Annotated in this window: 39 protein-coding genes (1 of these 39 running past the window's edge); 11 read left to right on the forward strand and 28 right to left on the reverse strand. The window is 70.6% G+C overall.

Annotation, left to right across the window (positions count from 1 at the left end):
- Both ABZ848_RS18460 and hisD read right to left on the reverse strand, forming a co-directional pair.
- A protein-coding gene (locus ABZ848_RS18460) for a histidinol-phosphate transaminase (protein WP_360832757.1) crosses the window boundary here: on the reverse strand, nucleotides 1-302 show its 5' portion. Its footprint begins 814 nt before the window's first position; only the first 302 of its 1,116 coding nucleotides appear in the window; the start codon lies at nucleotides 300-302; its stop codon lies beyond the left edge, outside the window.
- A complete protein-coding gene (gene hisD / locus ABZ848_RS18465) occupies nucleotides 299-1,642 on the reverse strand; it encodes a histidinol dehydrogenase (protein WP_360832760.1) in 1,344 nt (447 codons plus the stop codon). Before hisD ends, ABZ848_RS18460 begins: the two co-directional genes overlap by 4 nt.
- 170 nt (nucleotides 1,643-1,812) lie before the next feature.
- Here hisD and ABZ848_RS18470 point away from each other — a divergent pair, with 170 nt between their 5' ends.
- The 4 genes from ABZ848_RS18470 to ybaK all read left to right on the forward strand — a co-directional run bounded on the left by ABZ848_RS18470 (nucleotide 1,813) and on the right by ybaK (nucleotide 5,862).
- On the forward strand, nucleotides 1,813-3,399 hold the full coding sequence (locus ABZ848_RS18470; protein WP_360832763.1) for an oxidoreductase: 1,587 nt from the start codon (nucleotides 1,813-1,815) through the stop codon (nucleotides 3,397-3,399).
- A 129-nt stretch (nucleotides 3,400-3,528) separates the two neighbouring features.
- A complete protein-coding gene (locus tag ABZ848_RS18475) occupies nucleotides 3,529-4,587 on the forward strand; it encodes a hypothetical protein (RefSeq protein WP_360832766.1) in 1,059 nt (352 codons plus the stop codon).
- A gap of 11 nt (nucleotides 4,588-4,598) precedes the next feature.
- The gene (locus tag ABZ848_RS18480; protein WP_360832769.1) at nucleotides 4,599-5,339 is read left to right on the forward strand and encodes an LON peptidase substrate-binding domain-containing protein; all 741 of its coding nucleotides are present in this window, start codon (nucleotides 4,599-4,601) and stop codon (nucleotides 5,337-5,339) included.
- 19 nt (nucleotides 5,340-5,358) lie between these two features.
- Nucleotides 5,359-5,862, forward strand: a complete 504-nt coding sequence (ybaK, locus tag ABZ848_RS18485; protein WP_360832772.1) for a Cys-tRNA(Pro) deacylase — start codon at nucleotides 5,359-5,361, stop codon at nucleotides 5,860-5,862.
- A gap of 139 nt (nucleotides 5,863-6,001) precedes the next feature.
- On the opposite strand, the gene ABZ848_RS18490 is transcribed toward ybaK, so the two are convergent.
- From ABZ848_RS18490 to ABZ848_RS18505, 4 genes are all read right to left on the reverse strand, one after another.
- On the reverse strand, nucleotides 6,002-6,697 hold the full coding sequence (locus ABZ848_RS18490; RefSeq protein WP_360832775.1) for an AAA family ATPase: 696 nt from the start codon (nucleotides 6,695-6,697) through the stop codon (nucleotides 6,002-6,004).
- A 34-nt stretch (nucleotides 6,698-6,731) separates the two neighbouring features.
- Nucleotides 6,732-7,553 (reverse strand): ABC transporter permease, encoded by an 822-nt coding sequence (locus ABZ848_RS18495; RefSeq protein ID WP_360832778.1) that lies wholly within the window; start codon nucleotides 7,551-7,553, stop codon nucleotides 6,732-6,734.
- Between the two features lie 64 nt (nucleotides 7,554-7,617).
- On the reverse strand, nucleotides 7,618-8,592 hold the full coding sequence (locus ABZ848_RS18500; RefSeq protein WP_360832899.1) for an ABC transporter ATP-binding protein: 975 nt from the start codon (nucleotides 8,590-8,592) through the stop codon (nucleotides 7,618-7,620).
- A gap of 122 nt (nucleotides 8,593-8,714) precedes the next feature.
- Nucleotides 8,715-9,929, reverse strand: coding sequence for an NYN domain-containing protein (locus ABZ848_RS18505; RefSeq protein WP_360832781.1), 1,215 nt, complete (start codon nucleotides 9,927-9,929; stop codon nucleotides 8,715-8,717).
- Between the two features lie 236 nt (nucleotides 9,930-10,165).
- On the opposite strand from ABZ848_RS18505, the gene ABZ848_RS18510 reads away from it, so the two are divergent.
- Nucleotides 10,166-10,330, forward strand: a complete 165-nt coding sequence (locus ABZ848_RS18510; RefSeq protein ID WP_242761045.1) for a hypothetical protein — start codon at nucleotides 10,166-10,168, stop codon at nucleotides 10,328-10,330.
- A gap of 79 nt (nucleotides 10,331-10,409) precedes the next feature.
- Here ABZ848_RS18510 and dnaE read toward each other — a convergent pair whose 3' ends face one another.
- The gene (gene dnaE / locus ABZ848_RS18515) at nucleotides 10,410-13,949 is read right to left on the reverse strand and encodes a DNA polymerase III subunit alpha (RefSeq protein ID WP_360832784.1); all 3,540 of its coding nucleotides are present in this window, start codon (nucleotides 13,947-13,949) and stop codon (nucleotides 10,410-10,412) included.
- A gap of 204 nt (nucleotides 13,950-14,153) precedes the next feature.
- On the opposite strand from dnaE, the gene ABZ848_RS18520 reads away from it, so the two are divergent.
- The 4 genes from ABZ848_RS18520 to ABZ848_RS18535 all read left to right on the forward strand — a co-directional run bounded on the left by ABZ848_RS18520 (nucleotide 14,154) and on the right by ABZ848_RS18535 (nucleotide 18,975).
- On the forward strand, nucleotides 14,154-15,503 hold the full coding sequence (locus tag ABZ848_RS18520; RefSeq protein ID WP_360832787.1) for a DUF2252 domain-containing protein: 1,350 nt from the start codon (nucleotides 14,154-14,156) through the stop codon (nucleotides 15,501-15,503).
- Nucleotides 15,504-15,570: 67 nt separating this feature from the next.
- On the forward strand, nucleotides 15,571-16,272 hold the full coding sequence (locus ABZ848_RS18525; RefSeq protein ID WP_360832790.1) for a hypothetical protein: 702 nt from the start codon (nucleotides 15,571-15,573) through the stop codon (nucleotides 16,270-16,272).
- 97 nt (nucleotides 16,273-16,369) lie between these two features.
- Entirely contained in the window at nucleotides 16,370-17,212 is an 843-nt protein-coding gene (locus ABZ848_RS18530; protein WP_360832793.1) for a thioredoxin domain-containing protein, read from the forward strand.
- Nucleotides 17,213-17,292: 80 nt separating this feature from the next.
- Nucleotides 17,293-18,975: an alkaline phosphatase D family protein gene (locus tag ABZ848_RS18535; RefSeq protein ID WP_360832796.1), complete on the forward strand. Its 1,683-nt coding sequence runs from the start codon at nucleotides 17,293-17,295 to the stop codon at nucleotides 18,973-18,975.
- Nucleotide 18,976: 1 nt separating this feature from the next.
- On the opposite strand, the gene ABZ848_RS18540 is transcribed toward ABZ848_RS18535, so the two are convergent.
- Nucleotides 18,977-19,546, reverse strand: coding sequence for a dienelactone hydrolase family protein (locus tag ABZ848_RS18540; RefSeq protein WP_360832799.1), 570 nt, complete (start codon nucleotides 19,544-19,546; stop codon nucleotides 18,977-18,979).
- Between the two features lie 94 nt (nucleotides 19,547-19,640).
- On the opposite strand from ABZ848_RS18540, the gene ABZ848_RS18545 reads away from it, so the two are divergent.
- A complete protein-coding gene (locus ABZ848_RS18545; protein WP_360832802.1) occupies nucleotides 19,641-20,783 on the forward strand; it encodes a mechanosensitive ion channel domain-containing protein in 1,143 nt (380 codons plus the stop codon).
- A gap of 23 nt (nucleotides 20,784-20,806) precedes the next feature.
- On the opposite strand, the gene ABZ848_RS18550 is transcribed toward ABZ848_RS18545, so the two are convergent.
- From ABZ848_RS18550 to ABZ848_RS18575, 6 genes are all read right to left on the reverse strand, one after another.
- Nucleotides 20,807-21,547, reverse strand: coding sequence for an SDR family oxidoreductase (locus ABZ848_RS18550; RefSeq protein WP_360832805.1), 741 nt, complete (start codon nucleotides 21,545-21,547; stop codon nucleotides 20,807-20,809).
- A 100-nt stretch (nucleotides 21,548-21,647) separates the two neighbouring features.
- Entirely contained in the window at nucleotides 21,648-23,234 is a 1,587-nt protein-coding gene (locus ABZ848_RS18555; RefSeq protein WP_360832808.1) for a Na+/H+ antiporter, read from the reverse strand.
- An 87-nt stretch (nucleotides 23,235-23,321) separates the two neighbouring features.
- Nucleotides 23,322-23,792 carry a GNAT family N-acetyltransferase gene (locus tag ABZ848_RS18560; protein ID WP_360832811.1) on the reverse strand — a complete coding sequence of 157 codons (471 nt, stop codon included), beginning with the start codon at nucleotides 23,790-23,792 and terminating at the stop codon, nucleotides 23,322-23,324.
- Complete coding sequence (locus ABZ848_RS18565; RefSeq protein WP_360832814.1) at nucleotides 23,789-24,733, reverse strand: RluA family pseudouridine synthase; 945 nt, start codon at nucleotides 24,731-24,733, stop codon at nucleotides 23,789-23,791. The genes ABZ848_RS18560 and ABZ848_RS18565 overlap by 4 nt, the downstream gene beginning before the upstream one ends.
- Nucleotides 24,734-24,824: 91 nt before the next feature.
- Nucleotides 24,825-25,400: a signal peptidase II gene (gene lspA / locus ABZ848_RS18570; RefSeq protein ID WP_360832817.1), complete on the reverse strand. Its 576-nt coding sequence runs from the start codon at nucleotides 25,398-25,400 to the stop codon at nucleotides 24,825-24,827.
- 61 nt (nucleotides 25,401-25,461) lie between these two features.
- Nucleotides 25,462-26,625, reverse strand: coding sequence for a TraR/DksA family transcriptional regulator (locus ABZ848_RS18575; RefSeq protein WP_360832820.1), 1,164 nt, complete (start codon nucleotides 26,623-26,625; stop codon nucleotides 25,462-25,464).
- Nucleotides 26,626-27,216: 591 nt separating this feature from the next.
- Here ABZ848_RS18575 and ileS point away from each other — a divergent pair.
- Complete coding sequence (ileS, locus tag ABZ848_RS18580) at nucleotides 27,217-30,354, forward strand: isoleucine--tRNA ligase (protein WP_360832823.1); 3,138 nt, start codon at nucleotides 27,217-27,219, stop codon at nucleotides 30,352-30,354.
- Between the two features lie 197 nt (nucleotides 30,355-30,551).
- Here the strand turns inward: ileS and ABZ848_RS18585 are convergent, their stop codons facing one another.
- From ABZ848_RS18585 to ABZ848_RS18650, 14 genes are all read right to left on the reverse strand, one after another.
- Nucleotides 30,552-31,715, reverse strand: coding sequence for a DivIVA domain-containing protein (locus ABZ848_RS18585; RefSeq protein WP_360832826.1), 1,164 nt, complete (start codon nucleotides 31,713-31,715; stop codon nucleotides 30,552-30,554).
- A 53-nt stretch (nucleotides 31,716-31,768) separates the two neighbouring features.
- Nucleotides 31,769-32,053, reverse strand: coding sequence for a YggT family protein (locus ABZ848_RS18590; RefSeq protein ID WP_007448661.1), 285 nt, complete (start codon nucleotides 32,051-32,053; stop codon nucleotides 31,769-31,771).
- A gap of 72 nt (nucleotides 32,054-32,125) precedes the next feature.
- Entirely contained in the window at nucleotides 32,126-32,767 is a 642-nt protein-coding gene (gene sepF, locus ABZ848_RS18595) for a cell division protein SepF (protein WP_360832830.1), read from the reverse strand.
- Between the two features lie 129 nt (nucleotides 32,768-32,896).
- Entirely contained in the window at nucleotides 32,897-33,616 is a 720-nt protein-coding gene (locus tag ABZ848_RS18600; protein WP_360832833.1) for a YggS family pyridoxal phosphate-dependent enzyme, read from the reverse strand.
- A 5-nt stretch (nucleotides 33,617-33,621) separates the two neighbouring features.
- Complete coding sequence (gene pgeF / locus ABZ848_RS18605; RefSeq protein WP_360832836.1) at nucleotides 33,622-34,353, reverse strand: peptidoglycan editing factor PgeF; 732 nt, start codon at nucleotides 34,351-34,353, stop codon at nucleotides 33,622-33,624.
- Nucleotides 34,350-35,546 carry a cell division protein FtsZ gene (gene ftsZ, locus ABZ848_RS18610; protein WP_242761004.1) on the reverse strand — a complete coding sequence of 399 codons (1,197 nt, stop codon included), beginning with the start codon at nucleotides 35,544-35,546 and terminating at the stop codon, nucleotides 34,350-34,352. Before ftsZ ends, pgeF begins: the two co-directional genes overlap by 4 nt.
- Nucleotides 35,547-35,823: 277 nt before the next feature.
- Nucleotides 35,824-36,633 carry an FtsQ-type POTRA domain-containing protein gene (locus tag ABZ848_RS18615; RefSeq protein ID WP_360832840.1) on the reverse strand — a complete coding sequence of 270 codons (810 nt, stop codon included), beginning with the start codon at nucleotides 36,631-36,633 and terminating at the stop codon, nucleotides 35,824-35,826.
- A gap of 35 nt (nucleotides 36,634-36,668) precedes the next feature.
- On the reverse strand, nucleotides 36,669-37,766 hold the full coding sequence (gene murG / locus ABZ848_RS18620; RefSeq protein ID WP_360832843.1) for an undecaprenyldiphospho-muramoylpentapeptide beta-N-acetylglucosaminyltransferase: 1,098 nt from the start codon (nucleotides 37,764-37,766) through the stop codon (nucleotides 36,669-36,671).
- Nucleotides 37,767-37,772: 6 nt separating this feature from the next.
- Nucleotides 37,773-39,134 (reverse strand): putative lipid II flippase FtsW, encoded by a 1,362-nt coding sequence (gene ftsW, locus ABZ848_RS18625; RefSeq protein ID WP_360832846.1) that lies wholly within the window; start codon nucleotides 39,132-39,134, stop codon nucleotides 37,773-37,775.
- A gap of 21 nt (nucleotides 39,135-39,155) precedes the next feature.
- Nucleotides 39,156-40,598 (reverse strand): UDP-N-acetylmuramoyl-L-alanine--D-glutamate ligase, encoded by a 1,443-nt coding sequence (gene murD, locus ABZ848_RS18630; RefSeq protein WP_360832849.1) that lies wholly within the window; start codon nucleotides 40,596-40,598, stop codon nucleotides 39,156-39,158.
- Entirely contained in the window at nucleotides 40,580-41,650 is a 1,071-nt protein-coding gene (gene mraY / locus ABZ848_RS18635) for a phospho-N-acetylmuramoyl-pentapeptide-transferase (RefSeq protein ID WP_242761417.1), read from the reverse strand. The genes murD and mraY overlap by 19 nt, the downstream gene beginning before the upstream one ends.
- Nucleotides 41,650-43,056, reverse strand: coding sequence for a UDP-N-acetylmuramoyl-tripeptide--D-alanyl-D-alanine ligase (gene murF, locus ABZ848_RS18640; protein ID WP_360832852.1), 1,407 nt, complete (start codon nucleotides 43,054-43,056; stop codon nucleotides 41,650-41,652). Before murF ends, mraY begins: the two co-directional genes overlap by 1 nt.
- Nucleotides 43,057-43,060: 4 nt before the next feature.
- Nucleotides 43,061-44,581 carry a UDP-N-acetylmuramoyl-L-alanyl-D-glutamate--2,6-diaminopimelate ligase gene (locus ABZ848_RS18645; protein WP_360832855.1) on the reverse strand — a complete coding sequence of 507 codons (1,521 nt, stop codon included), beginning with the start codon at nucleotides 44,579-44,581 and terminating at the stop codon, nucleotides 43,061-43,063.
- 161 nt (nucleotides 44,582-44,742) lie between these two features.
- Entirely contained in the window at nucleotides 44,743-46,611 is a 1,869-nt protein-coding gene (locus ABZ848_RS18650; protein ID WP_360832902.1) for a penicillin-binding protein 2, read from the reverse strand.
- Nucleotides 46,612-46,697: the final 86 nt, after the last annotated feature.

Consider the following 46,697-nt stretch of genomic DNA (forward strand, 5'->3'; position numbering starts at 1 on the left):
TGGATGACCTCGTTGGAGCCGTTGGCGGCCCAGACGTTGGCCAGGCCGACCTCGTGGCCGGAGGTGTCGCTGAGGTACTTGGCGAGCTGTGTGCGCAGCTCCACCGCGTCCCGGTCCGGGTAGCGGTTGAGGTCGCGGGCGGCCTCGCGGACCCGCTCGGCGATGCGCTCGACCAGCGGCTCGGGCAGCGGGTAGGGGTTCTCGTTGGTGTTCAGCCGTACGGGGACGTCCAACTGGGGCGCGCCATAAGGGGACTTGCCGCGCAGCTCGTCCCGTACGGGGAGATCGTCGATGCCGGTCACTTGCTCGTCGGTACCTTCCATCCGAACCTCGCCTTGACCGCCGCGCCGTGCGCGGGCAGGTCCTCCGCCTCCGCCAGCGTCACCACATGGTGCGCGACCTCGGCCAGCGCGTCCTTCGTGTAGTCGACGATGTGGATGCCGCGCAGGAAGGACTGGACGGACAGGCCGGACGAGTGGCAGGCGCAACCGCCGGTCGGGAGCACGTGGTTGGAGCCGGCCGCGTAGTCGCCCAGCGAGACCGGCGCCCAGGGACCGATGAAGATCGCGCCGGCATTGCGGACCCGGTCGGCCACGGCAGCGGCGTCCGCCGTCTGGATCTCCAGGTGCTCGGCGCCGTACGCGTCGACGACCCGAAGGCCCTCCTCGACGCCGTCGACGAGGACGATCGCGGACTGGCGGCCCGCGAGCGCGGGGCGGATCCGGTCCTCGATGTGCTTGGTGGCCGCGACCTGCGGCTCCAGCTCCTTCTCGACCGCGTCCGCGAGCGCCACGGAGTCGGTGACCAGGACGGCGGCGGCCAGCGGGTCGTGCTCGGCCTGGCTGATCAGGTCGGAGGCGACGTGCACCGGGTCGGCCGTGTCGTCCGCGAGGATCGCGATCTCGGTCGGACCGGCCTCGGCGTCGATGCCGATCTTGCCGGTGAAGTAGCGCTTGGCGGCGGCGACCCAGATGTTGCCGGGCCCGGTGACCATGTTGGCGGGCGGGCAGGACTCGGTGCCGTGCGCGAACATCGCGACGGCGGTGGCGCCGCCGGCCGCGTACACCTCGTCGACGCCGAGCAGCGCGCACGCGGCGAGGATCGTCGGGTGCGGCAGCCCGCCGGCTGGATCGTTTTCAAAAGCGGGGGCCTGCGCGGGCGAGGCGAGCGCGATGGACTCGACCCCCGCTTCCTGCGCGGGCACGACGTTCATGACCACGGACGACGGGTAGACCGACCGCCCGCCGGGCGCGTACAGCCCCACCCGCTCCACCGGCACCCACTTCTCGGTGACGGAACCGCCGGGCACGACCTGTGTGGTGTGGGTCGTACGGCGCTGCTCGCGGTGGACGAGACGGGCGCGCCGGATGGACTCCTCCAGGGCCGCGCGCACGGCCGGGTCGAGCTCTTCCAGGGCCTTCGCGAGCGCCTCCACGGGCACCCGCACCCGGTCCAGCCGGACCCCGTCGAACTTCTCCGCGAAGTCGATCAGCGCCGCGTCGCCCCGATGATGCACGGCCTCGCAGATCGGACGCACCTTCTCCAGGGCGGCCTGAACGTCGAAGTCGGCTCGGGGCAGCAGGTCGCGCAGGGCGGGCCCTTCGGGGAGGGCGTCGCCGCGCAGATCGATTCGGGAGATCACGCCGTCAATTCTCTCAGACCGGGTTCGACCGTCGTCCGCGCGTATCAATGGCTGATACAGAACGACCTGGAACCCGGAAGATCGCCTTCATGTCTAGCGTTCGGGGCGTCACACAGCGGGCATGACACAGCGGGCATGAACGGGTGTGCGAACACGGGACTGGAGGAGTTGTGACCGAGGGGGCCGGCCTCCGCGCCGGAGACGCCGGGGATCTGCCGGACGATCTGACCGCCGCCGAGGCCGGCATGTGGCAGGCCTTCCGCAACGGCAGCGTGTACGACCTGAGCAGCGGCGACACCACCGTCGACGATCCGCACGGCGGGCATCCCTGGGGCCCCGAGCGGACCGTGCGGGCGCGGATCGTGTGCTGGCTGCTGCTGGACGGCCCGCCCGCGCTGGCCGGCCGGGTCTCCTCGCTGAAGCTCCGCGGGGTGCAGATCAGCGGCACGATGGACCTCGCGGGCGGCATGGTCGTGCCCTACGTCGAGCTGCGCGGCTGCCGCTTCGAGCGCGAGGTGCTGCTGCCGGAGGCCCGGTTCACGACGGTGCGCATGGTCGACTGCTCGGTGCCCCGCCTGGAGGCGGCCCGGGTGCACACCGAGGGCGATCTGCACCTGCCCCGCTGCCGCTTCCACAACGGCGTACGGCTCACCGACGCGCACATCGGCACGGACCTGATGCTCAACCAGGCCACCGTCTACCGCGACCGCAGCGGCCGCTCGATCGCCGCCGACGGCATGAGCGTGGGCCAGGACCTGCAGGCCGAGCTCCTGGAGTCGCACGGGGAGCTCAGCCTGCGCAGCGCGAAGATCGGCGTGTCGCTGAGCCTGCGCGGCGCCCGGCTGGCCAACCCCTACGGCAGGCTCGCGCTGAACGCCCCGCAGCTGACCGTCGGACGCACGCTGTACCTGACCCCGGCGGGCGTCGGCGCCTCGATGCGCAGCGGTGCGACACCCGCGCGCGGGACGCGGATCCAGCGCTTCGAGTGCCAGGGCGGGGTGCGGCTGGACGACGGACGGTTCGAGGACGCGGTCGACCTGGAGCGGGCCCGGTTCGCCTTCACCGACGACCAGGAGCTGTCCCTGCGCCGCGTGCAGACCCCCGAGCTGCGCTTCCTCGGCGAGCGGCCGCAGCGCGGCAAGGTGATCCTGTCCGGCGCCCGCGTCGTCAACCTGGTCGACCGGACGAGCGCCTGGCCGGGACCGGGCAACCTGCACATGGGCGGCTTCCAGTACGAGAACCTCGTACCGCAGGGGCCCTTCCCGCTGGAGGAGCGGCTGGACTGGGTGGCGGCGGCGACCGCCGAGTACAACCCGGAGCCGTACGAGCGGCTGGCCGCCGTGCTGCGGGAGGGCGGCGAGGACGAGGACGCGCGCGAGGTGCTGCTCGCCAAGCAGCGCCGGCGCCGGGAGAGTCTGCCGCTGGCCGCCAAGTCGTGGGGGTACGTGCAGGACTGGACGGTGGCCTACGGGTACCGGCCGGGGCGGGCCGCGGTGTGGATGGCGGTGCTGTGGGCGGCGGGCTCGCTGGCCTTCGCGCACGCGAGCCATCCGGCGGTGCAGCCCGGTCAGCATCCGCAGTGGAACCCGGCGCTGTTCGCCCTTGACCTGCTGCTGCCGGTCATCGACCTGGGCCAGGTCGGGGTCTGGCGGCTGAACGGGGGCTGGCAGTGGCTGGCCGCGGCGCTGATCCTGCTGGGCTGGATCCTGGCGACGACGGTGGCCGCGGGGGCGACCCGGCTGCTGCGCCGTAACTGATCATCACCGAACGTACACACCTCGTCCAGTTGTTGAACATGTGACCTTTGCCCGCCCTTGACCGGCCGCCATACAACTTTCCATGAGTTGTCCCTTCCGACTGGCGCTCGGCTGACCTGCGGTCTTTCAATGGTCGACACCATGGCTCTGCTGCCCCCCTTCAGCCGCGCCGCCCGGACCCCTCGGACCGCGCCGCGCCAGGCCGACGTCCCCGCCGTCGGTCCCTCCGGGCTGCCCGCCGACGACGAGGTGCTGCTCGACGCACCCGACGAGCGGCTCGCCCCCGTACTGGTCGCGGCCGCGCGCGGCGACCACCGGCCCGCGGCGGAACTGCTCGCCGCTACGCGCGCGCATGCCGCCTGGGAGCTGCGGGACCGCTACACGAGACGGCTCACGGCCTTCGCCCGCTCGCGCGCCGAGTGGCTGGAGCTGTGGACGGCGGCGGCGCCCCGCGACCCGGACGTGCGGCTGCTCGGCGCCCAGCTCGCCGTGGACCGGGCCTGGGGCTCCCCGGCCCGCTCCGAGCTGCTGCGCGAGGTGAGCCCGCTCATCACGGCCGCGGCCCGCACCGACGACCGCGACCCGGTGCCGTGGCGGATCGCGCTGGACCACGCGCGCGGGGCCCGTGCCGGCCACAAGTACTTCGGCGAGTTGTGGGAGGCGGCCCTGCGCCGCGCCCCGCACCACTACGGCTGCCATGTCGCCGCCCTGCGCTACCTCGCCGCCTCCTGGCACGGCTCGCACCGCGAGTGCTTCGACTTCGCCGACCTGGCCGCACAGGACGCCCCGCCCGACTCCCTGATCCAGGCGCTGCCCGCGCGGGCGGCCCTGTCCTATCTCACCGACGGCTGCGGGGCGGACGTACCGCTGGAGCGGCTGGACGCGGCGGCCGACCGGGCGATCGCGCTGTCGGCGCGCTTCCCGGCGGCGGACCTGTGGCCGGCGGAGCTGCGCAACAAACTGCTCTACGTCCTCGTACGCCTGGAGCGTTTTCCGGAGGCCCTCGCCCAGCTGCGGCTGATCGGGCCGTACGCCACGTCGTTCCCCTGGGACCATCTGTCGGACGATCCGCTGGCCCTTTTCCTGCGGACGCGGGCCGAGATCCGGGCCCGTGCGGCGGACCCCGCGTACGCGGCCGGGAATCCACGGAGTGAGCGCGGCGGACGCGTCCGCTCCGGCGACCATTAGGCTCTTGCGCCGTGACCACCGTCCGTCTACCGCTCTTCCCCCTGAACTCGGTGCTGTTCCCGGGGCTGGTGCTTCCGCTGAACGTCTTCGAGGAGCGCTACCGCGCCATGATGCGCGAGTTGCTCAAGACCCCCGAGGAGGAACCGCGCCGATTCGCCGTCGTGGCGATCCGCGACGGCCACGAGGTGGCCCCGAGCGCCCCCGGCATGCCCGATCCGACCGCCCTGCCCGACCGGGGCCCCACCGCGGGCTTCGGCACCGACCCCGCGAAGTCCTTCCACGGCGTGGGCTGTGTGGCGGACGCGGCGACGATCCGCGAACGGCCGGACGGCACCTTCGAGGTGCTGGCGACGGGCACGACGCGGGTGCGCGTGCGGTCGGTCGACGCCTCGGGCGCCTTCCTCACGGCCGAGCTGGAGGAGCTCCCGGAGGATCCGGGCGACGAGGCGGGCGCCCTGGCCGAGGGCGTGCTGCGGGCCTTCCGGCAGTACCAGAAGCGGCTGGCGGGCGCGCGGGAACGGTCCCTGTCGACGGGCGCCGACCTCCCCGACGAGCCCTCGGTCGTCTCCTACCTGGTGGCCGCGGCGATGATGCTGGACACCCCCACCAAGCAGCGTCTGCTCCAGGCCCCGGACACCGCGTCCCGGCTGCGCGACGAGCTGAAACTCCTTCGCTCCGAGACGGCCATCATCCGTAACCTGCCGTCACTGCCCGCGTCGGACCTGACGCGTGGCCGGACGAGCCTCAACTGACGGGACCGCGAAGGCCGGTATGGCGAAGAAGCCGAAGAAGAGCCAGCAGCAGGGCGGCACGCCGGCGACGGTGGCGCTGACCTCCGCGGGAGTGGCGTACACCGTCCACTCCTACGACCACGACCCCGCCCACCCGTCCTACGGCGAGGAGGCGGCCGAGGCGATGGGGGTGTCGCCGGAGCGGGTGTTCAAGACGCTGGTGGCCGACGTCGACGGGAGCCTGACCGTGGCCGTCGTCCCGGTGGCCGGCTCCCTGGACCTCAAGGCCCTGGCCACGGCGGTCGGCGGCAAGCGCGCCGCGATGGCGGACCCGGCGCTGGCCGAGCGCACCACGGGCTATGTCCGGGGCGGCATCTCGCCGCTGGGCCAGCGCAAGAAGCTCCCGACGGTGCTCGACGCCTCCGCGTCAGCCCACGCCACGATCTGCGTCTCGGCGGGCCGCCGGGGCCTGGAGGTCGAACTCGCCCCCGAGGACCTCGCGAAGCTCACGGAGGCGGTGCTGGCGCCCATCGGGCGTGCGTGAACCGGCGCCTTCGGCGTGCGTGACCCCTCGACGGCCGATGATCCCTCGGTTAAGTACGAGGGACATGTCGAAGAAAACGCGGAAACGCAAGTGGCGTATCAAGAAGGGCCGTTCCAACCACGGCCACCGTCCGGCGTGACTACTGCAGCGGGGCCCCGTACGGATCCTTGGGCGCGGGACCCTGCTGCTGATACGGCTCCGGATCGCGGGGCCCGAACAGTGCCATCAGGCCGAGGTGCACCAGCAGCGCGGCCATCGGCCACGCCAGCAGCGCGGCCATCGCGCCCAGCTTCAGCGGCGCCGAGAAGGTGACGCCCTTGCCCACCTGCTTGGCGTGCGCGATCACGTCGTGCGTGGGCCCGAGCCACACGCCCAGCCGCCAGGCGAGCAGCGACGCCAGCAGCCCGCCGACACCGAGCGCCACCACCAGCGGCACTCCCCCGCGCCTGCGCACGAGGAACACCACCAGCGCGCTCACCAGGCCGAAGGCCAGCGCCAGCAGCGTGAACGTTCCGTCCACGCCGATCGCCTGCTCGCCCTCGCTGTCCGAGAGATAGACGACCCAGCTCTTGTCGACCACGTCCCCGACCAGCGGCACATGCGGTGCCAGCCACCACCACAGCAGCCCCAGCAGCACGCCGGCGACCGCCACCGCCACGGTGACCACGGCCGCCTCCATCAGTTCCCTCTTCATTCCCGGCCCGTCCTGGCCGTAGCTGCCGTCCCACACGGCGTCGTGGGGCGCGGGGGCCACGTACCCGGCGGCCGGTGGCTGCCACGCGTTGTGCGGGGGCTGTTCATGCGGCGGCGGAGGCGGAGTCAACGGTGCGGTCACCCTGACATCGTGCCAGGCCCGTCTGTGCGGCGCGTCACCGGACGGCCGCCCGACGGTACGCCCAGGTGGCCACGGCCAGCGAGACGACCCCGACCACGCCGCAGACGGCGAGGTCACCGAGCACGAACGCCCAGTCGGGGTGGTCCCCGAAGGTCCGCGCGAAGGCCTCGACGCCGTACGTCGAGGGCAGCAGATCGCGGGCGAACCGGACGGCCTCCGGCATCCGGTCGGCCGGCAGCACGCCGAGGAGCAGCGCCGCGGACATGCCCAACTGGCCGAGCAGCGTGGCCAGTTCGGGTCGCGGGGCGAGCAGTCCGAGCGCCGCGCCGAGCCCGGACAGGGCGGCCCCGGCCAGCGGGATGACGGCCACGAGCACCCACAGGTGCGCGAGCGGCAGCCCGAACAGCACGCACCCGAAGACGGCGGTGACCACGGTCCCGGGCACGGTGAAGGAGGCGTACGCCCCCGCCGCGCCCAGCACCACGGCGGCCGGCGGCACCGGCAGCGTCGCGTAGTGGTCGAGCCCGCCGCTGGCCCGCAGCTGCCCGAAGTACTGGGCGAGCAGGTTCAGCGCGACGAAGGCGACCACGAGCACCGAGGCCCCGGCCACCACCGACTCGGCCTCGCCCCCGCCGTCCACGACCCCGCGCATCAGGATCATGATCCCGATCGACTGGAAGGTCGCCACGAACAGCAGCGGGATCCGCGCGACCCGCGCGCGCGACAGCTGCGCCCGGTACACGGCCACGAGCGACGGCCACATCCGCGCCCGCGGCCCGAGCTCGGCCACCCCCGCGGCCTCCTCGCCGGCGGGCAGCGCGCTTCCCGGCAGGACGTCGGCGCTTACGACACTCACGTCGGGTTGCTCCTTCTCGCTCCGACAGTCGTCCTGTCCCATACGCATACGACCGCCGACCCGCTCACGCCTTCACCAACCCCTGCTGCGCGGCGCCGCCCAGCGCCAGGTAGACGTCCTCCAGGCTGGGCGTGGCCAGCGTGAAGTCGTCCAGCGCGGCGAAGGCGCTGCCGCCGGTGACGGTGGCGACGACGGTACGGGCCTCCTCGGGCGCCAGCCGCAGCGTCCAGCGGCGCCCGGACTCGACGGCCCGCTCGCGCAGCACGGCGACCTCCGGGACGTGCAGCGGCGCGGCCTCGCGCCACACCAGCTCGACCCGGACCTCCCCGGCGACCTGCTCCTTGAGCCCGGCGGGGGTGTCGCAGGCGATCACCCGCCCCTGGTCGAGCACGGCGACCCGGTCCAGCACGGTCTCGGCCTCGATGACGTTGTGGGTGACGAGCAGCACGGTCGTGCCCCGCTCGGCCCGCCGCCGGTCCACGGCCGCCCACACGGCCCGCCGCGCCACCGGGTCCATTCCGGTGGTGGGCTCGTCCAGCACCAGCAGCGGCCGCTCCCCGACCAGCGCGGCGGCGAGACACGCGAGCCTGCGCTGCCCACCGGACAGCTTCTTCAGCGGCCGCCCGGCGATGGCCGTAAGCCCGAGCTCGTCGAGTACGGCGTCCCGCTCGGCCCGCGCCTGCCGCGCCTCCAGGCCGCGCAGCCGCCCGGTCGTCTCGGCGGCCAGCGACACGGTCAGCTCGTCGAGGGCGCTGGACTCCTGCCCGAGGTAGGCGAGGATGCGCGCGGCCCGCTCCGGGTGGCGCACGATGTCGTGCCCGAGGATCTCGACCCGGCCCGCGTCGGGCCGCATCAGCCCGGTCAGCTGCCGTACGAGGGTGGACTTGCCGGCGCCGTTCGGCCCGAGCAGCCCGAAGATCTCACCCCGCCGGATGTCCAGCCGTACGTCGTCCGTGGCCCGCACCGCGGGCGTGCCCGGCGCGCCGCGCCGCCCGCGCACGGCCGGATAGGTCTTGGTCAGTCCGCGCACGGCGCACACGACATCCCCACCCTGCCGAAGTGCCTGTGCCACGCGCGTACTCACAAAGGACGAGAGTACGGGGTCGGGAGCGCCTGCCCGCTCCCGGGTCGGCCCATAACTGCACAATCGCCGGTAAAGAACTACTCACCGGCGGGTGCGCGCTCCGCCTCCGTGCGTACGTCGATCTCCCGCCAGAACCCGGCCCGGATGGCGTAACGGTCGTGCTCGTCGATCTGGTCGTCCTTGTGGGCGAGCAGCCCGAAGCGGGCCGCGTAGCGCAGCAGCTCGCCGTCGATGCGGTGCGGGATGCGCGGGTACATCCCGGAGAGTTTCTGCAGGTGGCTCTGGTCGCCGAGGCGCTCCATCCACCGCCGCGAGAACACCTGCCCGACCTCGTACGGATCCCCGCCGACCGTGGTGATGTCCTCCTCCCGGTCGGCCCACCGCTGCTCGGCCGTGGTCAGCTGCGCGAGCGTCGGCATCGAGGCGGCCTCGGGCGGCTCCGCAGCCGGGCGGTCGACCCAGCCCTTGTCGGAGGACCAGCGCAGGGTCGCGTTCGCGGGCTGCGGCGCGGGCTGCACGCCCGGCGCCCGCAGGGCCGCGAGGTCCTTGGGCGTGGGCACACCCTTGGGCGCGGGCACCCGCTCCTGCGTGCCGTTCTCGGACACCCCGGCGGCCGGCACGTGCTCGCCCTCGTCGGCGGGCCGCTCGGGGGCCGGGGCGAGCGCGGAGTCCGGCAGCGGCGCGGAGAGGATCGCGGCGATCTCGGGCCGCGGCGCGGGCGGCGGCGCACAGACCCCGCCGAGCTCCTTCGCCCGTACGGCCTTGGTGATCCACGTACGGTCCAGCACCCGCCGCTCGTCGGCCTCGGCGACCAGGTCCTCGGACTGGTTGTAGTCCCCGTCGGCCGCCTGCACGGCCCACAGGTGTACGGCGACGCCGTGCTCCTTGGCGGCCATCATGCCCGGCAGCAGATCGCCGTCGCCGGTGACCAGGACGATGTCGGAGCAGGCGCGGTTTCTGGCCAGCTCGGTGAGCTCGGCGTGCATGGCGGCGTCCACGCCCTTCTGGGCCCAGCGTCCGTCGCTGCGGGTCAGGGCGCCGAGCCGGACGGTCACCCGGGGCATCACGCGCAGCCGGCGGTGCTCGGGCTGCGGGACGCGGTCGGGGGCGCCGTCGAACCAGTAGATGCGCAGCAGCGGCCGTTCCGTGTCGGACTCGGCGCGTTCGCGCAGGCCCTGGATGAGGGCGGCGTGGTCGACGGTGATGCGGGAGCGGGAGGGCTCCCCGGCAAGGAGACTCGCGGCGGCCCCCAGCAGATACCCGGCGTCCACCAGGACGATGCAGCGGTCCACACGACTCACCCTCTTCCCGGGAGGCTTGCTTCGGGCTTCCTTCGAGTCTGCCCGACTACGCAGGGGTTAACGGCCCGAACTCGATCTTCGGCGTGGCGTTTCGGGGTGCGCCGGGAACCCGCGCGCTCCGACAAGCCATGTCACAGACGGTAATTATCCGAAATGCGCTCCTTGTCAGCCTATGTGAATCTGGTCCCGGCCCTGGCCCCTAGATTCCCTTCAGGAGGCAGATCACCATGGCCAAGAACAAGAAGCAGAACCGTAAGCAGCCGCAGTCCGAGCGCGGGCAGCAGCAGGCCGAGCAGACCTCGATGGAGGCTCAGGCCGAGCAGCGTGCCACGCAGGTCACGCCGGGCGACATGGCCCGGAAGGGCCGGCAGAAGAGCTTCGGTCACAACTGACATCTGCATAACGGGTTGTTGAGACCCAGGCACACGAGAGGGCGCGTCCGTGCACGGACGCGCCCTCTCACGCTCACGCCTAGCCCGCCAGGCAGGACGGTCCGAGCAGCACCTTCAGGTCACCGAAGAGCGCCGGGTCCGGCTTCACTCGGTGCCGGTCGAGGCGCAGGACCGTCGTCTTGCTCGGGCCCTGGAGCTTGATGCGGACCTCGCTCTCGCCCTTGTGGTGGCTGAGGATCTCACCGAGCCTGCTGACCATCGGCGGGGTGACCTTCAGCGCCGGGATGGTGAGGATCACCGGCGCGTTGGTGCCCGCGTTGGAGAGGTCGGGGACCTGGAGCTCCATCGCGACAAGGCGGGGCACGTCCTCGCGCTTGTCGAGGCGGCCCTTGACGAACACCACGGCGTCCTCGACGAGTTGGGTCGACACCAGCTGGTAGGTCGCCGGGAAGAACATGCACTCGATGGAGCCGGCGAGGTCCTCGACGGTGGCGATCGCCCAGGCGTTGCCCTGCTTGGTCATCTTGCGCTGGAGGCCCGAGATGATGCCGCCGATGGTGACGACCGCGCCGTCCGCGTGCTCGCCGCCGGTGAGCTGGGCGATGCCCGCGTCGGCCTTGTCGGAGAGCACGTGCTCCAGGCCGAACAGCGGGTGGTCGGAGACGTACAGACCGAGCATCTCCCGCTCCTGGGCGAGCAGATAGGTCTTGTCCCACTCCTCGGTGGTGAACTCGACGTCCAGTCCGAAGCCGGGCTCGCTGCTGTCCTCGTCGCCCATCCCGCCGAAGAGGTCGAACTGCCCCTCTGCCTCCTTGCGCTTCACCGCGACCACGTTGTCGATCATCGTGTCGAAGTGCGCGGTGAGGCCCTTGCGGGTGTGTCCGAGGGAGTCGAAGGCGCCCGCCTTGATCAGCGACTCCGTGGTGCGCTTGTTGCACGCGACCGCCTCGACCTTGTCGAGGTAGTCGGGGAAGGAGGCGTACTTGCCCTTGGCCTTGCGGCTCCTGATGATCGACTCCACCACGTTCGTACCGACGTTGCGCACCGCCTCCAGGCCGAAGAGGATCACGTCGTCGCCCTGGGCGGCGAAGTTGTGCACCGACTCGTTGACGTTCGGCGGGAGCACCTTGATGCCCATGCGCCGGCACTCGTTGAGGTAGACGGCCGACTTGTCCTTGTCGTCCTTGACCGAGGTGAGCAGACCGGCCATGTACTCGGCGGGGTGGTTCGCCTTGAGGTAGGCGGTCCAGTACGAGACCAGACCGTACGCGGCGGAGTGCGCCTTGTTGAACGCGTAGCCGGCGAAGGGGACCAGGACGTCCCACAGGGCCTGGATGGCCTCGTCGCTGTAGCCGTTCTTGCGGGCGCCGGCCTGGAAGATGGTGAAGTTCTTGGCCAGTTCGTCGGGCTTCTTCTTGCCCATCACGCGGCGCAGGATGTCGGCCTCGCCGAGCGAGTACCCGGCGATGATCTGGGCGGCCTTCTGCACCTGCTCCTGGTAGACGATCAGGCCGTAGGTGACGGCCAGGACCTCTTCCAGGGGCTCCTCCAGCTCCTTGTGGATCGGGGTGATCTCCTGGAGCTTGTTCTTGCGCAGCGCGTAGTTGGTGTGCGAGTCCATGCCCATCGGGCCGGGACGGTAGAGCGCCGAAACGGCGGAGATGTCCTCGAAGTTGTCGGGCTTCATCAGGCGCAGCAGGGAGCGCATGGGGCCGCCGTCGAACTGGAAGACGCCCAGGGTGTCGCCGCGCTGGAGGAGTTCGAAGGTCTTCGGATCGTCGAGCGGGAGGCTCAGCAGGTCGAGGTCGATGCCCTTGTTGGACTTCACCATCTTGACGGCGTCGTCCATGATCGTCAGGTTGCGCAGGCCGAGGAAGTCCATCTTCAGCAGGCCGAGCGACTCGCACTGCGGGTAGTCCCACTGCGTGATGGTCACGCCGTCGGTGTGCCGCACCCAGATCGGGGCGTGGTCGACGATCGGCTCGCTGGACATGATCACGCCGGCCGCGTGCACACCCATCTGCCGGACCAGGCCCTCGACGCCCTTGGCGGTGTCGATGACCTTCTTCACGTCCGGCTCGTTCTCGTACATCGCCCGGATCTCGCCCGCCTCGTTGTAGCGCGGGTGGGAGGGGTTGGTGATGCCGTCGAGGTCGATGCCCTTGCCGAGGACGTCGGCGGGCATCGCCTTGGTGAGGCGGTCGCCCATCGCGTACGGGTAGCCCAGTACGCGCGCGGAGTCCTTGATGGCGTTCTTCGCCTTGATCTTGCCGTACGTGCCGATCATGGCGACCTTGTCGGCGCCGTATTTCTCCGTCACGTACCTGATCACCTCGACGCGCCTACGCTCGTCGAAGTCGATGTCGACGTCGGGCATGGAGACGCGCTCGGGGTTGAGGAACCGCTCGAAGATCAGGCCGTGCGGGATCGGGTCGAGGTCGGTGATGCCCATGGCGTAGGCGACGATCGAGCCGGCCGCGGAGCCTCGGCCGGGGCCGACCGCGATGCCGTTGTTCTTGGCCCACATGATGAAGTCGGCGACCACGAGGAAGTAGCCCGGGAACCCCATCTGGATGATGACGTCCATCTCGTAGTCGGCCTGCTTCTGGCGGTCCTCGGGGATGCCGCCGGGGAAGCGGCGCTCCATGCCGCGGCGGACCTCCTCCTTGAACCAGGTGACCTCGGTGTAGCCCTCGGGGATGTCGAACTTGGGCATCAGGTCGCGCTTCTCGAACATGCCCGTGGTGTCGACCATCTCGGCCACCAGGAGGGTGTTGCGGCAGCCCTCCTGCCAGGCGTCCGAGGAGTCCACGGCGTACATCTCGTCCGTGGACTTCAGGTAGTAGCCGGTGCCGTCGAACTTGAAGCGGTCGGGGTCGGAGAGGTTCTTGCCGGTCTGGATGCACAGCAGGGCGTCGTGGGCGGTCGCCTCGTGCGCGTACGTGTAGTGCGAGTCGTTGGTGACCAGGGGCGGGATGCCGAGCTTCTTGCCGATCTCCAGGAGGCCGTCGCGGACCCGGTGCTCGATCTCGATGCCGTGGTCCATCAGCTCCAGGAAGTAGCGGTCCTTGCCGAAGATGTCCTGGTAGTCGGCGGCGGCCTTCAGTGCCTCGTCGTACTGGCCGAGGCGCAGCCGGGTCTGGAGCTCGCCGGAGGGGCAGCCGGTGGAGGCGACGATCCCCTCGGACCACTGGGAGATGGTCTCCTTGTCCATCCGGGGCCACTTCTGCAGCCAGCCCTCGGCGTACGCGTCCGAGGAGAGCCGGAAGAGGTTGTGCAGGCCGGTGTTGTTCACGGCCCACATCGTCTTGTGGGTGTAACCACCGGAACCGGACACATCGTCCCGCTTCTGGTGCGGCTGGCCCCACTGGATCTTGCGCTTGTTGCGCCGGGACTCGGGGGCGACGTACGCCTCGATCCCGATGATCGGGGTGACCCCGGCCTTCTGCGCGGTGTGGAAGAAGTCGTACGCCCCGTGGAGGTTGCCGTGGTCGGACATGGCGATGTGGGTCATGCCCATCTCGTTGCACGCGTTGAACATGTCCTTGAGCCGCGCGGCACCGTCCAGCAGCGAGTACTGGGTGTGGACGTGCAGGTGCGTGAACGGCGGCTTTGACACGGTGGGGCCTCCAAGGGAAACGCGCGGCGACGGGCTGGCGGACAGTCCTGGGGTCAGCGTCGAAGTCTATGCCTGGGGACTGACAATCCGACGGCTGCCCCGCGTACCTTCACAGCGGGATCGCGGGCACTTCCGCGATCCGTCGCACGTTGGAAACGACAGAAACGCTGTCGTACACATCCATGTACCAGGAGGCACCCCGCGATGTCGGTACCCCGGCTCAACGACGAGCAGCGCGGCGAGGAGATCCTCGCCGTCTTCGACACCGCCTTCGGCCGGCTCCTGGCCGCCGACCCGGCCGCGTTCCGCGTGAAGTTCCGCAAGATGGCGGCCTCCGCGTTCGCGTTCTACCGGGGCACGGCGTGCCTCTTCTACCACGACCTCGACGCGGAGAACGCCGGGCGGGGTGGTGGGAGGATATTCAGCGGTCCGTACCTCGACGAGCGCACCTCGCGCGTGTGGATCCACGGCGACCTGCACGCGGAGAACTTCGGCACGTACATGGACTCCAACGGCCGCCTGGTCTTCAACGTCAACGACTTCGACGAGGCCTACGTCGGCCCCTTCACCTGGGACCTGAAGCGCTTCTCCGCCTCCGTGGCGCTCATCGGGTACGCGAAGGCGCTCAGCGACGAGCAGATCAGCGAGCTGGTGCGGGTGTACGCGGGCGCGTACCGCGAGCGGGTGCACGCGCTGGCGACCGGCGCCAAGAGCGACGAGGTGCCGCCGTTCACGCTGGACACCGCCGAGGGACCGCTGCTCGGCGCGCTGCGCGCCGCCCGCTCGCTGACCCGCTTCGAGCTGCTCGACTCGATGACGGAGATCCGCGACTTCGAGCGCCGCTTCGCCCCGGGCGGCGGCTCCATCGAGCTGGACGCGGCCACCCGCTACAAGGTGCTGGCCGCCTTCGACGGCTACCTGGAGACGCTGCCGGAGACCTCCCTGGCCCGCCCGGACTCGTACCGCGTGAAGGACGTCGTCGGCCGGCGCGGCATCGGCATCGGTTCGGCCGGGCTGCCGTCGTACAACATCCTGCTGGAGGGCCACAGCGACGCCCTGGAGAACGACGTCGTGATCTACATCAAGCAGGCCCAGACCCCGGCCGTCTCCCGGCACATCACCGACCCGGCGATCGCGGGGTACTTCCAGCACGAGGGCCACCGCACGGTGATCTCCCAGCGCGCCCTGCAGGCGCACGCCGACCCGTGGCTGGGCTGGACCGAGCTGGGCGGGGTGGGCCAGCTGGTCGCCGAGGTCTCGCCGTACGCGGTGGACCTGGACTGGGGCGACATCGACGACCCGGAGGAGATCGCGGCCGTCGTCGCCGACCTCGGACGGGCCACCGCCACCATGCACGCGGCGGCCGACGACACCTCGGGCGAGTCCCTGGTGCCGTTCTCCACCGAGCGGGCCATCGACGCGGCGATCGCCGCCGACGAGGACGGTTTCGCGGACCTCCTGGTGAGCTTCGCGCACGACTACGGCGCACGCGCGCGTGCCGACCACCAGATCTTCGTGGACCTGTTCCGCAACGGCCGGATTCCGGGTCTCTAACAGTCCGTAATCTCACAGGGAGGTTTTAGGGGTCCCTTACAGGACCCCATGACAGACTCTCCACGCCATGGACATATCCGGGACCCGCATCAGAGCGCTTCGCGCGGCGCTGTTCACGACACTGGTCGTGACGCTCAGCACCGCGTCGCACGTGCTGCTGTCGCGGGTCCCGCTGCCGCTGAACACGGTGGCCGCGGTCGCCGCCGCCGTGTTCGTGCTCGCCTACGCGCTGGCCGGGCGCGAGCGCGGCTTCGGACCCATCGCCGCCCTGCTGATCCCGCTGGAGCTGGCCGCCGACACGGTCTTCACCACCGGCCAGCACGTCTGTTACGGCGCCGCGGGCGGCCCGGTCGCGGGCCCCCTGCGCTCCGTCGGCTGGGACCTGCTGTGCGGCAGCAACACCCAGGTCGGCACCCCGCTGGTCCGGGTGACGGACGTGACGGGCACCGGCACCGACCGCCTCGCGGCCCTGCTGGCCCACGCCGACCCGGCCACCGCCTGGCTGCTGCTCGGCGCCCACGTCGGCGTCGGCCTGGTCGCCGCCGCCTGGCTGCGCCGCGGCGAGCGGGCGCTGGCCCAGCTGCTGCGGGCGGTCGCCGCGACGACGTTCCGGCCGCTGCTGCTCGCGGTCGCCGCGGTGACGGTACGGACGGCTCCGGAGGCCCGGCCGGCGCGGCGCCCCGGCCCGCGCGCCTCGGTCGTCCGCGACTTGCTCCTCGCGCACTCCCTGGGACGGCGTGGCCCGCCGTGCCCGGTCGCTCTCGTCTGAACAGCATCCGAAGAGCGCTCCAGAGCACTGAGCACCAGCACTCCCCCACACGTATCCCGCGTACGACGTGTGCGCGTCCCATATGGAGATCACCAACATGAGCAAGCGGAACAGCGCGGCGGCGAAGACGGCGGCCCGCGAGCGGCTGCGCGCCGAGCGCGAGCGCCAGGCCAAGAAGGCCAAGGTCAAGCGGCAGATCATCGTCGCCGCCTCGGTCGTCGCGGTCCTCGCGGCGGCCGGCGGCATAGGCTACGCCGTCGTCCAGGCCAACAAGCCCAGCCACTGGGAGGCCGTGAAGGACGAGAAGGTCGTCGCCCCGGCCAACACCACGGGCACGAACGGCACGACCGTCATCATCGGCAAGGCGAGCGCCAAGAAGACCCTCAAGGTGTACGAGGACCCGCGCTGCCCGATCTGCGCGCAGTTCGAGCAGGTCGTCGGAGCGACCGTCAAGAAGGACATCGACGACGGCAAGTTCAAGATCCAGTACATCGGCGGCACCTTCCTCGACGGCGACGCGCTCGGCAAGGGCCAGATCGGCTCGCGCGGCGAGGGCTCCAAGAGCGCGATGGCCGCCATGGGCGCCGCGCTGAACGTCAGCGACGAGGCGTTCCTGGAGTACAAGACCGCGCTGTACTCGAAGAAGTGGCACCCGGACGAGTCCGACGACAAGTTCAAGAGCGACGACTACCTCATCAAGGTCGCCCAGACCGTGCCCGCCCTGAAGGACAACACGGCCTTCCAGAACGCCGTCAAGAGCGGCAAGTACGACGCCTGGGCGCTCGCCATGTCGAAGACCTGGGACACCAACAAGGACGGCGTCACCGGCACCCCGAGCTTCGTCATGAACGGCAAGATTCTCACGGCCGACAGCCAGGGCAACCCGCCCATGACCGTGGCCCAGTTCAACCAGGTGGTGGACGCGGCCCTCAAGGCCTGAACCGACGTGCAGTAGAAGAGCGGGCGAACTTTTGCGAGTTCGCCCGCTCAAGCGCTTACCGGCCAGTAACCTGAGCGCTCGTGACCAGTCGATACAGAGCACCCGGGAGCGCCGGCTCGCTGTCCGAGGGCGCCAACTCGCTTACTCCTCGCCGCCGTACGGTCGTCAAGGCCGCGGCGGCGACCGCTGTGCTGGCCGGCCCGCTGGCCGCCGCGCTGCCGGCCCGCGCCGCCGCGGACGCCCCCGCCTTCCTGCACGGTGTCGCCTCCGGCGACCCGCTGCCCGACGGCATCCTGCTGTGGACCCGGGTGACGCCCACCGCCGAGGCGGTGCCCGGCTCCGGGCTCGGCCCGGACACCGAGGTGAGCTGGGTCGTCGCCAAGGACAAGGCGCTGACGAACATCGTCGCCAAGGGCTCCACCACGGCGAGCGCCGCCTCCGACCACACCGTGAAGGCGGACATACGGGGCCTGCAGCCGGCCACCGACTACTGGTTCCGCTTCTCGGCCGGCCCGACCGACTCCCCGGTGGCGCGCACCCGCACCGCGCCGGCGGCCGACGCCTCGGTGTCCGGCCTGCGCTTCGGCGTGGTCTCCTGCGCCAACTGGGAGGCCGGCTACTTCGCGTCGTACCGCCATCTCGCGGCCCGTAACGACCTGGACGCCTGGCTGCACCTCGGCGACTACATCTACGAGTACAAGTCCGGGGAGTACGCGGCCCGCGGCACGGTCGTGCGCCCGCACGCGCCGGCGAACGAGATCATCACGCTCGCCGACTACCGCACCCGGCACGGCAAGTACAAGACCGACCCGGATCTTCAGGCCCTGCACCACAAGGCGCCGGTCGTGGCGATCTGGGACGACCACGAGTTCGCCGACAACGCCTGGTCCGGCGGCGCGGTCAACCACACCGAGGGCGCCGAGGGCACCTGGACCGACCGCAAGGCGGCCGCCAAGCAGGCCTACTTCGAGTGGATGCCGGTGCGTCCGGCGATCGCGGGCACCACCTATCGCCGGCTGCGCTTCGGCAAACTCGCCGACCTGTCGCTGCTCGATCTGCGGTCCTTCCGCTCGCAGCAGGCCTCCACCGGTTCCGGCTCGGTCGACGACCCGGACCGCACGATCACCGGGCGGGCCCAACTCGACTGGCTGAAGGCCGGGTTGAAGGCCTCCGACACCACCTGGCGGCTGGTCGGCAACTCGGTGATGATCGCGCCGTTCGCCATCGGCTCGCTCTCCGCGGACCTGCTGAAGCCGCTCGCCAAGCTGCTCGGCCTGCCGCAGGAGGGCCTGGCCCTCAACACCGACCAGTGGGACGGCTACACCGACGACCGGCGCGAACTCCTCGCCCATCTGCGCTCGAACGCCATCGGCAACACCGTCTTCCTGACCGGTGACATCCACATGTCGTGGGCCAACGACGTCCCGGTGGACGCCGGCACCTACCCCCTGTCGGCCTCGGCCGCCACGGAGTTCGTCATCACCTCGGTGACCTCCGACAACCTCGACGACATCGTGAAGGTCCCCGAGGGCACCGTCTCCGCGATCGCCTCGCCGATCATCAGGGCCGCCAACCGGCACGTCCACTGGGTCGACACCGACCGCCACGGCTACGGCGTCCTGGACATCACGGCGGACCGGGCGCAGATGGACTACTACGTCCTGTCCGACCGCACCGACAAGAACGCGAGCTCGTCCTGGGAGCGTTCTTACCGCACCCGCACCGGCACGCAGAAGGTCGAGCGGACGTACGACCCGGTGTAGGTCACAGGGTTTCGAGGAAGCCGAGCGCCACCCGCCAGGTGGCCTCGGCGGCCTCCTCGTCGTAGTCCGGCAGGCCGGGGTCGGTGTAGATGTGGCCCGCGCCGGCGTATCTGTAGATCTCCACGTCCGCGCCCGCTCTGCCCATCTGGAGGTACCAGGCGCTCAGCCAGTCGTCGGTCTCGAACGGGTCCGGCTCGGCCACGTGCAGCTGGACCGGCAGTTCGTCCACCGACGCACTGGCCGCGATGTCCGAGGTGCCGTGCAGGAGCAGCAGCCCGCGGGCCCGCTCGTCGCCGAGCGCGAGGGTCTGCGCGATGGACGCGCCGAGCGAGAACCCGGCGTAGACGAGCCCCCGCTCCGAGTAGGGTGCGGCGGCCAGCACGGCTCTCTTGAGCAGCTCGTCCTTGCCGATGTCGTCCTTGGCGGCCATGCCCTCCTCGACCGTCTCGAACGTACGCCCCTCGAAGAGGTCCGGGGTCCACACCTCGTGTCCGGCGGCGCGCAGCCGGTCCGCGGCCTCGCGCACCGCGGGCCTGAGCCCATAGGCCGAGTGAAAGAGCACGATGTTCATGAGGCCATGGTGCCAGCCGGGACCGACAACGCCCGGCGCACCGTAAACAGGCCCCCATGTTCATGACCGCCCGTCGCCGGTTACGTTCGAAGGCATGGAGAACGTACTCCGCCCGCTGATCGTGATCGGTGGCTCGGTGGTGCTCACGCTGATCATCGGCTGGGTCACCGATCTGCTGCTGCGCAAGGCCGACGAACGGCACGGCGAGACCCCGTTGTGGGGTCTGCTGCGCCGCGGCCGCGTGCCCTACCAACTCGTGCTGTGCTCGGCGATGCTCAGAGGCTCCTACGACCAGGCCAAGCTGACGCGGGAGCACAGCGCCGCCGTCGGCCAGACGCTGACCCTGGTGCTGATCGGGGCCACGGCCTGGCTGGTGGTGAGCATCGCGGCGGCGATCGTCGAGTCGACGTACACCCGTTACGCGCGCGCCCATCACGACGCCGCCCGGGTCCGCCGGGTGCGCACCCAGGTGACCCTGATCATGCGCGTGGTGACGGCGATCGTCGGTGTGGTGGCGGTCGCCGCGATGCTGCTGACCTTCCCGGCGATGCGCGCGGCCGGCGCCTCGCTGCTGGCCTCGGCCGGCATCCTGGGCATCGTCGCCGGTGTCGCCGCCCAGTCCACCCTCGCCAACATGTTCGCCGGGCTGCAGATCGCCTTCGGCGACATGGTGCGCCTCGGCGACACGGTGGTGGTGGACGGCGAGTGGGGCACGGTCGAAGAGATCACGCTCACCTTCCTGACCGTGCGGACCTGGGACGAGCGCCGGATCACCATGCCGGTGTCGTACTTCACATCCAAGCCGTTCGAGAACTGGTCTCGCGGCACCCCGCAGATGACCGGCATCGTCTACTGGCACCTGGACCACTCCGCGCCGATCGAGGCGATGCGCGAGAAGCTCCGTGACATCCTGCGCGAGTGCCCGGCCTGGGACGGCCGGGACTACGGCCTCGCCGTCACCGACTCGACGCCGAACACCCTCCAGGTCCGCGCCCTGGTGACCGCCAAGGACGCGGACGACGTGTGGACGGTACGGGTCACGGTGCGCGAGCGGATGATCGGCTGGCTCTGCAGGGAGCACCCGTACGCCCTCCCGCGGGTCAACACGGCCGACGCGACCCTGCCCCCCGGCTGGCCGTCCCCCACCGCCTCCACGGACGGCAACGTCCCCCGCCCCGACCCGGACGGAGCGGTGGCCCGCCGGGCCCACGAGCCGCCTCGGACGGGGCGTGGCTGAAACCGTACGCCCCGGCGTGGGCCTCAATGCCCGCGCTCGGCGCCCCCGTTGACCTGGACGACCTGCGAGGTGACGTGCCCCGCCCCCGGTGAGGCGAGCCAGTGCAGGGTCGCGGCCACGTCGCCGGGGGTGCCGGCGCGCTGGTCCAAGGTGTCGCCGATGAGCCGCTCGCGCCGGGCCGGGTCGATCGCGGGCCCGAAGAACTCGGTGTCCTCGATGTACCCGGGCGCGACCACGTTCGCGGTGATCCCGCGCGGCCCCAACTCCCGCGCCAGATCATGGGCGTACGGATGCAACGCGGCCTTGGCCCCCGCGTACGCCCCGCTCCCGGACCCCCGGTACGCGGCGATGGAGCTGACGAACAGCACCCGCCCGCCCGGCGAGGCGAGCCGGTCCTTGAGCCCCTCGGTGAGCAGGGCGGCGGTGAGGGTGTTGAGCCTGAAGTTGACGGTCCAGTTGTGCAGCACCCGATCGAGCGGGTCGTCGCTCGCGGCCGCCGGCTCCAACTGCCCGGTCCCACCGGCACTGTGGATCAACACGTCCACGGCCCCGAACTCATGGGCGACGAGGTCGACGACCCCGCGCACGCCGACCGGGTCGCTCAAGTCGGCCGCATAGGTCAACGCCCCCGGCACCCCGGCCTTCTCCAGCACCTCGCGCCGCCGCCCGAGCAACAGCACCCGATCCCCGTCCGCGGCGAACACCTGCGCGGCCGCGAGCCCGATCCCCGTACCACCACCACTGATCACAACATTACGAGCCATGATTCAACCCTAGGCACCGAAAGCCGCCGACGGCGCTCAGGCCCCACGGGAGAGCCCCGATTTCCAGCCAACTGGAAACGGGCGGTGCGCGGGTGAGAGATCACCTCAAACTACGCACATCAAGATGCCGAAGCACCCGGTCCACGATCTCAGGATCCGCCCCCGCCTCACTCCGCGCCGCCAGCACCTCATGCCGCGCCGCACTCAGCAACTCCCCCTGGATCCGCCGCATCCGCTTCAGCCGCCGCACCCGCATGTCGTGCGCCTCCCGCCGCTCCTCCTCCCCCATCTCCGGGCTGATCCGCACCCCGATCTCGAAGGCCCGCCGCAGCATCTGCTCGGACAGTTCCTCCGGCAGCTCCTCGGCCTTCTCGATCTCCCGGAGCCTGCGCTTGGCGGCCTTGGCCGCGCGCACGGCGAGTTCCTTCTCGAAGGCCTTCTCGCGCTCGGTGTCGGCCTGCACCCCGAGCCGTTTCACCAGCCACGGCAGCGTCAACCCCTGCAGCACCAGCGTGCCCATGATCACGCCGAACGCGACGAACACGATCTCGTCCCGGTCGGGAAAGGCCGAACCGTCGTCCGTCTTCAGGGGAATCGCCAGCGCCAGTGCGACCGAGGCCACGCCCCGCATCCCCGACCACCACATGACGACGGTCTCCCGCCAGCTCATCGGGATGTCCTCGTCGTGGTCGCGTTTGGCGTGCAGCCGCTTGGTCAGCCAGGTCGCCGGCAGCAGCCACGCCAGCCGTACGAGCACGACCACACCGAGCACGGCCGCAGCCCAGCCGAGCATCTCGCCCCACCGCCCGGACGCCGTACGGATGGCGTTGTGCAGCTCCAGGCCGATCAGCCCGAACGCGACGCCCGTGACGAGGGTGTCGACGATGTCCCAGAAGGTGTGCCCGGCGAGCCTGGTCAGCACGTCGTCGGGGTCGGTGGCGTACTCGGCGATGAACAGCGCGGTGGTGAGCACGGCGAGCACACCGGAGCCGTGCAGCTCCTCCGCGAGGACGTAGGAGGCGTACGGCACGAGCAGGGTCAGGCCGACCTGCAGCGTCGCGTCGCCCAGCAGGTCGAGCAGCCGGTTGGCGCCCCAGCCGAGGGCGACACCCACGGCGACGGCGACGACGGCGGACAGCACGAGGTCGAGGGCGGCGCGCCCGGCGTGGAACTCGCCGCTGACGGCCGCGGCGACGGCGACGTGGTACAGCACGATGGCCGTCACGTCGTTGAACAGGCCCTCGCCCTCCAGGATGGACACCAGCCGGCGCGGCAGCCCGAGTTGGCCGGCGACGGCGGTCGCGGCGACCGGGTCGGGCGGCGCGACCAGCGCACCGAGCGCGACGGCGGCGGCCACGGGCAGCCCCGGCACGATCGCGTTGGCGACGACGGCCACGCAGAGGGTGGTGACGAAGACGAGGGCCACGGCCAGCAGGAAGATCGGCCGACGGTTCGCCGCGAACTGGCGCCAGGAGGTCCGCCGTACCGCCGCGTACAGCAGGGGCGGCAGCAGCAGGGGCAGGATCAGATCCGGCGGGACATTGACGTTGGGCACGAAGTCGGCGACCGCGAGCACGATCCCGAGCAGGGTCATCAGCACGGGCGCCGGCAGCCCGAACCGGTCTCCGACCGGGACACTCACCACGGCCCCGAGCAACAGCACGAACAGCAGGGCCAACTGATCCACGCTCAGCACTCCGGGAGATCGACGTACGCGAGGCAGGCCTCAAGCCTGCCACGCCCTCGATCTCACCAGCGCTCTCGCGGGCCTCGGCTACAGGGCGCGCCGCATCGCCCGGTGCGGTATCCCCGCCTCCGGGTACTCCGGCCCGTACGCCTCGTACCCCAGCCGCTCGTAGAACCCCAGCGCATGCGTCTGCGCGTGCAGGTCCACTGCCATGAGCCCACGCGCGCGTGCCGCGTCCTCGATGGCCCGCACGAGCGCCACGCCTACCCCGAGGCCCCGCGCCTCCTGGGCCACCGCGAGCCGCCCGAGCGAACCCACCGTCAGGTCCCCGCCGACCTTCGCCGCGGCCACCGCGCCATGCAGCAGCCGCCCGGTCCCGAGCGGCGTCCCGTCCTCCCGCACGGCCAGCACATGCACCGCCACGGCGTCGAACTCGTCGTACTCCAGATCCTCGGGCACCCCCTGCTCGCCGACGAAGACCTCCTTGCGTACGGCGAAGCAGGCCTCCAGGTCGGCCGGGTCCTCGGCGATGCGCACCGCGTACGCGCGCGTGCTCATCCGTACGTCTCCTCGCGGACCTGGTCCAGCGCCTTCTGCAGGTCGGCCGGGTAGTCGCTCTCGAACTCCACCCACTGCCCGTCCCCGGGGTGCTCGAAGCCGAGGCGGACGGCGTGCAGCCACTGGCGGGTCAGCTTCAGCCGCTTGGCGAGCGTCGGGTCGGCGCCGTAGGTGAGGTCGCCGACGCAGGGGTGGCGGTGGGCGGCCATGTGGACGCGGATCTGGTGGGTGCGGCCGGTCTCCAGCTTCACGTCCAGCAGCGAGGCGGCGCGGAAGGCCTCGATGAGGTCGTAGTGCGTGACGGAGGGCTTGCCGTCGGCCGTGACCGCCCACTTGTAGTCGTGGTTGGGGTGGCGGCCGATGGGCGCGTCGATGGTGCCGCTGGTCGGGTCCGGGTGGCCCTGCACGAGCGTGTGGTAGCGCTTGTCGACCGTGCGCTCCTTGAACTGCCGCTTCAGCGAGGTGTACGCGCGCTCCGACTTCGCGACCGCCATCAGCCCGGAGGTGCCGACGTCGAGCCGGTGCACGATGCCCTGGCGCTCGGCGGCACCGGAGGTGGAGATCCGGTAGCCGGCGGCGGCCAGCCCGCCGATGACGGTCGGCCCGGTCCAGCCGGGGCTGGGGTGCGCGGCGACGCCGACCGGCTTGACGATCACGACCACGTCATCGTCGTCGTACACGATCTCCATGCCCTCGACGGGCTCCGCGACGACCTGCACGGGCGCGGGCGCCTGCGGCATCTCGACCTCGAGCCAGGCGCCGCCCTGCACCCGCTCGGACTTCCCGACCACCGAGCCGTCGACCGTGACCTTCCCCGCCGCGGCAAGCTCCGCGGCCTTGGTACGGGAGAAGCCGAACATACGGGAGATGGCGGCGTCGACGCGCTCGCCCTCCAGGCCGTCGGGCACGGGCAGGGTACGGATCTCGGGAATCGTGCTCACCCGTCGAGTATGACGGACACCGCCGAGGGCCCCGAACAAGCCTGTGGAAAACCCGGTCTGTGGAAAACCGCGATCGGCCGGAACCGCGGGCTCAGTCCTTGTGGACGGTGCCGTCCGGGTCGAGCCCCTTGAAGGACAGCAGCACGATCAGGATGCCGCCGCACACGATCGCCGAGTCGGCCAGGTTGAAGACCGCGAAGCCCTTCGGGGCGATGAAGTCGACCACCGCGCCCTCGAAGACGCCCGGCGAGCGGAAGATCCGGTCGGTGAGGTTGCCCAGCGCACCGCCGAGCAGCAGGCCGAGCGCGATCGCCCAGGGCAGGCTGTACAGCTTGCGGGCGAGCCGCGCGATCACCACGATCACGGCCGCCGCGATCACCGTGAAGATCACGGTGAAGGCCTCCCCGAAGCCGAAGGCCGCGCCGGCGTTGCGGATCGCCTCGAACTTCAGCCAGTCCCCGATGATCTCGATCGGCTCGTGGTGCTCCAGCTTGGCGACCACGAGCAGCTTGCTGCCCAGGTCGAGCAGGTACGCGAACGCGGCCACCGCGAACAGCACGGCGATCCGGCGCTTGCCCCTGGGCCCTGCCGCCGCGACCTGCTCCGGCTCGGCCCCCGCCGCCTCCGGGGTATCCGGCGTACCGATGATGCGCTCCGCCTCTGCCACGTGAGTCCCTCAACCTAGGTACCTGACTGAGCACGAGGGTACGGCACGCGCGTGTACGCCCTCAGTACCGGCGTTCCTGCTTCTGCTTGCACTCCACACACAGGGTGGCCCGCGGGAACGCCTGCATCCTGGCCTTGCCGATCGGGTTGCCGCAGTTCTCGCACAGGCCGTACGTGCCCTCGTCGAGCCGCACCAGGGCGTGCTCGGTCTGGGTGAGCATCTCGCGCGCGTTGGCCGCGAGGGCGAGCTCGTGCTCGCGCGTGATGTTCTTGGTGCCGGTGTCCGCCTGGTCGTCGCCCGCGCCGTCCCCGGAGTCCCGCATCAGGCCCTGCAGCGCGTCCTCGGAGGACGTGATCTCGGCGCGCAGCCGCAGCACCTCGGACTGCAGCTCGGCCCGCGCCTCCTCGACCTCCTCCGGGGTCCAGGGGTCCTCACCGGGGCGCACGGCGAGCTCGCCGGGCTCCACCGCCGCGGCGACCCGAGCCTTGGGTACGGCGGTCTTCGCCGCCGTGGCCGTGCCAGGAGTCTTCTTCGCAACCACCGTCGTGGCTCCCGTCTGCTCCGCGGCCTGCGCCGCGCCCGCCTTCTTGGCCGTGCTCTTGCTCTTCTTGGCCGCGCTCTTCCCGGCCGGGGCCTGTGCGGCGACCGCCTTCTCCGCGACCGTCTCCTCGGCCGCCGTCCCCTTCACAGCCACCTTCTTCGCAGCGACCTTCTTGGCCGCCGCCTTCTTGGCCGGGGCCTTCTTCACGGGGACCTTCGCCTCCGCCGCCTTCCCGGCCGCCGCCGTCTTCTTCGCCGCCGCTTTCTTGCCGACCGCCGCTTTCTTGCCGACCGCCGTCTTCTTCGCGGCCGTCTCCTTGGCCGCGGTCCTCTTCGCAACCGTCCCCGCGGCCACTGTCCCCGTGGCCGCCGTCTCCTTCGCGGCCACCTTCTTGGCGGCCACCTTCTTGGCGGCCACCTTCTTGGCGGCCGTCTTCTTGGCGGCCGTCTTCTTCGTCGCCGCCTTCTTGCCGGCCACGGCCTTCTTCGTACCGGCAGGTCTCTCCGGCCCGTCCTCCTCGACGGCCCCCCGCACCCGCTTCACCGCTCCGGCCGCCTTCTTCCCTTGCGCCGAGGCCCCTCCCTGCGCGCTCTTCTTCCCGCTCACGTCCTTGGCCGCACCGCCCGAGGCCTGCGTGGACCTGCCCGACGCCGAATGCTGTACGGCGGTCTTCTTCGCCACCATGGCCGCGGCCCCTTCACATATTGTGATCTTGCACGCGAATCGTGCTGGGACGATAAATCGACTTCAGCCCCGCGGCAACGGGGCACACCGCCCGATTCGCCCGGCTCACGCATGCCGCGACGCAAGCCTGCATCCGTTGTGCCCAGCTCCCCGCGGCATAATCCGCCGGACACCCCGTCCCAGAATCCGAACACGCGTACCGCTCCATTCGGGTCATCTCCGCGCCGACCGCGCCCGGTCCCCCGGGGCGCCGAAAACCGGTCGGCCGCTGTCCGCGCGGCGCCGTACACTGGGCGGAGCGAGAAGCGTGGATGGGGACGAGTAGCGGCGTACGCAGCCCAGAGCGACCCGGGGACGGTGGAAGCCCGGGGGCGAGCGCGACGTGAAGATCACCCCGGAGCCGCCGGAAGAACGCCTGAGAGGGCAAGTAGACCCGGCATCGCGACCCCAATGAGGGGGCTCACCGGAGCGCACGGCGCATCGGGGGGCCAAGGAGGGTGGTACCGCGGGAGCGCGCCGAAAGCGGCGTACAGAAGACAGCTCTCGTCCCTCCGGACGGAAGGCAGCAAGTCCGCCGGAGGAAGCTCGCTGATGACAACGCCGACGTACCGCCAGGTGCCCGCCCAGGTCGACCTGCCCGCGCTCGAGCACGCGGTGCTCGACTTCTGGCGCGAGCAGAAGATCTTCGCCAAGACCCTGGAGCAGTCCGAGGGCCGCCCCGAATGGGTGTTCTACGAGGGCCCGCCCACCGCCAACGGCATGCCCGGCGCCCACCACATCGAGGCACGCGTCTTCAAGGACGTCTTCCCCCGCTTCCGCACCATGCGTGGCTATCACGTGGCCCGCAAGGCCGGCTGGGACTGCCACGGCCTCCCGGTGGAGCTCGCGGTCGAGAAGGAGCTCGGCTTCTCCGGCAAGCAGGACATCGAGGCGTACGGCATCGCGGAGTTCAACGCGAAGTGCCGCGAGTCGGTGACCCGGCACACGGACGCCTTCGAGGCGCTCACGACCCGCATGGGTTACTGGACCGACCTCGACGACGCGTACCGCACGATGGACCCCGAGTACATCGAGTCGGTCTGGTGGTCGCTCAAGGAGATCTTCAACAAGGGCCTGCTGGTCCAGGACCACCGCGTCGCCCCCTGGTGCCCGCGCTGCGGCACCGGCCTCTCCGACCACGAGCTGGCGCAGGGCTACGAGACGGTCGTCGACCCGTCCGTGTACGTCCGTTTCCCCCTCACCTCCGGTCCGCTCGCCGGCGAAGCCGCGCTCCTGGTCTGGACGACGACCCCTTGGACGCTGGTCTCCAACACGGCGGTCGCCGCGCACCCCGACGTCACCTACGTCGTGGCGACGAACGGCGAGGAGAAGCTCGTCGTCGCCGAGCCGCTCGTCGCCAAGTCCCTCGGCGAGGGCTGGGAGACCACCGGCCAGTCCTTCACCGGCGCCGAAATGGAGCGCTGGACGTATCAACGACCGTTCGAGCTCGTGGAGTTCCCGGAACCGGCCCATTTCGTCGTCAACGCGGAATACGTCACGACCGAGGACGGCACGGGTCTGGTCCACCAGTCCCCCGCCTTCGGTGAGGACGACCTCAAGGTCTGCCGCGCCTACGGCCTGCCCGTCGTGAACCCGGTGCGCCCGGACGGCACCTTCGAGGAGGACGTCCCGCTGGTCGGCGGCGTCTTCTTCAAGAAGGCGGACGAAAAGCTCACCGAGGACCTCCAGCAGCGCGGCCTCCTCTTCAAGCACATCCCGTACGAGCACAGCTACCCGCACTGCTGGCGCTGCCACACCGCGCTCCTCTACTACGCGCAGCCCTCCTGGTACATCCGCACCACGGCCGTCAAGGACCGCCTCCTCCAGGAGAACGAGAACACCAACTGGTTCCCGGACACGGTCAAGCACGGCCGGTACGGCGACTGGCTGAACAACAACATCGATTGGGCGCTGTCCCGCAACCGCTACTGGGGCACCCCGCTGCCGATCTGGCGCTGCGAGGACGACCACCTCACGGTCGTCGGCTCCCGCGCGGAGCTCACCGAGCTGACCGGCACGGACCAGTCCGAACTCGACCCGCACCGCCCGTACATCGACGACGTCACCTTCGACTGCCCGAAGTGCGCCAAGACGGCCACGCGCGTGCCGGAGGTCATCGACGCCTGGTACGACTCGGGTTCGATGCCGTTCGCGCAGTGGGGCTACCCGCACAAGAACAAGGAGCTGTTCGAGAGCCGCTACCCGTCACAGTTCATCTCCGAGGCGATCGACCAGACCCGCGGCTGGTTCTACACGCTGATGGCGGTCGGCACGCTGGTCTTCGACAAGTCCTCGTACGAGAACGTGGTCTGCCTGGGCCACATCCTCGCCGAGGACGGCCGCAAGATGTCCAAGCACCTGGGTAACACCCTGGAGCCGATCCCGCTGATGGACCGCCACGGGGCGGACGCGGTGCGCTGGTTCATGGCGGCCGGCGGTTCGCCGTGGGCGGCCCGCCGGGTGGGCCACGGCACCATCCAGGAGGTCGTCCGCAAGACGCTCCTCACGTACTGGAACACGGTCGCCTTCCAGGCCCTGTACGCCCGCACCTCCGACTGGGCGCCCAGCGCGGCGGACCCGGCCCCGGCCGACCGCCCGGTCCTGGACCGCTGGCTGCTGTCCGAACTCCACGCGCTCACCGACCAGGTGACACAGGCTCTGGAGGCGTACGACACCCAGCGCGCCGGCAAGCTCCTGTCGGCGTTCGTCGACGACCTGTCCAACTGGTACGTCCGCCGCTCCCGTCGCCGCTTCTGGCAGGGCGACAAGGCGGCACTGCGCACCCTGCACGAGGTCGTCGAGACGGTCACCAAGCTGATGGCCCCGCTGACCCCGTTCATCGCCGAGCGGGTCTGGCAGGACCTGGTCGTGCCGGTGACCCCGGGCGCCCCGGAGTCGGTCCACCTGTCCTCGTGGCCGGAGGCGGACCTCTCCGCCATCGACCCCGAGTTGTCGCGGCAGATGGTCCTCGTCCGCCGTCTCGTCGAGCTCGGCCGTGCCACGCGCGCGGAGTCGGGCGTGAAGACGCGTCAGCCGCTGTCCCGTGCGCTCATCGCGGCGACCGGCTTCGACACCCTCGACCGTGAACTGCACGCGCAGATCACGGAGGAGCTGAACGTGAGCTCGCTCGCGTCCCTCTCCGAGGTCGGCGGCAGCCTGGTCGACACCACCGCGAAGGCCAACTTCCGCGCGCTGGGCAAGCGGTTCGGCAAGCGCGTACAGGATGTGGCCAAGGCGGTCGCGGACGCGGACGCGGCCGCGCTGTCGCTGGCCCTGCGTGAGGGTACGGCGTCGGTGGAGGTCGACGGTGAGACGATCAGCCTCGCTCCCGATGAGGTGATCATCACAGAGACGCCGCGTGAGGGGTGGTCGGTGGCCTCGGACTCCGGTGCGACGGTCGCCCTGGACCTGGAGATCACGGAGGAGCTGCGGCAGGCCGGGCTCGCCCGGGATGCGATCCGGCTGATCCAGGAGGCCCGTAAGAACAGCGGGTTGGATGTGGCCGACCGGATCGCGTTGCGGTGGGTGTCGACCGATCCTGCGGTGATCGCGGCGCTGAGCGAGCATGCGGGGTTGATCGCCGACGAGGTCCTGTCGACGGACTTCGGCCAGGGTGAGGCGGATGACTCGTATGGCGAGCCGTTCACCGACGAGGGGCTGTCTCTGACTTTCCGCCTTCGGAAGGTGTGATCCTCGCCATTGGCGACTGCGGGTGCGTGGGGGCTGGTCGCGCGCACGCGGCGGAGCCGCAAATAGATACAGCCCCGCGCCCCTTAGGTGGGACCAGGCAACCCGCGTAAAAGGGGCGGGCCCCGGACGAAAGTCCGGGGCCCGCCCCTTTGAACGCTGCCGACGCCTACGGCGTACTACCTACCGTGCCGCGGCCGTCAGTTGTCGTCCTCGTCGATCAGGAACCCGCGCATCGGCGAGGGAGCCTGGCCCATCGGGCCGGGGCCCTGCGGGCGGACCGGGGCCATCGGCTGGGTCATCGCCGGGGACATCTGCTGCTGGCCGCCGTAGGACGGAGCAGCGGGGCTCGGCGCGCCCATGCCCTGGTTGCCGCCGTAGGACGGGGCGCTCGCGCCGGCCGGAGCCATCGAGGGCGCCGGGGACGGCGGCAGGGAGGCCGTGGCCGGGGTGCGCGGCGGAGCCAGCGAGTCGTCGGCCTGGGTCTCCAGCTGACGCAGCTGCGACTCCAGGTAGGACTTCAGGCGGGTGCGGTACTCGCGCTCGAAGCCACGCAGGTCCTCGACCTTGCGCTCCAGCGTGGCGCGGGCGGACTCCAGGGAGCCCATCGCGACGCGGTGCTTCTCCTGCGCGTCCCGCTCCAGGGCGTCGGCCTTGGCACGGGCGTCACGCTCGAGACCCTCGGCACGCGAACGCGCCTCGCCGACGATCTTGTTGGCCTCGGAACGGGCCTCGGCGATCGCCTGGTCGGCGGTCTGCTGGGCGAGCGAGAGGACGCGGGCGGCGCTGTCGCCACCGGGACCCTGACCGGGGCCGCCCATCGGACCGCCCATGGGGCCACCCATCGGGCCGCCCATCTGCTGCTGCATGGGGGGCTGGCCCATGGGGCCGCCCATCTGGCCCTGGCCCATGGGGCCGGGACCCATCGGACCCTGGCCCATCGGGCCGGGACCCTGCGGGCCGCCCTGTCCACCGGGACCGGCGGGCAGCTGCGGCGCACCGCTCGGCAGCTGGGGCGGGCCGCCCATGGGGCCGCCCATCTGCTGCTGCGGCGGGCCCGATATGCCGGCCGGCACGGGGGCGCCCGGACCGCGCATCCCCTGCTGGGGCATGCCCTGCCCCTGGTCCTGCGGACCGGGACCGCCGGGACCCTCCGGGGGCTTGCGCATGTTCTGCTGGTTCTGGGCAGCAGCGCGCGTGGCCGCGGCCAGTTTGGCGCGCAGGTCCTCGTTCTCGCGGAGCAGGCGGGTCAGTTCGGCTTCGACCTCATCGAGGAAGGCATCGACCTCGTCCTCGTCATAGCCTTCTCGGAGGCGGACGGTCGTGAACTGCTTGTTCCGCACGTCCTCGGGGGTCAACGGCATCTCTTCACCTCAACGTAGTCGTCGGCATTCGGCAAGACGGTAGGTCACATCGGTCACAGCCGGCTCACGATCGAGATCAGGATGTAGACGATGATCATCAGTACGAAGAAGGACAGGTCGAGCGCCACGCCCCCGAGGCGCAGCGGCGGGATGAACCGCCGCAGAAGCTTGAGCGGTGGGTCGGTGACAGTGTAGGTGGCCTCCAGAACGACCACCATCGCCTTGCCGGGCTGCCATGAGCGGGCGAACTGGAAGACGTAGTCCATGACCAACCGGAAGATGAGCACGATGAGGAAGCACATCAGCGCGATGTAGACGACATCCAGGACCACGCTCATTGCTGGTGCTTCCCTCTCCCCTGTTTCCGTGCTGCTCGGTACTACTTGTACTGCTGTTTCCGGTCGTGCGTCTCAGCTCTGGTTGAAGAACCCGCCCTCTGCGATACGGGCCTTGTCCTCCGCCGTGACATCGACGTTAGCAGGAGACAACAGGAACACCTTCTGGGTCACCCGCTCGATGCTGCCGTGAAGACCAAACACCAAACCGGCCGCAAAGTCGACAAGTCGCTTCGCATCTGTGTCATCCATCTCAGTCAGATTCATGATCACCGGGGTGCCCTCACGGAAGTGTTCCCCGATGGTACGGGCCTCGTTGTAGGTCCGCGGGTGCAGTGTGGTGATCCGGTAAGGCTCTCGTTCCGACACGACCTTGGGCATGATCACCGGTGCGTTCTTCTCCAGGCTTGCGCGTTCTTGTGTGATGGACGCCACGGGCGCGATGCGCGCCGGACGGCCGGATTCCGCGGGTAGCGAAGCGGAACGGGCGACCGGTTCGCGCGGAGCGGGCGGCTGCACGACTCGTACCTCTTCGTCCCTTTGGGACTGATGTGCGACGTGCGACTGGTGCGACGGCTCGTGCCGTCGATGGTCCCGCTCCGGCTCCGGGTCGAGTTCGGGCTCGAAGTCGTCATCGGGGTCGAATCCCCGGCCGTCGTACCCATCGTCCTCCACGAGGCCGAGGTAGACCGCCATCTTGCGCATCGCGCCGGCCATGCTCTGAGTCCTCCGCTCTGTGGTGGATCGGCTGACGACTGCCAAGTGCCCGCGATCCACGAGGTCGTTACGCCCGCCTTTCGGCGGCATTGACCATATTTTCTGCTGTGGTCCGACTTCCTGGCGACGTTACCCGAGCCTCGGGCGGACTCCGAGTACCGCGGTGCCGACGCGCACATGTGTCGCTCCGGCCGCCACGGCCTGTTCGAGGTCCGCACTCATCCCTGCCGAGACCATGTTCGCAGCCGGATGGATTCGGCGCAGGTCGGTCGACAAATCCATCAACCGCTCGAACGCCGCCAGTTCACGTCCCGCGTACTCGCCGGTGAGTGGCGCGACGGTCATCAGACCCGCCAGCCGCAGCCCCGGTGCAGCGGCCACGAGTTCGGCCAACTCTTCGATTCCGCCGGGCCCCACGCCTCCGCGCTCCCCGCGGCCGCTCGCCTCCGCGTCGAGTGCGACCTGGACCAGACAGCCGAGCTCCCGCCCCTGCCGCTCCGCTTCCTTGGAGAGCGCCGTGACCAGCCGGGCCCGGTCGACGGACTGCACCATATCGGCATAACCGGCCACGGAACGAACCTTGTTGGTCTGCAACTGACCGACGAAGTGCCAAGTCAGCGGCAGATCCGCGCATTCGGCGGCCTTCGGGGCGGCGTCCTGGTCCCGGTTCTCGGCCACGTGCCGAACACCGAGCTCCGACAGGATCCGCACATCGCTCGCCGGATAGGTCTTGGTGACCACGATCAGGGTCACCTCCTCGCGCCCCCGGCCGGCGGCCGCGCACGCGTCGGCGATCCGACGCTCCACCTTCGCCAGGTTTTCGGCGAGTTCGTCCTTACGGTCCGTCATGCCCCTCAGTCCAGCCAGACATATCCCGCGAGTCGCCCCGTGGTGCGATCGCGGCGGTACGAGAAGTGATCGCCCGACTCCAGCGTGCACACCGGGGACTGCTCCCGGTCGCGCACCCCGAGCCGTCCGAGCTGCGCGTGCACCCCGGCGGTCACGTCGACCGCGGGCGTACCCCAACTCGTCTCGGAGTACGCCGCCGGTTCCACGGCGCTCACATCGGCCCGCATCGCCTCCGGCACCTCGTAGCACCGGCCGCAGACCGCGGGCCCGGTGCGGGCGACGATCCGGGCCGGGTCCGCGCCGAGTTCGGTCATCGCGCGTAGCGCGGCCGGGACGACGCCGACGACCATGCCGGGCCGGCCCGCGTGGGCCGCGGCGACGACACCGGCGACCGGGTCGGCGAGCAGGACGGGTGTGCAGTCGGCGGTGAGGACGGCGAGGGCGAGTCCGCGGCGGGCGGTCACGATCGCGTCGACGGACGGGATCTCGGCGCCGGGGGCCCAGGGCCCGTCGACCACCGCGACGTCGTTGCCGTGCACCTGGTTCATCCAGACCACGTCCGCGGCTTCGAGGCCGAGGGACTTGGCCGCCAGCTCGCGATTGGCGCGTACGGCGTCGGGGTCGTCGCCGACCGCTCCGCCGAGGTTGAGCTCCTCGTACGGAACGGCGCTCACCCCACCCCACCGGTCGGTGAAGGCGAAGTGCGCGCCGCTCACGGTGTCGCGCTGTCCTATCACTTCAGGAAGTCCGGCACGTCCAGCTCCTCGGCCGCGCTGTCCGTGTAGGACCGGGACGGCGGGACCGGCGGGGCGACCGGGAGGTCGGCGGCCGGCTCGGGCGCGGGCTCCGGGTCCTCCTTCGGCGTGACGCTGCCGAGCGAGCCGAAGGACGGGCGGGACTCGGGCTGCCGTACCGGAGTCGGCTCGTCGCGGCGGGCGGAGGCCGAGGAGGAACCGAGGACCGTGTCCCGGCGGGCCGGCGGCTGGCCGCCGTCGAAGCCGGCCGCGATGACCGTGACCCGGACCTCGTCGCCGAGGGCGTCGTCGATGACCGCGCCGAAGATGATGTTGGCCTCGGGGTGGGCGGCCTCGCTGACCAGCTGGGCGGCCTCGTTGATCTCGAACAGGCCGAGGTCGGAGCCGCCGGAGATGGAGAGCAGGACGCCGCGGGCGCCGTCGATGGAGGCTTCGAGGAGCGGCGAGGAGATCGCCATCTCGGCCGCCGCCACCGCGCGGTCGTCGCCGCGGGCCGAGCCGATGCCCATGAGGGCCGAACCGGCCTCGGACATCACGGACTTCACGTCGGCGAAGTCGAGGTTGATGAGGCCCGGCGTGGTGATCAGGTCGGTGATGCCCTGGACACCGGAGAGCAGCACCTGGTCGGCGGACTTGAAGGCGTCGAGCACCGAGACCTGGCGGTCCGAGATGGACAGCAGCCGGTCGTTCGGGATGACGATGAGGGTGTCGACCTCTTCGCGGAGCTCCGCGATGCCGTCCTCGGCCTGGTTGGCGCGGCGCCGGCCCTCGAAGGTGAACGGGCGGGTGACCACGCCGATGGTGAGGGCGCCCAGGGAGCGGGCGATGTTGGCCACGACGGGCGCGCCGCCGGTGCCGGTGCCGCCGCCTTCACCGGCCGTCACGAAGACCATGTCGGCCCCCTTGAGGACCTCCTCGATCTCCTCGCGGTGGTCCTCGGCGGCCTTGCGGCCCACGGCCGGGTTGGCTCCGGCGCCGAGTCCGCGCGTCAGTTCGCGGCCGACGTCGAGCTTGACGTCGGCGTCGCTCATCAACAGCGCCTGCGCGTCGGTGTTGATGGCGATGAACTCGACGCCCTTGAGACCGACCTCGATCATCCGGTTGATGGCATTGACACCACCGCCGCCGACACCGATGACTTTGATGACTGCGAGGTAGTTCTGCGGTGCTGCCACGTCGAAGGCCTCTCGCCTCGAGTTACGTGTCGCCGTATCGCGGGTCATGCGATCCGACGACGGATGCCGAATGGGACGGTCCGTAGCGCCGACCCGAACCCTAACGTTGAAGTTTAGGGTTACCAGTGTGTCTGTTCCTTGAAGTCTTCTGAACAGGACACTAAGTCGACAAGTGGCGCGCGTTCAACGAACACGCCGAACCTCCCGTTTTTCTTTTCACCCTATGTGATCAGCCGTAGCGGTGCCCAACCAGGGTGCTGGCCTGCGCGGATGTGCGTCAACTCCCCGATGACGCAGGGGCGGTGGGAACCGAGACGTCGAAGTGCCGCGCATCCGGCGCCGCTTTCATGAGAGCGGTGAGCGTACGCGCCTTCAGCGCACCCCGCTCGGAACTCCCCCAGGCGACGGTCCGTCCGTCGTTCAACTCCAGCGAGATGTCGTCGTAGGAACGCACCTTGACGGTCCGCGCGATCCGGGCGACTGCGCTCGGCAGGGAACCGGCGACCCGTACCGCCTCGCGCACCAGCCGGTCCTCGCCGAAACGGCGCAGGCTCGCACCGGTGGAACCGGTGGAGGAGAGCTTCAATTCCAGTTCGGGAACGGCTTTCGGAGCCCGAGAAACCGTGGCGAAACGGACACCTTCATCGTCCACTTCGACGAAGTTTCCGCCCTTTTGGACAATCAGAACCGGAGTGCGTTCGACCACTTTCAGGCCGATTCCGTGCGGCCAGGAACGGACCACGTCAACCGTGTCAATTCGGGGCAGTTTCGAGCGCAGTCGCGACTCGATCGCATCGGTGTCGACGGAAATCAGCGGTGCCCCGACGGGGACTTCGGCGGCGGCGCGAACCTGTTCGGGCGTCAGCACCCGGGTGCCGGAGACCGATACGCGTTCAACGCGGAGCCACCGGGATCCGTACAACAGCCAGACGGTGCCCGCGCCGAGGAGGGTGAGCGCGATGGCGAGGATGATGATCGTACGAAGGCGGAGGCGGAGGCGTGTCGGCCTCAACCGGCGGGTGAGAGGCGGGCCGGACGACTCCTGCTCACGTTCACCGCGTTGCTCCGCGGTGGTCGGTCCGGCCACGCTTCCTGCCCTTCGCCTACATGGAAATGCCGTTCCTAATGATGTGCACGACGGGCGGCGATCGCCTCGTACACCATGCCGACGAGCAGGTCGTCGGCGTCCCGGCGGCCGAACTCGGCGGCGGCGCGGGACATCTCGTACAGCCGGTGCGGGTCGGCGAGCACGGGCAGGACGTTGGCCCGGACCCAGTCCGGCGTCAGTTCCGCGTCGTCGACCAGCAGTCCGCCGCCGGCCTTGACCACCGGCTGGGCGTTCAGCCGCTGTTCGCCGTTGCCGATGGGCAGCGGGACGTACGCGGCCGGGAGTCCGACGGCGGAGAGCTCGGCGACGGTCATCGCGCCCGCGCGGCAGAGCATCATGTCGGCCGCGGCGTACGCGAGGTCCATCCGGTCCAGGTAACTTACCGGGATGTACGGGGGCATTCCCGGCATCTGCTGCACATGCGGCAGTTCGTTCTTCGGGCCGACCGCGTGCAGGATCTGGATGCCGGCCTGCTGGAGCCAGGGCGCGACCTGCTGCACGACCTCGTTGAGGCGGCGGGCGCCCTGCGAGCCGCCGGAGACCAGCAGCGTCGGCAGGTTGGGGTCGAGCCCGAACATCGCGCGGGCCTCGGGGCGCGCGGCGGCCCGGTCCAGGGTGGCGATGGTGCGGCGCAGCGGGATGCCGATGTAGCGGGCGTCACGCAGCTTGCTGTCCGGGGTGGAGACGGCGACCTTGGCGGCGTACCGCGAGCCGATCTTGTTGGCCAGGCCCGGGCGGGCGTTGGCCTCGTGGATGACGATCGGCACACCGAGGCGCTTGGCCGCGAGGTAGCCGGGCAGGGCCACGTAACCGCCGAAGCCGACCACCGCGTCGGCCTTGGTGCGCTCCAGGATCTGCTCGGTCGCCTTGATCGTGCCGCGCAGCCGGCCCGGGACGGTGATCAGCTCGGGCGTGGGCTTGCGGGGCAGCGGCACGGCCGGGATGAGCGCGAGCTCGTAGCCCCGCTGCGGTACGAGCGTGGTCTCAAGCCCCCGCTCCGTGCCCAGGGCCGTGATCCCCACGGTGGGGTCCTGCCTGCGCAGGGCGTCCGCGAGGGCGAGCGCGGGCTCGATGTGGCCGGCGGTCCCCCCACCGGCGAGTACGACATGCACCGAAATTCACCGCTCTCCGGACGAGCGCGCCGCCGAGGCACGCCGTCGCATCGTGTTCCATCTCCGAGGCCCCCGTGCCGATGCGGCGCCTCTGGCCCGCTTTCTACCAAAGCGAGGTTGCCGCATCGAAAGCGCCGCCCGCGCAGCGGGCTCGTCACGCGCGAAGGCGATCAGCAGCCCGATGGCGAACATGGTCGGCAACAGGGCGGATCCTCCGTAGGAGAACAGCGGGAGGGGGACGCCGGCGATCGGCAGCAGGCCGAGCACCGCACCGATGTTGATCACGGCCTGGGCCGTGATCCAGGTGGTCACGCCTCCCGCGGCATACCTGACGAAGGGGTCCTCCGTGCGGCCGGCCACGCGGATACCCGCATAGCCTAGAGCCGCGAAGAGGGCGAGCACCGACAGCGTCCCCGCGAGGCCCAGTTCCTCACCGGTGACGGCGAAGATGAAGTCCGTGTGCGCTTCCGGGAGTTGGCCCCATTTTTCCACACTGGCGCCGAGCCCTGATCCGAAGATTCCGCCGGATGCGAGGGCGTAGATGCCGTGCACGGCCTGCCAGCAGTCCACCGGGCCCGACTGCGGTGAGGTCGCGCCGATGCAGGAGAGGCGGGCCATGCGGTTCGGGCTGGTCTTGATGAGGATCACACCGAGGGTCGCGGCGATCGAAAGAACCCCGACGAACAGCCGCGTCGGGGCCCCCGCCAGCCACAACAGCCCGAACAGGATCGCCGTCAGGATGATCGCCGTACCCATGTCGCCGCCGAGCATGATCAGCCCGAGCAGCATGAAGGCGACCGGGACGAGCGGCACCAGCATGTGCTTCCACTGGTTCAGCAGGTTCTTGTCCTGTTTGCGGGCGAGCAGGTCGGCGCTCCACAGGACCAGGGCGAGCTTGCCGAACTCGCTGGGCTGGATCTGGAAGGAGCCGCCGAGCGAGATCCAGTTCTGGTTGCCGTTGACCGACATCCCTATCCCCGGCACCTGCACGAGCGCCATCAGGAAGACGGCACCGGCGAGGATCGGGTAGGCCAGCGCCCGGTGCAGCTTGACCGGCATCCGGGAGGCGATCAGCAGCAGGACACCGCCGATGACGGCCGCGAGCAGCTGCTTGCGGAAGAAGTACGAACCCGGCAACGACATCTGCAGCGCGGTGATCTGGGAGGCCGAGTAGACCATCACCAGGCCCAGCACGGTGATCAGCACCGAGCCGCCGGCGATCAGGTAGTACGCGGTCAGCGGCCGGTCCCAGGCCCGCTTGGCGTTGAGATACAGCCGGCGCACGGGGTTGTCGCGAGGCGCCCGGGAAGCGGCGGGACGTCTGACCGCCCGCTGAACGGACGGCCGTCCGGTACGGCTACTGGGCATCAGACGCCTCCGCTACGTCGGTCAGACGCCGAGTTCGCGAACCGCCTCCGCGAACGCGTCGCCGCGCTTGTTGTAGTTGGCGAACATGTCCATGGAGGCGCAGGCCGGGGCGAGCAGCACCGTGTCGCCTGCGGCCGCGAGCCGCCGGGCCTCCTGGACAGCCGCGAGCATCGCCCCAGTGTCGGTCCGGTCGAGGTCGACGACGGGTACTTCCGGCGCGTGTCGCGCGAGGGCTTCCCGGATGAGGGCGCGGTCCCTGCCGATGAGCACGGCACCGCGAAGTCGCTTTGCCGACTTGGCGACCAGCTCGTCGAAGGTCGCGCCCTTGGCGAGCCCGCCCGCGATCCAGACGATGGACTCGTACGCCGCCAACGAGGCTTCCGCCGCGTGTGTGTTGGTGGCCTTGGAGTCGTCGACGTACGCGACCCCGTCCACGTCGGCCACGTGCGCGATGCGGTGCGCGTCCGGCGTGAAGTTCCTGAGCCCGTCCCGTACGGCCGCCGCGGGCACCCCGAACGCGCGCGCGAGGGCCGCCGCGGCAAGGGCGTTGGCGATGTTGTGCGGGGCCGGCGGGTTGACGTCGGTGACCTCGGCGAGCTCCTGGGCGTTCTTCTGCCGGTTCTCCACGAAGGCGCGGTCGACCAGGATGCCATCCACGACCCCGAGTTGGGAGGGACCCGGCGTGCCGAGCGTGAACCCGATCGCCCGGCAGCCCTCCTCGACGTCGGCCTCCCGGACCAGGTCCTCGGTGGCCTTGTCGGCGACGTTGTAGACGCAGGCGACCCGATTGCCCTCGTAGATACGGCCCTTGTCGGCGGCGTACGCCTCCATGGAGCCGTGCCAGTCGAGGTGGTCCGGCGCCAGGTTCAGCACCGCGGCCGAGTGCGGGCGCAGCGAGGGCGCCCAGTGCAGCTGGTAGCTGGACAGCTCCACGGCGAGCACGTCGTACTCCTGGTCGCCGAGCACCGCGTCCAGCACGGAGACGCCGACGTTGCCGACGGCGGCCGTGCGCAGGCCCGCGGCCGTCAGGATCGACGCCAGCATCTGGACGGTCGTGGTCTTGCCGTTGGTGCCCGTGACGGCCAGCCAGGGGGCCGCGTCCGGGCCGCGCAGGCGCCAGGCCAGCTCGACGTCGCCCCAGATGTCGACGCCGGCCGCGCGGGCCGCCTCGAACAGGGGCTTGTCGGGCTTCCAGCCGGGTGCGGTGACGATGAGTTCGGTGCCCTCAGGCAGGGTCGCTCCGTCGCCGAGGCGCACGGTGATTCCCAAGGCCTCCAGCTCCGCGGCCTGTTCACGCGCGCGTGCGTCGTCACCGTCGTTGACGACCGTGACGATCGCTCCACGCGCGTGCAGCACCTTGGCCGCCGGGACACCGGAGACACCGAGCCCGGCGACGGTGACGTGCTTGCCCTGGAACTCGGAGGATCCTTCAGGCACCGAGGAGGTCACTTGTCCGCTGCCCATCCCGCGTAGAAGAGGCCCAGTCCGACGATCACACAGATGCCCTGGATGATCCAGAAGCGGACCACCACAAGGACCTCGGACCAGCCCTTGAGTTCGAAGTGGTGCTGGAGTGGCGCCATCCGGAAGACGCGCCTTCCGGTGAGGCGGAAGGAGCCGACCTGGATGACCACCGACATGGTGATGAGGACGAACAGACCGCCCATGATGGCGACGAGCAGCTCGGTGCGGGAGAGGATCGCCAGGCCCGTGAGGACACCGCCGAGCGCGAGCGAACCGGTGTCGCCCATGAAGATCTTGGCCGGCGAGGTGTTCCACCACAGGAAGCCCAGGCAGGCACCCATCAGCGCGGAGGCGATGACCGCGAGGTCCAGCGGATCGCGCACCTCGTAGCAGGCGTTCGGGTTGGTCAGGGTCGTCGCGTTGGCGCAGGACTCCTGGAACTGCCAGACGCCGATGAAGGTGTAGGCGCCGAAGACGAGCACCGAGGCGCCGGTGGCGAGGCCGTCCAGACCGTCCGTCAGGTTCACGCCGTTCGACATCGCGAGGATCATGAACAGCGCCCAGACCACGAACAGCACCGGGCCGATCGACCAGCCGAAGTCCGTGATGAACGACAGCTTGGTGGAGGCCGGGGCGTTGCCGCGGGCGTCCTGGAACTGCAGGGCGAGCACCGCGAAGCTGATGCCGACGATCAGCTGGCCGGCCATCTTCGCCTTGGCCCGCAGACCCAGCGAACGCCGCTTGACGATCTTGATGTAGTCGTCGAGGAAGCCGACGAGGCCCATGCCGCACATCAGGCCGAGCACCAGCACACCCGAGTAGGTCGGGGCGTAGCCGGTGATGACCTTGGAGAGGAAGTACGCGGCCACGGTCGCCAGGATGAAGGCGATACCGCCCATGGTCGGCGTACCGCGCTTGCTGGCGTGCTCGCGCGGGCCGTCGTCCCGGATGTACTGGCCGTAGCCCTTGCGGGCGAGGAGCTTGATCAGCAGCGGGGTGCCGACCAGGGTGAGGAAGAGACCAATGACTCCTGAGAACAGGATCTGCTTCATCATCGGGCGGCAACCTCACCCTCGGCACCGGTCTCGAGCAGCGCCTGGGCAATGCTCTCGAGGCCGACCGAACGGGACGCCTTCACGAGTACGACGTCCCCCGGGCGCAACTCGCTGCGCAACAGGTCGACCGCCGCCTGTGCGTCGGACACGTGCACCGACTCCTCACCCCACGAACCCTCGTTATATGCGCCCAGTTGCAGCCAGGACGCTTCCCTGCCCCCGACCGCGACGAGCTTGCCGACATTGAGCCGGACGGCGAGCCGTCCGACCGCGTCGTGCTCGGCGAGCGCCTCGTCCCCGAGCTCGGCCATCTTGCCGAGCACCGCCCAGGTCCGCCGCCCCTGGCCCATGGCCGCGAGCGCGCGCAGGGCGGCTCGCATGGACTCGGGGTTCGCGTTGTAGGCGTCGTTGACGATGGTCACGCCGTCCGGTCGCTCGGTGACCTCCATGCGCCAGCGGGAGAGGGAGCCCGCCTCGGAGAGCGCGGTGGCGATCTCTTCCGCGGACATGCCCAGCTCATGGGCGACGGCGGCCGCGGCGAGCGCGTTCGACACGTGGTGCTCACCGTACAGGCGCATGGTCACGTCGCTTGCACCGGAGGGTGTGCAGAGCCTGAAGGCGGGCTGTCCGGTGTCCGTGAGTCGCACGTTCTCGGCGCGTACGTCCGCTTCGTCGGCCTCTCCGAAAAGGAGCACCTTCGCCTTCGTTCGGGATGCCATGGCCCGTACGAGGGGGTCGTCCGCGTTGAGGACCGCCGCGCCGTCTTCCGGAAGCGCTTCTACGAGTTCGCCCTTGGCCTGCGCGATCTGCTCGCGGCCGCCGAACTCGCCGATGTGGGCGGTGCCGACGTTCAGGACGAGGCCGATCTTCGGGGGCGTCAGCTCGGTCAGGTAACGAATGTGGCCGATGCCCCGCGCGCCCATCTCCAGCACGAGGAACTTCGTCTCCTCGGTGGCGGACAGGGCGGTCAGCGGCAGCCCGATCTCGTTGTTGAGCGAGCCCGGCGTGAACACCGTCGGCGCCTTGGTCCGCAGCACCTGGGCGATCAGGTCCTTGGTGCTGGTCTTGCCCGCGGAGCCGGTGAGGGCCACGAGGGTCGCGCCGAGTCGTCGTACGACATGACGCGCGAGGGCGCCGAGGGCGCTCTGGACGTCCTCGACGACGATCGCGGGCACGCCGACGGGCCGGGACGCCAGCACGGCGACCGCGCCCGCCCGGACGACCTGCTCGGCGAAGTCGTGGCCGTCGACCCGTTCGCCGACGAAGGCGACGAAGAGGCTGCCGGGCTCCACCTCGCGGGAGTCCCGGACGACCGGAGCCGTGACCTGGACGGACGGATCCGGTATGTCGTGCGTCTGCCCGCCGACGACTGAGGCGATCTCGGCGAGAGAGAGGGCGATCACAAGTTCATCCCTGGGTCTTCTGGATGGCTTCTCGAAGCACCTGGCGGTCGTCGAAGGGACGGACCACCCCGGCGATGTCCTGGCCCTGCTCATGGCCCTTGCCCGCGACCAGCACGGTGTCCCCGGGCCGTGCTCGGGCGACGGCGGCGGCGATCGCGGCGGCCCGGTCCTCGAAGACCTGGACCTCACCGCGTTCGTGTGCTGGTACGGACGCGGCGCCCTCGAGCATGGTTGCAAGGATCGCCAGGGGGTCCTCGGAGCGGGGGTTGTCCGAAGTCAGTACGGCGGTGTCGGCGAGCCGGGCCGCGGCGGCGCCCATCGGCGCGCGCTTGGTCCTGTCACGGTCCCCGCCGCAGCCGAGCACGACGTGCAGCCTGCCCTCGGTGACCTTGCGCAGGGCGCGCAGGACCGATTCGACGGCGTCGGTCTTGTGGGCGTAGTCGACGACCGCGAGATACGGCTGCCCGGCGTCCACGCGCTCCAGGCGGCCCGGCACGCCCGGCACGGCGGCGATGCCCTCGGCGGCGGCCTGCGGGTCGAGGCCCGCGGCGGCCAGGGCGACGATCGCGGCGAGGGTGTTGGCCACGTTGAAGCCGCCCGGCAGCGGCGCCCTGGCCTCGACGCGCTCGCCCTCGGGGCCGATCACGGTGAACGTCGAGTCCAGCGGGCCGACCTGCACGTCCTCGGCCCGCCAGTCGGCGTCCGGGTGCCCCTCGGCGGAGAAGGTGACGACCGGGACGGTGGCCTCCTTGGCGAGCCGGCGGCCGTACTCGTCGTCGGCGTTGACCACGCCGAGTCTGCTGCGTTTCGGCGTGAACAGCTGCGCCTTGGCCCGGAAGTAGTCCTCCATGTCGGAGTGGAACTCCATGTGTTCCGGGCTGAGGTTGGTGAAGACGCCGATGTCGAAGACGCAGCCGTCGACCCGGCCGAGCACCAGCGCGTGGCTGGAGACCTCCATCGCGACCGCCTCGACCCCGCGCTCGCGCATGACCGCGAACAGGGCCTGGAGATCGGTCGCTTCGGGAGTCGTCCGCTCGGACTTGATGCGCTCGTCGCCGATGCGCATCTCGACCGTGCCGATGAGGCCGGTGTTGCTCTTGGTCTTCAGACCGCCCTCGACCAGGTAGGCGGTGGTGGTCTTGCCGGAGGTGCCGGTGATGCCGATCTGGAGCAGGTCGCGGCCCGGGTGGCCGTAGATCGTGGCCGCCAGCTCGCCCATCCGCCCGCGCGGATCGTCGACCACAAGGACCGGAAGTCCGGTCGCCGCGGCACGCTCGGCGCCGGTCGGGTCGGTCAGCACGGCGACCGCGCCGAGGCCGGCGGCCTGGGTGACGAAGTCGGCGCCGTGCAGGCGGGCGCCCGGGAGGGCGGCGTACAGGTCGCCGGGGCGGACGGCGCGCGAGTCATGGGTGATGCCCGTGACCTCGGCGGGACTGTCCGGCGCGGCGGCACCCAGCTGATCGGCGAGCTCCGCGAGGGGTGTGGCGGAGACCTGAACCGGTCGTGGCGGCCCCGGATATGTCACGGAAACGCCCTTCTGGGTGGTTTGGGACTGATCAGCGTGTGGCACGGCGGTGAGCGTACCGGGCTCACCCGCCTGCGAGCGAAGTGAGGGGCGGGGCGTGCCCGGGTTGCCGGAGTCGGAAGTGATCATGGTCACGGAGCGTTCCTGGCTGGTTGCGCTGATCAGGGCTGGAAGGTGACGGGCAGGTTCGCGGCCTTCGCCCCGGTGGGCGGGACCTGAAGGGTCTTCAGCGCGAACTCCATCACCTGCTTGTAGATGGGCCCGCAGATCTGGCCGCCGAAGTAACTGCCGCTCGTGGCGTTCTGGATGGCGCAGTAGACGGTGATCCGGGGGTTGTCCGCGGGGGCGAATCCGGCGAACGAGGACGTGTATCCGCGGTACTTGCCGGTGGCCGGATCCACGCGGTTGGCCGTACCCGTCTTGCCCGCGACCCGGTAGCCGGGGATGCGCGCCTTGGTGCCGGTGCCCTCCTGGTCGTCCACGACCGACTCCAGCATCTGGGCGAGCTCCTTCGCCGTCCTGGCGCTGACGACCCTTGTCTTCTTGGGCGTCGCGGCCGGTGTGAAGCGCCCGTCGGCCCCCTTCGTGCCGCGCACGAGCGTGGGTTCGACGCGAACGCCGCCGTTGGCGATGGTCGAGTAGACGGAGGCCGCCTGGATCGCGTTGATCGACACGCCCTGGCCGAAAGGAATCGTGTACTGCTGCGAGGTCGACCACTTGTCGGGCGGCGCGAGGATGCCCTTGGTCTCGCCCGGGAAGTCGAGCCCGCTGTAGCTGCCGAGGCCGAACTTGCGCAGGTACTTGTAGAGGACCTTGTTGGCCTGCGTCTGGGTCTTGCCGAGCTGGCCGGTGGCCTCGATGGTGCCGATGTTGCTGGACTTGGCGAGGACGCCGTTGAGCGTGAGGTTCCAGGTGGCGTGGTCGATGTCGTCCTTGAAGAGCCGGTCGCCGCGGTGCAGCCGGTTCGGCACGACGACGTGCGTCAGCGGCGTGGCCACGTTCTCCTCCAGTACGGCGGCCATCGACATGACCTTCGCGGTGGAGCCCGGCTCGTAGGCGTCCTCCACGGCCCAGTTGTGCAGGGCGCCGCCGTTCGCCTTGGAGAGGTCGTTCGGGTCGAAGCCGGGCGAGTTCGCCATGGCGAGGATCTGGCCGGTCCGGGTGTCCTGCACTATCACGTACCCGCGATCGGCCTTGGACTTCTTCACCTGCTCGGTGATGGCGTTCTGCGCGGCCCACTGGATGTCGCGGTCGATGGTGAGCTCGACGTCGCTTCCGGGCACCGCGGGCGTCTCGGTGGAGCCCGCGGTGGGCACCAGACGGCCGCCGGACTGGGCGTAGCGGATCTTGCCGTCCTTGCCGGCGAGTTCCTTGTTCAGCTGCTGCTCAAGGCCTCCCCCGCCCTTGCCGTCGGCGTTGACCCAGCCCAGTATCCCGGCGGCGAGATCGCCGTTCGGGTACACACGCTTGCTGCTGGGGGTGGAGAAGACGCCGGCGAGGACGTTGGCGGTGTCCGGCTTGTCGGCGAGCGCGGCCTTGAGGTCCTTGATCTGCGACCAGACCTGCGGGGTCTGGCGGCTGGCGAGCAGGACGTAGCGCAGCGCCTTGTTCTTGGGGCGCAGCTTGGCGACGAGGGACTCCTGGTCCACGCCGAGGATCGGCGCGAGGAGCGCGGCCGCCTGCTCGGGCCCGTCGTCGATCTTCAGCTGCTTGCGGGTGAACATCGTCGGGTCGGCCGTGAGGTCGTACGCGTCCACGCTGGTCGCCAGGGCCACGCCGTTGCGGTCGGTGATGCCGCCGCGCACGGCGGGCAGGACCTGGCCGACGTAACGGTTCTGGTCGGCCTGGGCCGCGTACGTGCTCGCGTCGACGGCCTGGACCTGGAGCAGCCGTACGACGAAGGCGATCAGGACCAGGGTCAGCGCCAGGCTGACCATGCGCAGCCGGGGGCGGGGGCTGCCCAGGCGCAGGAGGTTCGGGGCCGAGGGGCGGGCCGGTGCGGGGCGGCGGGCCTGGGGGCGGGAGAGCATGCAGACCGTGCAGTTCTCCTCGAACAGGCCGATGACACCGCGGGTGCGGGGCGGGAGGTCGGGCTGGACCTCGGGGTACTGATCGG

This window comes from Streptomyces sp. NPDC047081 (genome assembly GCF_040643775.1).
Classification (GTDB): domain Bacteria; phylum Actinomycetota; class Actinomycetes; order Streptomycetales; family Streptomycetaceae; genus Streptomyces.

Bases quoted from the DNA above. Each gene is read 5' to 3' on its own strand.
- ABZ848_RS18475 (WP_360832766.1), top strand. From the start codon at position 3,529: ATGGTCGACACCATGGCTCTGCTGCCCCCCTTCAGCCGCGCCGCCCGG.
- ybaK (WP_360832772.1), top strand. From the start codon at position 5,359: ATGGCGAAGAAGCCGAAGAAGAGCCAGCAGCAGGGCGGCACGCCGGCG.
- ABZ848_RS18510 (WP_242761045.1), top strand. From the start codon at position 10,166: ATGGCCAAGAACAAGAAGCAGAACCGTAAGCAGCCGCAGTCCGAGCGC.
- ABZ848_RS18520 (WP_360832787.1), top strand. From the start codon at position 14,154: ATGTCGGTACCCCGGCTCAACGACGAGCAGCGCGGCGAGGAGATCCTC.
- ABZ848_RS18525 (WP_360832790.1), top strand. From the start codon at position 15,571: ATGGACATATCCGGGACCCGCATCAGAGCGCTTCGCGCGGCGCTGTTC.
- ABZ848_RS18530 (WP_360832793.1), top strand. From the start codon at position 16,370: ATGAGCAAGCGGAACAGCGCGGCGGCGAAGACGGCGGCCCGCGAGCGG.
- ABZ848_RS18540 (WP_360832799.1), bottom strand. From the start codon at position 19,546: ATGAACATCGTGCTCTTTCACTCGGCCTATGGGCTCAGGCCCGCGGTG.
- ABZ848_RS18545 (WP_360832802.1), top strand. From the start codon at position 19,641: ATGGAGAACGTACTCCGCCCGCTGATCGTGATCGGTGGCTCGGTGGTG.
- ABZ848_RS18550 (WP_360832805.1), bottom strand. From the start codon at position 21,547: ATGGCTCGTAATGTTGTGATCAGTGGTGGTGGTACGGGGATCGGGCTC.
- ABZ848_RS18560 (WP_360832811.1), bottom strand. From the start codon at position 23,792: ATGAGCACGCGCGCGTACGCGGTGCGCATCGCCGAGGACCCGGCCGAC.
- ABZ848_RS18575 (WP_360832820.1), bottom strand. From the start codon at position 26,625: ATGGTGGCGAAGAAGACCGCCGTACAGCATTCGGCGTCGGGCAGGTCC.
- ileS (WP_360832823.1), top strand. From the start codon at position 27,217: ATGACAACGCCGACGTACCGCCAGGTGCCCGCCCAGGTCGACCTGCCC.
- ABZ848_RS18585 (WP_360832826.1), bottom strand. From the start codon at position 31,715: ATGCCGTTGACCCCCGAGGACGTGCGGAACAAGCAGTTCACGACCGTC.
- ABZ848_RS18590 (WP_007448661.1), bottom strand. From the start codon at position 32,053: ATGAGCGTGGTCCTGGATGTCGTCTACATCGCGCTGATGTGCTTCCTC.
- sepF (WP_360832830.1), bottom strand. From the start codon at position 32,767: ATGGCCGGCGCGATGCGCAAGATGGCGGTCTACCTCGGCCTCGTGGAG.
- ABZ848_RS18600 (WP_360832833.1), bottom strand. From the start codon at position 33,616: ATGACGGACCGTAAGGACGAACTCGCCGAAAACCTGGCGAAGGTGGAG.
- ftsW (WP_360832846.1), bottom strand. From the start codon at position 39,134: ATGCCCAGTAGCCGTACCGGACGGCCGTCCGTTCAGCGGGCGGTCAGA.
- murD (WP_360832849.1), bottom strand. From the start codon at position 40,598: ATGGGCAGCGGACAAGTGACCTCCTCGGTGCCTGAAGGATCCTCCGAG.
- mraY (WP_242761417.1), bottom strand. From the start codon at position 41,650: ATGAAGCAGATCCTGTTCTCAGGAGTCATTGGTCTCTTCCTCACCCTG.
- ABZ848_RS18650 (WP_360832902.1), bottom strand. From the start codon at position 46,611: ATGCTCTCCCGCCCCCAGGCCCGCCGCCCCGCACCGGCCCGCCCCTCG.